Genomic DNA, 55,122 nt, shown 5'->3' with positions numbered 1-55,122 from the left:
CGTCCTTCATGCGGCCGAGGCGCAGCACGCCTTGCAGCCCGAGCGTGATCTCGGTTTGCATGTCGGCGAGTTTCTTTTGAATCAGCTGATTGGCGGCAAGCGGTCGACCGAATTGCTTGCGATCGAGCGTGTATTGCCGCGCCGTATGCCAGCACGCTTCGGCCGCGCCGAGCGCGCCCCACGAGATGCCGTAGCGCGCCGAATTGAGGCACGTGAACGGCCCTTTGAGCCCGCGCACGTTCGGCAGCAGGTTGTCCTCCGGCACGAACACGTCGTCCATCACGATTTCGCCGGTAATCGACGCGCGTAGTCCGACCTTGCCGTGAATCGCGGGCGCCGAAAGCCCCTTCCAGCCTTTTTCGAGGATGAAGCCGCGAATCTCGTCGCGCCCGTCTTCTTCGAGCTTCGCCCAGACGACGAACACGTCCGCGATCGGCGAGTTGGAGATCCACATCTTCGCGCCCGACAGCGAATAGCCGTCCTGCACTTTCCTCGCGCGCGTCGTCATGCTGGCCGGGTCCGATCCCGCGTTCGGCTCCGTCAGTCCGAAGCAGCCGATCCACTCGCCGCGCGCGAGCTTCGGCAGATACTTTTGCTTTTGCGCCTCGCTGCCGAAAGCGTGAATCGGCACCATGACGAGCGACGATTGCACCGACATCATCGACCGGTAGCCGGAGTCCACGCGCTCGACTTCCCGCGCGATCAAACCGTAGCTCACGTAGTTGAGTCCCGGTCCGCCGTACTGCTCCGGAATCGTCGGGCCGAGCAGGCCGAGTTCACCCATTTCGCGAAAGATGGCCGGATCGGTCTTTTCCTCGCGAAACGCCTGCATCACGCGCGGTTGCAGCTTGTCCTGCGCGTAGGCGCGCGCCGCGTCGCGCACCATGCGTTCTTCTTCGGTCAATTGCTGATCCAGAAGCAGCGGATCTTCCCAGTTGAAGCGGGCGGCGTCGGCCATCGCGTTCTCCTCAAGTCGTGAAAAGCGCCATCGCGCGGCGCTTGACGTTGGTTCCGCGGTGCGAAACAATGTTCTGAAAACGAACCCCAGTTTAGCATTCGATGCAAGCCGATTCCAACTCGTACTCCACCGCGAAGACGCCGCCCGAAGGCATCGACGAGCGGCGGTTCGTCGTCGCGCTTGCACGCGGTCTCGATATGTTGCGCGCGTTTCGCCCGGGCGACACGCTGCTCGCCAACCGCGATTTCGTCGAGCGGACCGGCTTGCCGAAGGCGACCGTCAATCGCCTGGCGTACACGCTCGCGACGCTCGGCTATCTGCGTTTCGACGAAGCCGCCGGCAAGTACGCGCTCGACACCGGCGTGCTGTCGCTGGGCTTCGCGCTGCTCGCGGGCGCGGACACGCTCGAACTCGCGCGGCCGCACATGCGCGCGCTCGCGCGAGAGATCGGCGCGGCGGTGTCGCTCGGCTGCCGCGACGGGCTTGACATGATTTATCTCGAAACGATCCGCAGCGAGACCGCGCTGACGCTCGGCCTTGCGCCGGGCTCGCGCCTTTCGATGCTCACGAGTTCCATGGGCCGCGCGTACCTCGCGGTGCAGGAGCCGGCCGCGCGGGCGGCGCTATTGGAAGAGTTGGGAAAAGCGGAGGGCGCGGCGCGCGTCGCGGCCGCCGAGCGCGCGATCGAAGACTACGCCCGCGACGGCTGTTGCTACTCGTTTCGCGAATGGCACGACGACGTCAACGCGATCGCCGCGCCGTTTCGCGACGAGCGCAATGGCCGCTGGCTCGTGTTGAGCAGCAGCGGCCCGGCTTCGTCGATGGACGAAGCGTATTTCCGCGAAACCATCGGCCCGAAACTGCGGGCGCTGGCCGCGCGGCTCGCTTGAACGGTGAACGGTGAACGCCTAGAGCAGCGTGCGCACGTGCCAAAGCTCCGGAAAGAGCACGACGTCGAGCATCTTGCGCAGATACGACGCGCCCGCCGTGCCGCCCGTGCCTTGCTTGAAGCCGATGATCCGCTCGACCGTGGTCACATGACGGAAGCGCCACTGGCGGAACGCGTCTTCGAGATCGACGAGTTCTTCCGCCATTTCATACAGTTCCCAATGCTTCGAAGGCTCGCGATACACCGCGAGCCACGCGGCTTCGACTGACGCGTCGTGCGTGGTCGGCTGCGTCCAGTCGCGTTCGAGGCGCGCGGGATCGATCTCGAAGCCGCGTCGCGCGAGCAGACGAATCACTTCGTCGTAGAAAGAGGGCGCTTCGAGCGTCGCGCGCACCTCGCCGAGTATCTCCGGCCGATGCGCGTGGGGCTTGAGCAGCTGCGCGTTCTTGTTGCCGAGCATGAACTCGATCTGCCGATACTGATGCGACTGAAACCCCGACGACGCGCCCAGATACGGCCGCATCGCGGTGTACTCGGAAGGCGTCATCGTCGCGAGCACGTTCCACGCTTGCACGAGTTGCTCGAAGATGCGCGACACGCGCGCGAGCATCTTGAACGCGGGCGGCAATTCGTCACGATGCACCGCGCCGAGCGCCGCGCGCAATTCGTAGAGCGCGAGCTTCATCCATAGCTCGCTCGTCTGATGCTGCACGATGAACAGCATCTCGTTGTGATCCGGCGAGAGCGGACGCTGCGCGGTCAGAATCGAATCGAGGCCGAGATAATCGCCATAGCTCATCGAATTCGAGAAATCGAGCTGCGCGTCGTGCCAACCTTCATTCTCTTGCGCTGCCGCCTTGCCGTGGCCGAACGGACAACCTTGGGTTTCGCTCATCATCTCAGTCCTCAGGTCACCGACGCGCGTTCGGCGAACTCCGGCGCGCGCCAGCTTTCGGTCGCGAGCACGTCGCGCAGCACCTCGACCGCATCCCACACATCGACGAAACGCGTGTAGAGCGGCGTGAAGCCGAAGCGCAGAATGCCCGGCTCGCGATAGTCGCCGATCACGCCGCGCGCAATCAGCGCCTGCATCACTTCGTAGCCGTGCGGATGCTCGAAGCTCACCTGCGAGCCGCGCCGTGCGTGGTCGCGCGGCGTCGCGAGCGTGAGCGGAAAGTCGCCGCACCGCGCCTCTACCAGCGCGATGAACGCATCGCCGAGCGCCAGCGACTTGCGCCGCAGCGCCTGCATGTCGGTTTGCAGGAACACGTCGAGTCCGCATTCGACGAGCGCCATCGAAACGATCGGCTGCGTGCCGCAGAGAAAGCGGCCGATGCCGTCGTCCGGGCGATACACCGGGTCCATCTTGAACGGTTTCTTGTGGCCCCACCAGCCGGAAAGCGGCTGCGAAAACGCGTTCTGGTGACGCTTCGGCACCCAGACGAAGCCGGGCGATCCCGGGCCGCCGTTCAGATACTTGTACGTGCAGCCGACCGCGTAGTCCGCGCCGACGCCGTTGAGATCGACCGGCACCGCGCCCGCCGAATGCGCGAGATCCCAGACCGCGAGCGCGCCCGCGCGATGAATCGTCTCGGTCAGCGCGGCCATGTCGTGCATGGCGCCGGTGCGGTAATTGACGTGCGTGATCATCGCGACGGCGGTGTTTTCGTCGATCGCGGCGGGCAGGTCGGCGGCATCGTCGACGAGACGCAGTTCGTATCCGCGATCCAGCTGCTCGATCAAACCCTGCGCGATGTACAGATCGCTCGGAAAGTTCGAGCGTTCGGAGACGATCACGCGGCGCTTCGGGTCGCGCTCGTTCGCGAGCTTCAGCGCGGCGGAGAGCACCTTGAACAGATTCGCGGAAATGGTGTCCGTCACGACGACTTCATCTTCTTCTGCGCCGATCAGCGAACTCAGCTTGTTGCCGAGGCGCTTCGGCAGCGCGAACCAGCCCGCCGTGTTCCAGCTTCGAATCAGCCCTTCGCCCCATTCGCTGCCGATCACGCTCGCGGCGCGCGCGGCGGCGGCTTTGGGCGGCACGCCGAGCGAATTGCCGTCGAGATAAATAACACCGTCGGCAAGCGCGAACTGGTCGCGCAGGCGGGCGAGCGGGTCGTCGCGGTCGAGGGCGGCGGCGTCGTCACGAGATTTCATCGAAAAGTCCATGTGTTCGGGGAAGATTCAGGGAAGCGGGCGCAGAACGGCGCGCACCGGGCTTGCGTCGAGCGTCGAGAACTTGAGCGGCAGCGCGATCAGTTCGTAATCGCCGGGCGCGACGGCATCGAGCACGAGTCCTTCGAGAATCGCCATGCCGTGTGCGCGAATGCGGCGGTGCGCGTCCATCGTCTTCGATTCCTGCGGATCGAGCGAAGGCGTGTCGATGCCGACGAGCTTCACGCCCTTTGCCGCGAGCAGGTCGATGGTTTGCGGCGCGACCGCGCAGAACGCGCTGTCCCATGCGTCGAGCGGCGCGCGGTCATAGGTGCGGATGAGGACGCGCGGCGGTGCGTCGTCAAGATGCGGCGAGAGCATCTCGGGCGTGACGACAGGCGCAGCGCCGATGCAATGCACGACGCGGCACGCGCCGATGTACGTCTCCAGCGCGACCTCGCCAATTGCCGCGCCATGTTCGTCGTAATGCAGCGGCGCGTCGGCATGCGCGCCGGTGTGCGGCGAAAGCGTGAGACGCGCGACGTTCACCGGGGAGCCGGCTTCCATCCGCCAGACGCGCTCGATGCCGACAGGCGTGTCGCCCGGCCAGACCGGCGTGGCGGCGGCGATGGGCGGCGAGATGTCGATGAGCGTCATGGCGGCCTAGCAGAGAGCGTGGAGATGCGTCAAATCATAGCCGCGTTATCTTGGAAAGTGATTGCAAAATAACCACCCAAAAGGTTTGTGGCTAGAACATAATTCGAGGAAACGGGCTAGGAGACTCAAAAGTGACCGGATTCACGCTCGATGCAACGGATTGCCGAATTCTGGCGGTGCTGCAGGAAGATGGACGGATCAGCAACCTGGACCTCGCGGAGCGCATTTCGCTGTCGCCTTCCGCATGCCTGCGGCGCATGCGCCTGCTCGAAGAGGAGGGCGTGATCGCGAGTTATCGCGCGTGTCTGGACCGCGAGCGGCTGGGGATCGAACTGGAGGCGTTCGTGCACGTCTCCATGCGCAACGATCAGGAAAACTGGCACGAGAAGTTCGCGGCGGCGGTGCGCGAGTGGCCGGAAGTGGTCGGCGCGTTCGTCGTGACCGGCGACACGCATTACGTGCTGCGCGTGCTGGCGCACAATCTCAAGCACTACTCCGATTTCATTTTGACGAAGCTGTACAAGGCGCCGGGCGTGATCGACATCCGCTCGAACATCGTGCTGCAGACCATGAAGGACGACGCGGGCGTGCCGGTCGCGCTCATCGAGCAGCCGGCGCGCGGCGCCTGACCCGGCGTTATTCCAGCGGCCCGAGAGAGTGGAAGCCGCCCGCCTGAAAGACGAGCGGCGCCACTTCCGAGGCGTCTTCGCGCACACCGCAGCGTTCCACTTCGCCGACGAAGATCACGTGATCGCCTTCGTCGTAGCGGCTGCGGTTATGGCATTCGAACCAGGCGAGCGCGCCGTCCAGCACCGGCATGCCGCTGTCGCCCGCCGCGTGCGAGACGCCCGCGAAGCGGTCTCCCTTGACGGTGGCGAAGCGCCGGCACAGGTCCAGTTGCGAAGCGGCCAGCACGTTGATGACGTAGTGACTGTTCGCGCGAAACACGGGCATCGACGCCGAGCGCGTCGCGAGACTCCACAGCACGAGCGGCGGATCGAGCGAAACGGAATTGAACGAACTCGCGGTGATGCCGATCAACTGACCGGAATCCGTGCGCGTGGTGATGACAGTGACGCCGGTCGCAAACTGGCCGAGCGCGGCGCGGAACGCGGTGGGATCGAAGTTCGGAGTTCTGGCGCGTTTCATCGGGCAAGTGGGCGATCGAATAGGTCTTGTGGCACCGAACAGGCCGAGTGTCGTGCTGAATGTCGCGCTCGAGTCGGACGAACCTTTTTGAAGCCGTGTAAAAGCTGGAGATTGACTCGATTCTAGCGGAATCGGCTGCTTCGAGCCGCCATAAGCCAGTACCGGCAACGTGGGCAACGCCGCTTTGTAAAAGCCGGTAAGCTCGGCGGCATTGAATAAGCGGCTTCGCGCATCAATATGGATGGTCCGCGGCGTGGCCGCTGCACTTGAGAGGAGCAGGCATGAACCAGCAAGCGAGACTCGAAACCGCGACGCTCGGCGGCGGTTGTTTCTGGTGCACGGAAGCCGTGTTTCTGGCGGTGGAGGGCGTGCAGTCCGTCGAATCCGGCTACGCGGGCGGCCAGGTGGCGAATCCGTCGTACGAGCAAGTGTGCGACGGCGATACCGGGCACGCGGAAGTCGTGAAGGTCGTGTTCGATCCCGAGGTCATCGGCTATCGCGAGATTCTCGAAATCTTCTTCGCGACGCATGATCCGACGCAGCTCAACCGTCAGGGCAACGATGTCGGCACGCAGTATCGCTCGGCCGTGTTCACGCATTCGGACGAGCAGCGCAGGGTCGCGCAGGAAGTCATCGACGAACTGCAGCGCGAAGACGTCTACGGCGGCAAGATCGTGACCGAAGTGACGCCGCTACGCGACGACTACTATCCGGCCGAGGCGTATCACCAGAACTTCTTCGCGCAGCATCCGAATCAAGGTTATTGCGCGGCGGTCGTCGGGCCGAAGGTCGCGAAGTTTCGCAAGAAGTTCGCGCATCGCCTCAAGGCGTGACGGCGCGCGAGCCGGACTGTGCGCGCTCGCAGTGTTCCGCGATGCCGCGCGCCAGTTCGAAGCACGTCAACGGGGCGGAGCCTTCCGCCTTGTTGTTCACCGCGATGACCACCGGCTGGCCCGCGAAGGCGTAACGCGCGGCCAGTTCCGCGAGCGCCTCGCGCGTCTCGCGGTCTTCATCGACGATTCTGTCGAACGGCTCGTACTTGGCCTTCGCCTGTTCATAGCGGAAGCCGCTGTGCAGACTCCAGCGCACGACGAGCGGTCCCAGCTCTTTCTCATCCAGCAGCGCCAGCGCCTTTGCCTGACGGCGCACGTCCGGAATGCGCGCATGCACGCCGATGCAGTAGCGCACGTTCGCGTCGCGCAACGCGCGGATGAAGCGCGGCGTCAGCATGACGGCGTCGCGCAACTCGACCGCATAACACGCTTCGCCTTCGAGCGGCGGCAACGCGGCGAGGAACGACGCGAGCCGCTCGACGAAGCGCGACGGCTCCACGATCATCGCGTCCGGCAGCGGCGGGAACTGGAAGACGAGCGCGCCGGTCTTCGCCCCGAGACCGGCCAGGCACGGCCCGACGAACTCGTCGATGGCAATCTGCGCGTTCAGAAAAGCGGGATTGTCGGCGCCGGGCAATCCGCGCTCGCCGCGAATGAAGGCATCGGTGACTGACGCGGGCGCCTTCACGATGAAGCGGAAATGCCCCGGCACCTGCGACGCATACCGCGCGTATTGCGCGACCGATACCGGCCCGTAAAACGACCGGTCGATGGACACTCCACGCAACAGCGGATGCGCGGCGTAGGCGGCGAGGCCGTCGCGCGAAAGGGTGGCGTTCGCGTACGCGTCGCCGTACACGATGCCTTGCCAGCCCGGAAACGACCACGTCGACGTGCCGAGATGCACGCTCGCCGGCAGATGTTTCGCGATGTCTTCGTGCTCGCGATTCAACGGCGCGGGCATTACGCCGCGCGTCTTCGAAACGGCCGCAGGCTCAGGCGCGCCGAACAGATCGCACTGCTCGTCGTCGCCCGCGCCCGCTTCGATGGCGGACGGTTCCTTACTCAGAGCGGCTTCTCGTAGATATAGCGCCGCGACCACGGCAGGGTCTTCGCGCTTCGGCCCGCCTTGCGGCAAACCACCTGATAGATCGACACGTCGTCGTTCTCGAACGCGTACGCGCAGCCGGCGAGATACACGCGCCAGATGCGGAACTTCTCGTCATCGACGAGCTTGCGCGCTTCGTCCGCGTTCGCCTCGAACCGCTCGGCCCAGATATCGAGCGTGCGCGCGTAATGGCGGCGCAGGCTTTCGACATCGACCGCTTCGAGCCCGCCGCGCTGCATGCTCTCCAGCGCGAGGCTGATATGCGGCAGCTCGCCGTCCGGAAACACGTATTTGTCGATGAACTCGCCGCCGCCGAGCGACGTCTCGCCGCTATCCGCATCCGACGACGTGATGCCGTGGTTCATCGCGATGCCGTCATCGACGAGCAACTCACGCATCTTCGCGAAGTAGCCCGGCAGATTCTTGCGCCCGACGTGCTCGAACATGCCGACGCTCGTGATGCGGTCGAACTGGCCTTCCACGTCGCGATAGTCTTGCAGGCGGATTTCGATCTGGCCTTCGAGGCCGGCATCCTTCACGCGCTGCGTCGCCAGCTTGAACTGGTTCTCGGAGAGCGTGACGCCCACGCACTTCGCGCCGAATTTCTGCGCGGCGCGAATGACGAGCGCGCCCCAGCCGCAGCCGATGTCCAGGAGCCGCTGCCCCGGCTGCACCTGAATCTTCGTGAGAATGTGGTCGATTTTTTTGATCTGCGCGGTGTCGAGGTCTTCGTCGCCGTTCTCGAAGTACGCGCACGAATACACCATGTTCTTGTCGAGCCAAAGCTGGTAGAACTCGTTCGACACGTCGTAGTGATACTGAATGGCCTTCTTGTCCGACGCCTTCGAGTGATTGAAGTAGCGTCGCACGCGGGCGAGCTTGCTCGCATTCGTCACCGTGCTTTTCGCGAGCGAATAGCCGATGTTGATGATGTCCGAGAGCTTGCCCTCGATATCGATCTTGCCTTTGACGTACGCCTCGCCCAGATTGTCGAGGCTCGGTTCCAGCAGATACGGCAGCGCGGTCGCGCTTTTCACGTGCAGCGTCACGGCAGGCGCGGCAAAGCGGCCGAAGTCGTGTTGCTGTCCGTCCCACAGCACGAGGCGCGCGGGCAAGTTGGCTTGCTCGCGGACTTCCTCGACCCACTGCGTCAGCTTCTTCTCCCAGAACATGCTTGTTTCTCCGCGCTAAGAAAATCAAGGTGGAAGGCGTGAAGCCTTCATGTTCGTCTGCCGTGTTGCTGCGTCGGCTGATTGTCTGCGCGCCGCGTGAGCGCGGCGCGCTTTACGTTGTGCTTACAATTCGTCCCGAACGGTGCGCCGGGTCGTGCATGCCGCGATGCTTTACGGCGCCAGGCGCGTGATACGCCACGGCGCGTCGACGCCTTCGCGCGTATAAACCATGCGGTCATGCAGCCGCGACGGCCGCCCTTGCCAGAACTCGATGGTGTCCGGCACGAGCCGGTAGCCGCCCCAGTGCGGCGGGCGCGGCGGCGCGTCGCCGAATTTCGTCATCATTTCGCGCTCGCGCGCTTCGAGTGCCTCGCGGCTTGCAAGCGGCTGACTCTGATCCGACGCCCACGCGCCGATGCGCGAGCCGAGCGGCCGCGAGGCGTAGTACGCGTCGCTTTCTTCGGCGCTCGTCTTGACGACCGTGCCCTCGATGCGCACCTGCCGCTCGAGCTCGATCCAGTGGAAGAGCAGGCTCGCGGCCGGGTTCGCGGCCAACTCGCGGCCCTTGCGGCTATCGTAATTGGTGAAAAACACGAAACCGCGTTCGTCGACACCCTTGATGAGCACGATACGCGCTGACGGACGGCCCTCTGCGTTCACGGTGGCGAGCGTCATTGCGTTGGGTTCGGGCAGCTTCGCGTCGAGCGCCTGGGCGAACCATGCTTCGAACTGACGCACGGGGTTCGGGTCGATGTCGGCGGCGTCGAGCGCGCCGCGCGAATAGTTTTTACGAAGGTCTGCGAGGGTCGTCATGTTATGCGAACGCTACAGTCGCGTCAGTATAGCCAAGGTAAAACGTTCTTGCCCTGATTAAGAAATTCGTGCAATGACGCGTGTCAAAGCCGGCGCTTTTGCCGTCACGCCATGGTGCGGAGATTCGGCGCGCCTATCACGTCTTGCGTTTCGATAAGGCAGAATACGCAATCCAGCCGGATTTTGCATGAACGGACTGCCATCTTTTGTGCAATCGACAGCCGCGCGTAAGCCTTGTCGCGCGGTGCTCCCCGGCAAGCCGCTTTGTTTTCATCTGCCCCAGCGCCATGACCCCATCCGATGCCTCCGCCACGCTTCCCGTTGAAGACACCGTCGATCGCGAACGGCGCTTCGGCGGCATCGCGCGTCTCTACGGCCCGAGCGCGCTCGCGGCGTTCCAGCGCGCGCATGTCGCGGTGATCGGCATCGGCGGCGTCGGCTCGTGGGTCGCGGAAGCGCTGGCGCGCAGCGCGGTCGGCACGCTGACGCTGATCGATCTCGACAACGTCGCGGAGAGCAACACCAACCGCCAGATTCACGCGCTCGACGGCAACTACGGCAAGGCGAAAGTCACCGCGATGGCCGAGCGCATCAAGCTCATCGATCCGGCGTGCGACGTCCGGCAGATCGAAGACTTCGTGGAGCCGGGCAATTTCGACGCGACGCTCGGCGGCGGCTTCGACTTCGTGGTGGATGCGATCGACAGCGTGCGCACCAAGACCGCGCTGATCGCGTGGTGCGTCGCGCGCAAGCAGCCGCTCATCACGGTGGGCGGCGCGGGCGGGCAGCTCGATCCGACGCGCATCCGCATCGACGATCTCGCGCTCACCATTCAGGACCCGCTGCTTTCCAAAGTGCGCGGCCAGTTGCGCAAGCAGCACGGCTTTGCCCGCGGACCGAAGGCGCGTTTCAAGGTGAGCGCGGTGTATTCGGACGAGCCGCTCATTTACCCGGATTCGCCGGCGTGCGACATCAGCGAGGGCGCGGAGCATCTCGAAACCGCTTCGGGCTACGCGGGTCCGGTCGGTCTCAATTGCGCGGGCTTCGGATCGAGCGTGTGCGTGACCGCGAGCTTCGGCTTTGCGGCGGCGGCGTTCGTGCTGCGCGAACTGGCGAAAGTGTCCTGATCGAAGAAACGACAACGGCCAGCCTTTTGGGGCTGGCCGTTGCGTCTTGCTGCTCGCTATTTTCAGTTGATCGCCGCGCTCAGCCTGCGTCGCCAGAACGACACGAGATCCGGCTGATTCGACGCGAGCTCGAACACTGAAAGCATCGTCTTGCGGCCGACGTCGTCCATGAAGCTGCGGTCGCGCTCGACGATCGCGAGCAAGTGCTCCAGCGCGCCGCCATAGTCGCGGCCGGCGATCAGGCGGTTCGCGAGCGCAAAACGCGCTTCCAGATCGTCGGGGTTCGCGTTCACCGCGTCGATCAGCGCGTCGGCGGGCGGCAGCGCGGCGGCGGCTTCGGCGGCGTCGATCTCCGTCTTCAGCGCGTTGTAGCGCGCGTCGATGCCTTGCGTCGTCTTCGGCGAAAGCAGCTTGTCCTCGGCCTTCGCGTCCTCGATGCGCCGTTCCGCGAGCAGCCATTCGATCAGGTCGAGCCGTGCCTCGTCGTAGCCGGGATCGAGCGCGAGCGCGGCCTTGATGCGGTCGATCGCTTCCTTGCGATTGCCGAGCGCCCACGCGTTATGCGCGGCGCGGCGTTCGGTGTCGGCGCCGCCCGGCACGAGCTTGTCGAGAAAAGCGCGCAACTGGCCTTCCGGCAGCACGCCGATGAACTGGTCGATCGGCCGGCCTTCTGCGAACGCGATCACATGCGGAATGCTGCGCACCTGAAAGTGCTGCGCGAGTTCCTGATTCTCGTCGACGTTCACCTTGACGAGCTTCCACGCGCCGCCGGCTTCCGCTTCGAGCCGCTCTAGCATCGGGCCTAGCGTCTTGCAGGGGCCGCACCACGGCGCCCAGAAGTCGACGAGCACGGGGGCGAGCATCGACGCGTTGATGACGTCGTTCTCGAATGTGGCAAGGGTCGTATCCATGCGTTTCTCCTCAAACTTGCGAGCTATCCTGAAATGTCAGATGGGGACGATCCGCGTGTGTCTCAATGCTTTTCGCAGTTGGGCGCCGCAGGTCTCATGCCTCCGGCGCGCGCTCTTCGCGGCGCGGCGGCGGCAGCGGGATGAATTCGGTTTCGCCGGGAACGTGGCCCATGCGCTGCTCGCTCCACGCGAGTTTCGCCGCTTCTATCTTGTCCCGCGAACTGGACACGAAGTTCCATTCGATGAAGCGCGCGCCGTCGAGCGGTGCGCCGCCGAGCAGCATCACGACCGCGCCGTTCGCGCTCGCGAGCTTGGCCGGCACGCCGGCCGCGAGCACCGCCATCTGCTGCGCGGGCAGGCTTTCGCCGTCGATCGTGAGGTCGCCATCGACGAGATACACGCCGCGTTCCTCGTGTTCGGTATCGAGCGTCAGTTCGCTGCCGGCCGCGAAGTGCCCCGCGACGTAGAGCGTCGGCGAGAACGTGCGGGTCGGGGCCGTGGCGCCGAACGCCGTGCCCGCGATCACGCGCAGCGTGACGCCCGCGCGCTCGATCTGCGGCAGCGTCGCCGCCGGGTGATGCTCGAACGACGGCTCGACTTCCTCGCTCGCCACCGGCAGCGCCACCCACGTCTGGATGCCGTGCATCGTCTGGCCGGCGGCGCGCTCTTCGTCGGGAGTGCGTTCCGAATGCACGATGCCGCGCCCGGCGGTCATCCAGTTCACGTCGCCGGGAACGATCTTCTGCACCGAACCGACGCTGTCGCGGTGCATGATCGCGCCGTCGAACAGATACGTAACTGTCGCGAGCCCGATATGCGGATGCGGACGCACGTCGAGGCCCTTGCCGGGCACGAGGGTTGCGGGTCCGATATGGTCGAAAAAAATGAAGGGTCCGACGGTGCGCGCGGCGAGCGCGGGAAGGACGCGCCTCACCATGAGGCCGCCGACGTCGTGTTGATGAGGTTTCAACTGCGCGCGGATCGTCGAGGACATGGCAGGTCACCGGAAGGTAGCGGCGGGCGCCGGAATGGCGCACCAGACCGCCGATTCTACCGGCGGCCGCAGACAGGCGCTCGTCGGCGGTTCGGGCGCGCGCTCAACCCTTCACCGTTCCGTGCGGTCGCGACCGGCCGCGCATTTTGAAGCATGCGTGCAGCTTTGCGCACTCTTGATAGGAGAGAGAAACAATGAGCAAGAACAAGCTGTTGATCGCCATCGCCGCGGGCCTTTTTAGCGCCACTGCCGCCACCGGCGCGTTGGCACAGACTTCGTCGGGCAACTCGTCGGCCGCGATGGGCGGCAATTCGGGCACGGCCGCGCAGGGCGATGCATCGACCGGCGCCGGCGCCGGTTCCGACATGGGCACGACCACGACCAAGAAGCACAAGTCGCACCGGCATACGGGGCATGCGTCGGGTGGCACCAAGAAGACGCCTGCAGTCGAAACGGGCAACAACGCGGCTACGGAGTCCGGCCAGAGCAAGTAAGCGCCCGGCGGCTTTCGTCAGGCGCCCAGCGCCCAGCGCCCACGCCCTCGAAGCGGGCGCGGGCGCTTTTTCGTTGTGCGTTCCCTAAAACCACGTTGAGCGCAGTTTTTCACAATCCTTCGCAGGTTCGCTTCGCTACACTCGTCCGATCGCTCGCATAGCGCGCACGAAAGAGGGGAGCGGCGATGTCGCCAAAGGATTTGCTGATAGCAACGGTGGTTATTTTTGCGTGGGGCGTGAACTTCGTCGTCATCAAGCTCGGGCTGCATGGCGTCCCACCGATGCTGCTCGGCGCGCTGCGCTTCGCGCTCGCCGCGACGCCCGTGTTCTTCGTCAAGCGCCCGCAGATTCCGCTGCGCTGGCTCTTCGCGTACGGCCTCACCATTTCGCTCGGGCAGTTCGCGCTGCTCTTCTACGGCATGTATGTCGGGATGCCGGCGGGGCTCGCGTCGCTGGTGCTTCAGGCGCAGGCGTTCTTCACGCTGATCTTCGCCGCCATGTTCCTCGGCGAGCGCATTCGCGCGGCGAACGTGATGGGCTTGCTGATCGCGGCGGCCGGTCTCGCGCTGATCGGCATGCGCGGCGGCCACGCGATGACGCTCACCGGCTTTCTCTTCACGCTCGGCGCGTCCGCCATGTGGGCGCTCGGCAACGTCGCGACCAAGCGCATGGGCAAGGTCGATCTGCTGTCGCTCGTCGTGTGGGCGAGCCTCATTCCGCCGATTCCGTTTCTCGTGCTGTCGCTGATCTTCGAGGGACCGGCGCGTATCGAATCGAGCCTCGCGGCCATTCCGATGGTGTCGGTGCTCGCGGTCTGCTATCTGTCGTTCATCGCGACCATCGTCGGCTATAGCCTGTGGGGCAAGCTGCTGGCGCGGTATCCGGCGGCGCAGGTCGCGCCGTTTTCGCTGCTGGTGCCGGTGATCGGACTGGCGTCGGCGGCGGTGTTTCTCGGCGAGGCGTTGAACGGCACGCAACTGGCGGGCGCGGCGCTCGTCATGGCGGGGCTGGCGGTGAACGTCTTCGGCGGACGGCTCGTGCAGCGGTTTCTGCCCGCGGCGCGCTGAACGAAGCCGCGCGCGCCGTCTCGCCGAACGCTAAAGCTCTGCGCGCGCCTCTTACGTCATGCGGCTCTTCGCGAGCGGCGGGTTCGCCGCGAAGTACCGCTTGATTCCTTTCAGGATCGCGTTGGCCATTTTGTCGCGATACGCGTCGTCGTTCAGGCGCGCTTCTTCGTCCGGATTGCTGATGAACGCGGTTTCCACGAGGATCGACGGAATATCCGGCGCCTTCAGCACGGCGAAGCCCGCCTGCTCGACCGATCCCTTATGCAGCTTGTTGATGCCGCCGATCTCGTTCAGCACGAAGCTGCCGTAGCGCATCGAATCGCGAATCTGCGCGGTGGTCGACATGTCGAAGAGCGCGCGGTTCACGCTCGCGTCCTGCGTCTTCACGTTGATGCCGCCGACCTGATCCGACGAGTTCTCCTTGTTCGCCATCCAGCGCGCCGCCGCGCTCGACGCGCCGTGCTCCGACAGCGCGAACACGGACGAGCCGCGCGCATCCGGCGTCGTGAACGCGTCCGCGTGAATCGACACGAAGAGGTCAGCGCCGACGCGCTGCGCCTTCTGCACGCGCACGTTTAGCGGCACGAAGAAGTCGGCGTCGCGCGTCATCATCGCTCGCATGTTCGGCTGGGCGTCGATCCTCGCGCGCAGCTTCTTCGCGATGTCGAGCGCGATGTGCTTCTCGTACGTGCCTGCGCCGCCGATCGCGCCGGGGTCTTCGCCGCCGTGACCGGGATCGATCGCCACGGTCAGGAGGCGCGTCGTGGCCGCGCGGTCTTGCTTGGGCGCGGAGAACGCGTAGCGGCCGTCGTCATCGTCGTCGCTCTTCTTGGCGATGACGGGCGGCACGGCGGCGGGCGGCACGCGCGGTTTGACCGTGGGCGGTGCTTTCGCCGTGTCTTCCGGAAGGTCGTTGCCCGCATACTTCTGGAAGAACTCGTCCGTGGAATCGTGCGCGAGCGGCTTTTGCGCCGTGGCCGGACCCGAGAGCGTGGCGGGCGGCGGCGCGGACGGATTCGGATTCGCGCGATCGAACGCTTCCTGCTTGTGCTCGGTCTGCGCGAGCAGTTCCATCAGCGGATCGGGCGCGACGGCCGGATACAGATCGAACACGAGCCGATACTTGTAGCTGCCGATCGGCCCGAGCGTGAACACCTGCGGCTTCACCGAGCCCTTGAGGTCGAACACCATGCGCACGACATGCGGCTGATACTGCCCGACGCGCACCGCCTGAATCTGCGGGTCGTTCGGCGTGATCTTGGAGACGAGGTCTCGCAGCGCCTGATCCAGATCGATGCCGTTCAGATCGACGACGAGCCGGTCCGGTCCCTGAAGCAGTTGATTGCTGTTCGTGAGCGGCTGGTCGGATTCGATCGTCACGCGCGTGTAGTCGCGCGCCGGCCACACGCGCACGCCGAGCACGGAACTCGCGTGCGCGAGCTTCGGGCCGACGAGCGCGAGCACCAGCGTCGACGCGCCCGCGCGCAGCACCTGACGCCTGCGCCAGTTGTGCGGCGCGCTCGCGCTCGATTCGATCGAGTGGAACGGCTTGATCAGCATCTTTCGAGACATGTCTTTCCTGTTTCGCTAAACGCCCGCGCGGTCAGCACGCGGCCTTCTTCTTCGTTCGTCTGCGTCGTTAGTGCGCTGGCGTGAGAAAGCGTCAGCGCGAACACGAGGTCCGGCACGCCGAGCAAGCCGCCCGCTTGCTGCGGCCATTCGACGAGACACACCGCGCCCCGGTCGAAATACTCGCGAAAGCCGGCATCGGCCCATTCGGCCGGATCGGCGAAGCGGTACAGATCGAAGTGATAGACGTCGAGCGGGCCGCCGGGTGCATCGAGCGAATAGGGCTCGACGAGCGTGTAAGTCGGGCTCTTCACGCGGCCCGCATGACCGAGCGCGCGCAGCGTCGCGCGCACGAGCGTCGTTTTGCCCGCGCCGAGATCACCGATCAACTGGACCTGCAAGCCGTGGAATGGTTCGGACGCGGTCTGAGCGCGCGTGTATCCGATGGCCTGCGCGAACCGTTCGCCGAATGCGAGCGTCGCGGCTTCGTCGCGCAACTCGAAGCGGCGTTCGATGAGCGCGGCGGGCAGATCGGGCGTCGATGGTGCGGGGTTCTCGGGCATTGCTCGTAAAATAGAGTGATGAACCGTTTGCCGGACCACTCCACTGAAGTCACTGAAATCACGACAGCGACGAGCGCCGCCGCCGTCGGGTCGCGCGCCTTGCATCCGTTAGAGAACGACGAGGCCGCGCTGGCGGAGCTCGCGCAGCGCATCAGGGCGTGGGGGCGCGAGTTGGGATTCGGTGCGGTCGGTATCAGCGATATCGACCTGACGGATGCCGAGGAAGGCCTCGCCAATTGGCTCGAAGCAGGCTATCACGGCGAAATGGATTATATGGCCAAACATGGGATGAAACGCGCAAGGCCGGCCGAGCTTGTGGCCGGCACGCGACGGGTCATCACTGCGCGCATGGCCTACCTTCCCGCTGCGACGCTCGCGCAAACGGGCGATGAAAGTGTCGCGACAGCCGATGGTCAGAAGAACGACTGGCGCGCGGTCGAATGGAAGCGGCTCGCCGATCCCTCGCAGGCCGTGGTGTCCATCTACGCGCGGGGCCGCGACTATCACAAGGTCATGCGCAACCGCTTGCAGCAACTCGCCGAGCGCATAGAGAGCGAGATCGGGCAGTTCGGGCATCGCGCGTTCACGGACTCCGCGCCGGTGCTCGAAGTGGCGCTCGCCCAGAAGGCGGGCAACGGCTGGCGCGGCAAGCACACGCTGCTGCTCGACCGCGATGCCGGATCGCTCTTCTTTCTCGGCGAGATTTACGTCGATCTGCCGTTGCCTGTCGACCCCGAACCCGAGCACGACGGCGCGCATTGCGGCCAGTGCACGCGCTGCGTCGGCGCTTGTCCGACGGGCGCGATCGTCGCGCCGTATCGCGTGGATGCGCGGCGCTGCATCTCGTATCTGACCATCGAATTACATGGCAGCATTCCCGAGGACATGCGCCCGCTGATCGGCAATCGCGTCTACGGTTGCGACGACTGCCAGCTTGCGTGTCCGTGGAACAAGTTCGCGCAGGCCGCGCCGGTCGCCGATTTCGACGTGCGTCATGGGCTGGATCGCGCGACGCTCGTTGAATTGTTCTCGTGGACCGCCGACGAGTTCGACACGCGCATGCAGGGCAGCGCGATTCGCCGCATCGGCTACGAGCGGTGGCTGCGCAATATCGCCGTCGGCATGGGCAACGCGTTGCGCTCGCCGTTGCAGGGCGAGGAACGCGCGGCGATCATCGAAGCATTGCGAGGGCGCGCGGACGATCCGTCCGAGATCGTGCGCGAGCATGTCGGCTGGGCGCTGAAGCAAGGAGAGACGCATGAAGAGCATGCTGTCTGAAGGCGGCTTTATCACGGTGGACTCGACGGCACCGCCGATGCGCCGGTTCGATGCCGTCATCGACGCGCCGTTCGGCAAAGTCGGCATACGCGCCGACGATCACGCCGTGCGCGAGATCGTCTATCTGCCGGCGCATGTCGAGAGCATCGAGGCGCATGCGCCGCTCGTGCAGGAAGCCGCCTATCAGATTCGCCGCTACTTCGAGACGCCGTCGATGCGCTTCGATCTGCCGCTCGCTCTCGGCGGCACCGCGTTTCAACAGCGTGTATGGCGCGGCATCAGCGGGATCGGGGCGGGGCAAGTGTGGACTTACGGACAACTCGCGCGTGAAATCGGCAGCGTGCCGCGCGCGGTCGGGCAGGCGTGCGGCTCCAATCCGCTGCCGATCGTGATACCGTGCCACCGAATCGTCGCGGCGGGCGGAATCGGCGGATTCGCGCATCATCCGGGCGATGGCTTTTTCCGTGACGTGAAGCGCTGGCTGCTGGCGCATGAAGGTGTATCCATCGGATGACGAGCGCAATCATTGAAGAACCGCAAACGCCCGAACTGACCGCGAGCAGCGACGCCATGGACCTGTTCTGCGATGCGTTGTGGCTCGAACACGGGCTCGCCAAGAATTCGCTCGACGCCTACCGGCGCGACTTGCGGCTCTTCGCCGAATGGCTCGCGAAGACGCGCGGCGCGTCCATCGACGCGGCCACCGAAGCCGACATGAACGGCTACATGGCCGCGCGCCGCGGCGACAAGGCGACTTCCGCGAACCGGCGTCTGTCGGTCTTTCGCCGCTATTACGCGTGGGCGATGCGTGAACATCGCGCGAGTGCCGATCCGACGCTCAAGCTGCGTTCCGCGAAGCAGCCGCCGCGTTTTCCTTCGACGCTCAACGAATCGCAAGTCGAAGCCCTGCTGCACGCGCCCGATATCGAGACGCCGCTCGGCCTGCGCGACCGCACCATGCTCGAACTGATGTACGCGAGCGGCCTGCGCGTGACCGAACTCGTCACGCTGAAGACGGTGGAAGTCGGCCTGAACGAAGGCGTGGTGCGCGTGATGGGCAAGGGCTCGAAAGAGCGCCTCGTGCCGTTCGGCGAAGCGGCGCATGACTGGCTGATGCGCTATCTGCGCGACTCGCGCCCGGCGCTGCTCGGCCCGCGCGCCGCCGATGCGCTCTTCGTCACGGCGCGCGGCGAGGGCATGACGCGCCAGCAGTTCTGGAACATCATCAAGCGCCATGCGCTGAACGGCGGCGTGCACGCGCCGCTCTCGCCGCACACGCTGCGTCACGCGTTCGCCACGCACTTGCTCAATCACGGCGCGGACCTGCGCGTGGTGCAACTGCTGCTCGGCCACTCCGATATTTCGACGACGCAAATCTATACGCACGTCGCGCGTGAACGCCTGCAGAAGCTGCACCGCGAGCATCATCCGCGCGGCTAGATCTCGGCGCCGCGCATGAGCCCGCGCGCGATGATGACCTGCTGTATCTGCGACGTGCCTTCGTAGAGCCGGAAAAGCCGCACATCGCGATAGAACCGCTCGACGCCGTACTCCGCGATATAGCCCGCGCCGCCATGCACTTGCACGGCGCGGTCCGCGACGCGCCCGCACATTTCAGTGGCGAAGTACTTCGCGCACGACGCTTCGATCGACACGTCGCGGCCCTCGTCGCGCCGGCGCGCGGCGTCGAGCACCATGCATTCGGCGGCGTACAACTCGGCCTTGCTGTCGGCGAGCATGCCCTGCACGAGCTGGAATTCCGCGATCGGCTGCCCGAACTGACGACGTTCCATCGCGTAGGCGAGGGCATCGCGCAACATGCGCTTCGCCGCGCCGACCGCGACCGCCGCAATGTGAATGCGGCCCTTGTCGAGCGTTTTCATGGCCGTCTTGAAGCCGACGCCTTCCACGCCGCCGATCAGTTGACTCGCGCTCACGCGGCAGTTGTCGAAGATCACGTCGCTGGTATGCGCGCCGCGCTGGCCCATCTTGCGGTCCGGCTTGCCGAGCGACAAACCCGGCGTATCGCGCTCGACGATGAACGCCGAAATGCCGCTCGCGCCCTTCGCGTCGCTAGTGCGGGCCATGACGGTGTAGATGCCCGCTTCCGGCGCGTTCGTGATGTAGCGCTTGGTGCCGTTGAGCACGTACGCGTCGCCATCGCGCCGGGCCGTGGTTTTGAGCGACGCGGCGTCCGAGCCCGAATCCGGCTCCGTCAGGCAGAACGAGCCGATCAGTTCGCCCGCCGCGAGCTTCGGCAGATAGTGCGCTTTCTGTTCTTCGGTGCCGTCGAGCAAAATGCCGATCGACCCGATGCCGTTGTTCGTGCCGATGACCGAGCGGAACGCGGGCGACGTCTGCCCGAGCTCGAACGCAATGCGCACTTCCTCTTCCATCGTGAGGCCGAGGCCGCCGTACGCTTGCGGGATGGTGAGGCCGAACATGCCGATCTCGCGCATGGCAGCGATCAGGTCGGCGGGAATGGCGTCGGTTTCGTCGACTTCGGCTTCGCGCGGCACGAGCTTCTCGCGCACGAAGCGGCGAATCGTGTCTTCCAGCAGCGTTTGAGTTTCGGCGTCGCGGATCATGGCAAGGTCCTGTCGTGAGTCGAACGATCGTACGACATCGGGAGGCGCTGCACCACTAGGCCGAACGGCCGATGGTGAGCGGCATCCCGCGCCGCTACAATGCGTCCATGTCGAAAATCAAACACGTCTCCGAAACGCCTGCGACGCAATTCCTGCGCCGTCACAAGGTGGCGTTCGGCGAGCATCCGTACGATTACGTCGAGCATGGCGGCACCGAGGAATCGGCGCGGCAGCTCGGCGTGGACGAACATTCCGTGGTCAAGACGCTCGTGATGGAAGACGAGCACGCGAAGCCGCTCATCGTGCTGATGCACGGCGACCGCACCGTGTCCACGAAGAATCTCGCGCGGCAGACGGGCGCGAAACGCATCGAGCCGTGCAAGCCGGAGGTGGCGAACCGGCACTCCGGCTATCTCGTCGGCGGCACGTCGCCGTTCGGTACGAAGAAGGCGATGCCGGTGTACGTCGAATCGAGCATCCTGGATCTGGACACTATCTATCTGAACGGCGGCCGGCGCGGCTATCTCGTGAGCCTGAATCCTGCCGTGCTGACCGAACTGCTCGGTGCCAAGCCCGTGCAGTGCGCAAGCGTCGATTAGAATGCTGACCGCGCTTTCGCCCAGACTCGCCACGCTAGAAGAGAACATATGATTGATCTGATCGTCGCCGTCGTGTCCTATCTGATCGGCTCGATTTCGTTCGCCGTCGTCGTCAGCGCGGCGATGGGACTCGACGACCCGCGCTCCTACGGCTCGGGCAATCCCGGCGCGACCAACGTGCTGCGCACCGGCAACAAGCGCGCGGCCATCCTCACGCTGATCGGCGATGCCTTCAAGGGCTGGCTTCCGGTATGGCTCGTCGCGCACTTCGGCGCGCGCTTCGGGCTCGATGCAACTGGGCTCGCAACGTGCATCGCGCTGTCGGCCATCGCCGTATTCCTCGGCCATCTGTATCCGATCTTCTTCAAGTTTCAGGGCGGCAAGGGCGTGGCGACGGCTGCGGGCGTATTGCTCGCCATTCATCCGGTGCTCGGGCTCGCGACGCTTCTGACTTGGCTCATCATCGCGTTCTTCTTCCGGTACTCGTCGCTCGCGGCGCTCGTCGCTGCCGTGTTCGCGCCGTTGTTTCAGGTGTTTCTGTTCGGGCCGAGCCGCATCTCGCTTGCCGTGCTCGCCATGAGCGCGCTCTTGATCTGGCGGCATCGCGCGAATATTTCCAAGCTGCTGGCGGGCAAGGAAAGCCGCATCGGGGACAAGAAGAAGGCGGTGCAGTAAGAAACAAAAAAGCCGTTCCGGCATTGCGCGGAACGGCTTTTTGCATGGGACTCGCGAGATTCAGTCGCGGAAGTTGTTGAAGTCGAGCGGCGTATCCGTCACTTCTTTCTTTAGCAGCGCGATGGTGCTCTGCAAATCGTCGCGCTTCGCGCCTTGCACGCGCACCGCGTCGCCCTGAATGCTCGCCTGCACCTTGATTTTGCTGTCCTTCACGATCTTCACGACCTTCTTCGCCAGATCGCCCGACACGCCTTTCTTGATGGTGACGACCTGCTTCAGCTTGTCGCCGCCGATCTTTTCCTGCTTGCCGTAGTCCAGAAAGCGCACGTCGACGCCGCGCTTCGCGAGCTTCGACAGCAGCACGTCCTTCACCTGGCCGAGCTTGAAGTCGTCGTCGGCGTAGAGCGTGAGTTCCCGCTCCTTCTGCTCGACGCGTGAATCCGAACCCTTGAAGTCGAAGCGCGTCGAGATCTCCTTGTTGGACTGCTCGATCGCGTTCTTCACTTCGATCATGTTTGCTTCGCTGACGACGTCAAACGATGGCATCTGTCTTCCCCTTCTTCGTTGGGCGAGGGCGGGCGCGGCGCGCGCACTCGCTATAATCACGGACCTGACGTCATTCTACCGACGCGCTTTGGTTTTCCCCAAGGCCGCTTCCAATCCAGCATTCGCCACGCGGTTCCCCATGTCCGACGCCTTCTTTCCCGCGCCCGCGCTTCTCGCGGATTACTCGCTGCGTCCGCACAACACGTTCGGCTTCGATGTTCGCGCGCGTCACGCGATGCAGATCGATAGCGTCGAAGCCGCCGCTGCGCTCGCCGCCGACGCGCGGATCGCCAACATGCCGCGCCTGGTGCTCGGCGGCGGCAGCAACGTCGTGTTGACGCGCGATTTCGAGGGCGTCGCGCTCGTCGTCGGCATCATGGGCAAGCGCGTGATCGGCGAGGACGACGACGCATATCTGATCGAAGCCGGCGCGGGCGAGAACTGGCACGCGTTCGTTGCATGGACGCTTGCACAGGGCATGCCGGGCCTCGAAAACCTCGCGCTGATTCCCGGCACCGTGGGCGCCGCGCCGATTCAAAACATTGGCGCATACGGCCTCGAAATGGGCGAGCGCTTCGACCGGCTTCATGCGGTCGAGCTGGCAACGGGCGCGCGAGCAGAATTCGATCGCGACGCGTGCGCCTTCGGCTATCGCGACAGCTTCTTTAAACGCGCGGGGCGCGGGCGGTTCCTGATCACGTCAGTGGTTTTCCGTCTGCCGAAAGCGTGGACGCCGCGCGCCGATTACGCGGACGTCGCGCGCGCGCTGGAAGGCGCGTCGTCCTGTGACGCGCAGGCCATCTTCGACGCCGTGGTTGCCGTGCGTCGCGCGAAGCTGCCGGACTGGACCGTGCTCGGCAACGCGGGCAGTTTCTTCAAGAATCCGGTTGTCAGCGCCGAAGCGTTCGACGCGTTGCGGGCGCGCGAACCGGGCGTCGTTTCGTACGCGCAGCCGGACGGCAGCGTGAAGCTCGCGGCGGGCTGGCTGATCGACCAGTGCGGGTGGAAGGGGCGCGGCATCGGCGGGGCGGCGGTGCACGAGCGGCAAGCGCTGGTGCTCGTGAATCGCGGCGGCGCGACCGGCGCGCAAGTGCTCCAACTCGCGGAAGCGATCAGAAGCGATGTGCTCGCGCGCTTCGGCGTCGAACTGGAGATGGAGCCGGTCGTCGTCTGAAAAAACGAACGCCGCCGGACGCGAAGATCCGGCGGCGTTTTTCTGTGCGTCGAGCTCGTCAGTGATTCAACTTGCCCAGCAGCAGATATTCCATCAGCGCCTTCTGAACGTGCAGGCGGTTTTCCGCCTCGTCCCACACGACGCTCTGCGGCCCGTCGATCACTTCCGCGCTCACTTCCTCGCCGCGATGCGCCGGCAGGCAATGCATGAAAAGGGCATCGGCGTTGGCGCGCGCCATCATGTCGGCATCGACGCAATAGTCCGCGAACGCCTTCTTGCGCGCCTCGTTCTCTGCTTCGAAACCCATGCTCGTCCACACGTCCGTGGTGACGAGATCCGCGCCCGCGCAGGCTTCGTTCGGATCGGCGAATTCTTCGTAGAACGGCGCGCTTTCAGCCGCCACGAGCGCGCGGTCCAGCTTGTAACCTTCCGGCGTCGACAGACGCAGCTTGAACCCGAGAATCTGCGCGGCTTCGATCCACGTGTACAGCATGTTGTTGGCGTCGCCGACCCACGCGACGGTCTTGCCGTGAATCGGCCCGCGATGCTCGTAATACGTGAAGATGTCCGCCAAGACCTGGCACGGATGGTATTCGTTGGTCAGCCCGTTGATGACCGGCACGCGCGAGTTCTCCGCGAACCGCTGGATGATGTCCTGCCCGAACGTGCGGATCATGATGATGTCCACCATGCGCGAAATGACCTGCGCCGCATCCTCGATCGGCTCGCCGCGCCCGAGTTGCGTGTCGCGCGTGCTCATGAACACCGCGTGGCCGCCCAACTGGAAGATGCCCGCTTCAAACGAAAGGCGCGTGCGCGTCGAATTCTTCTCGAAGATCATCGCGAGCGTGCGGTCGTGCAGCGGGTGGTACGTCTCGTAGTTCTTGAACTTGCGCTTCAGAATGCGGGCGCGTTCCAGCACGTACTCGTAATCGTCGAGCGAAAAATCCTTGAACTGAAGATAGTGGCGAATTTTCTTGGCGGTCATGAAACGCAAGCAGCGGCTTCGAACCGGGTGCGCGACTGCCGGAAGACGTCGCTCGACCGGACGGCGCCGCCATCGGGAGTGGGTTGGCGTTCGAGCATAAAGGATTTTGCGAGGTTTGACGAGGCGGCGCAAAGGCCGATAGACAGGCGCGCGAGCCTGTGTGCGCTGCGGAAACAGGGCCGCTGCGGTATAATTGCCGGCGCTTGTTTCAACAACTCTGCAACACTCAGTAACGCTCAGCACCGTTTCACGCGCATGGTCGGCGTTGGCTCGCAAGAGTCCGCTTGGCGTTCTTTTGCGCTTGCGATTTCTTCGTGCTGCCGAGTCCGCCATTCAGTCGCGGGCGCGGGCGGTCCTCTTCGGGCCGTTGGCCAAGCGCCGCCCGGCGCTCTTGCCGGCAGGCCGGCGCGGTCGCCGCGTCAAGCGTGTGCATTCGCCGGTGCCGCCACCGGCCGACAAAAGGTATTGCTACATGGCTGAATCATCCCCTACCGAGTACTTCATACAAGGCATCACCAAGAGCGGGAGGAAGTTTCGGCCGAGCGACTGGTCGGAGCGCCTGTGCGGTGTCATGTCGGGCTTCGGGCCGAAGGCGAAAGGGCCGAACGCGCGCCTGCAATATTCCATCTACGTGCGCCCGACCATGATCGGCGACATCAAGGTCGTGATCGTCGATTCGCGCCTGCGCGACATCGAGCCGATGGCCTTCGACTTCGTGCTGAACTTCGCGAAGGACAACGACCTCGTGGTGACCGAGGCGTGCGAACTGCCGCCGCATCACGGCACGCAGACGCAGCAGCGTCGCTAGGCTGAAAAGCCGCACGGTCGGCAGCAGCACGCAAAAAAGCCCGCGCAAGCGGGCTTTTTCGTTACAGCGCAGCGGAAACAGGAAGCCGTTCCGGCGAGCGCGCGATTCTGAAAACCGCGAGCACCCGCCGAAAACGAGCCGGAATTACTGGGCTGCGGGAGCCTGCAGACCCTTGATGGCTGCAGCCAGGCGGCTCTTGTGACGAGCGGCCTTGTTCTTGTGGATGATCTTCTTGTCCGCGATGATGTCCATCGTCTTGACCGACGACTTGAACACTTCGGCGGCCTTGGCCTGATCGCCGGCTTCGATAGCCTTGCGAACTGCCTTGATGGCCGTGCGGAACTTCGAGCGCAGCGCCGAGTTGTGCGAGTTGGCCTTGGCGGCCTGACGGGCGCGCTTGCGAGCTTGTGCGGTATTTGCCATGACGGTTCCTTATCCTGTTTCTGCTGTTACTTGTCGGAGCGGGCTTCACCTTCTGGCCCGGCGGGCCGGAAGCGGTGAACGATGCGCGCTGCCTTTGATCTGAAATCCCGGGAAGCGACTGAGCAGTTAAGCCATTCGCCCGGAAACCTGAGACGCCCAAGCTGGACGCCTTTGGAACACTGCCGACAGAGCCGGAAGTCGCGAAAAGCACGCCGGCGCTTCAAGTCAGACTTCCGCCGGATTCCCGTTTCGGGCGCAATTTCGCCAGAACCGGCCGTCGAAACCCGCGATTATAGCAAGCGAAGACGAGATATGACAAGCGCGACGGTGCCGGCGGGAGGCCGTGCCCGCGCCGCCACGAATTTGGTGCAATCCGTCAATCTCGCGGCGTTGCGCGCCAGCGTTACCGGAGCGCGTCACCCTCGGCCCGTATAATAAGCGCCCCATGAATCTATTCCGAGCCCTCCTGACGGTCAGCGGCTTCACGCTGCTGTCGCGCGTGACCGGCCTGATCCGCGAAACGCTGATCGCCCGAGCCTTCGGCGCCAGTCTCTACACCGACGCGTTTTACGTCGCGTTCCGCATTCCGAACCTGCTGCGGCGCCTGTCCGCGGAAGGCGCGTTCGCGCAGGCGTTCGTGCCCATCCTCGCCGAGTTCAAGAACAGCAAGGGGCATGATCCGACCAAGGCGCTCGTCGATGCCATGTCGACCGTGCTGACCTGGGGCCTCGTCGTGTTGTCGCTCGCCGGCATGGCGGGCGCGAGCTGGGTCGTGTTCGCGGTCGCGTCGGGACTGAAGCACGACGGCGCGGCGTACGGCCTCGCCGTGGAGATGACGCGGATCATGTTCCCGTACATCATCTTCATTTCGATGACGACGCTCGCCTCGGGCGTCCTCAACACGTACAAGCAGTTCTCGCTGCCCGCGTTCGCGCCGGTGCTGCTGAACGTGGCGTTCATCTTCGCGGCCGTGTTCGTCGCGCCGCACATGAAAGTGCCGGTGTACGCGCTCGCCTACGCGGTGATCGCGGGCGGCCTGCTGCAATTCCTCGTGCAACTGCCCGGCTTGAAGAAGATCGACATGATGCCGGCCGTCGGCCTGAACTTCCGGCGCGCGCTCGCGCATCCGGGCGTCAAGCGCGTGCTTGCGAAGATGGTGCCCGCGACCTTCGCGGTGTCGGTCGGGCAACTGAGCCTCATCATCAACACGAATATCGCGTCGAATATCGGGCAGGGCGCGGTGTCGTGGATCAACTACGCCGACCGGCTGATGGAATTCCCGACCGCGCTGCTCGGCGCGGCGCTCGGCACCATTCTCCTGCCGAGTCTGTCGAAAGCGCACGTCGACGCCAACGCCGACGAATACTCGGCGCTGCTCGACTGGGGCTTGCGCATCACCTTCCTGCTGGCCGCGCCGAGCGCGGTCGCGCTTTTCTTCTTCGCCGAGCCGCTCACCGCGACGCTCTTTCACTACGGCAAGTTCGACGGTCATTCGGTCGTGATGGTCGGCCGCGCATTGTCGGCGTACGGCATCGGCCTTATCGGGCTGATCCTCATCAAGATTCTCGCGCCCGGTTTCTACGCGAAGCAGGACATCAAGACGCCGGTGAAGATCGCCGTCGGCGTGCTCATCATGACGCAGGTGAGCAATTACATCTTCGTGCCGATTTTCTCGCACGCGGGGTTGACGCTGTCCATCGGCCTCGGCGCGCTCGCCAACGCGCTGCTGCTTTTCATCGGCTTGCGCCGCCGCGGGATTTATCAGCCGTCGCCGGGCTGGACGCGCTTTTTCGTGCAGCTGGTCGGCGCGTGTCTCGTGCTCGCCGGCGTGATGCACTGGGTGTCGGCCAATTTCGACTGGATTGCCATGCGCGCGACACCCTTCGCACGAATCATGCTGCTCGGAGCTAGCCTGGTTGTGTTCGCGGGACTGTATTTCGGTATGCTTTCCGCAATGGGCTTCAAATACGCTTACTTCAAGAGACGAGCGCATTGATGACGACGACGCGTATCCTCGACTACTTCTCGGCCCTGATGGCCGACGACGAGAGCCTGCCGCTCACGGAGGCCGCGCTGTCGCTCGCGCAGGACGCCTATCCGGACGTCGACATGCAGGCGGTGCTCGCGGAACTGGACGAACTGGTCGTGCGCGCGCGCCGCCGCATGCCCGAGGACGCGGATGTCAAACAGCGCGTCGAGGCGCTCAATCGCTATTTCTTCCGCGAGCTGGGTTTCTCCAGCAACCTGAACGACTACTACGACCCCGACAACAGCTATCTGAACGCGGTGCTGCGGCGTCGGCGCGGCATCCCGATTTCGCTTGCCGTCATCTATCTGGAAATGGCCGAGCAGCTTGGCTTGCCGGTGCAGGGCGTGTCGTTTCCGGGGCATTTCCTGTTGCGCGTCGCGACGCCGGGCAGCGATCTCATGCTGGATCCGACCACCGGCCAGTCGCTCTCCGAAGCGCAGATGGTGGAAATGCTGGAGCCGTATGTGCAGCGCGTCGGCGAATCGATCGGCAGCGCGTTGCGCGTGCTGTTGCAGCCCGCGACGCGCCGTGAAATCGTCGCGCGAATGCTGCGCAACCTCAAGAGCATCTATCTTCAGACGGAGCGTTGGCAGCGTCTGCTTGCCGTGCAGCAGCGGCTGGTGATCGCGCTGCCGGACAGCATCGAGGAAGTGCGCGACCGCGGCTTCGCGTACGCGCGTCTCGACTATTTGCGCCCGGCGCTCGAAGACCTTGAGCGCTATCTGGAAGACCGCCCCGACGCGGTGGATGCCACCGTCGTCGAGTCGGAGCTGCACGATCTGCGACTGCGCACGCAGGAAAACGGCGACTGAGCCGAGATTCGAGCGGCGCCTTTATTTCGGCTGCATGCGGATCGCGCCGTCGAGGCGGATCACTTCGCCGTTGAGCATCGGGTTGTCGAAGATCTGCTTGACCAGCATCGCGAATTCGTCCGGCTTGCCGAAGCGCGAAGGGAACGGCACCATCGCGCCGAGCGCCGTCTGCACGTCGGGCGGCATGCCGAGCAGCATCGGCGTTTCGAAGATGCCCGGCGCAATCGTCATCACGCGGATGCCGCTGCGCGCGAGATCGCGGGCGATCGGCAGCGTCATGCCCACGACGCCGCTTTTGGACGCCGCATACGCCGCCTGCCCGATTTGCCCGTCGAACGCCGCGACCGACGCCGTATTCACGATCACGCCGCGCTCGCCCGCGCTGTTCGGCTCGTTCTGCGACATCGCGTTGGCCGCGAGCCGGATCATGTTGAACGTGCCGATCAGATTGACCGCGACCACCTTGCTGAACAGATCGAGCGGGTGAGGGCCGTCGCGCCCGACCGTCTTCGATGCGGGCGCGATGCCCGCGCAGTTCACGAGGCCGCGCAGGTTGCCGAGCTTCGTCGCGGCATCGACGGCGCGTTGTCCGTCGTCTTCGCGGCTCACGTCGCACTTCACGAACACGCCGGACAATTCACGCGCAAGCGCTTCGCCCGCGGCTTCGTTCATGTCGGCGATCACGGGCTTGCCGCCATTGGCCGCGACGACGCGCGCGGTCGCCGCGCCCAGACCCGACGCGCCGCCCGTGATCAACACGACGTTGTCTTTCATCTCCATGTGTTTTCTCCTTGTAGTATGGCCCTCGCGGGCGACGCGTCGATTGTAGCCAACGCGTTGCCGCGAGCGCGCATAAAAAAACCCGCTCGTTCGGAGCGGGTTTCTTGGCAGTTCGGCTGCTTACTTGAGCGCAGCGAACACGCGATCGCGGATTTCATCGACACTGCCGGAACCCGAAATGCGCCGGTATTGCGGCGCCTTAAGGCCGTCTTCGGTCGCGCCCGACTTCGCCCAGTCGTTGTAATACGCGATGAGCGGCTTCGTCTGCGCGTCGTACACGTCGAGACGCTTGCGCACGGTCTCTTCCTTGTCGTCCTCGCGCTGGATCAGCGGCTCGCCGGTCACGTCGTCCACCATGTCGTTCTTCGGCGGATTGAACGTGACGTGATACGTGCGCCCCGACGGCGCATGCACGCGACGCCCGCTCATGCGGGTGATGATCTCGTTGAAGGGCACGTCGATTTCGAGCACGTAGTCGATCACGACGCCCGCGCTCTTCATGGCTTCCGCCTGCGGAATGGTGCGCGGGAAGCCGTCGAACAGATAACCGTTGGCGCAGTCGCTTTCCCGCAGCCGCTCCTTCACCAGATTGATGATGAGCAGGTCCGGCACGAGTTCGCCCGCGTCCATGTAGCGCTTCGCCTCGACGCCGAGCGGCGAGCCCGCTTTCACGGCGGCGCGCAGCATGTCGCCGGTGGAGATCTGCGGAATGCCGAATTTCTCCTTGATGAAGTTTGCCTGGGTGCCCTTGCCCGCGCCGGGTGCGCCCAACAGGATCAAACGCATGGTGATATCTCCGAATCGTCTAGAAACCGCTGGCGCGAGGTTCGTGACATCCGGCGGCGACGCTCGGGCGGCGTCGACGACAGGCGGCGCGGCCGATTCGACAGGCAGCGCGGCACCCGCGGACAGCGGCGCAACGTTGAGCGTGGCGCTGACCGGAAGGCTCGCGCAATCGCTTGATTATGCCACGCCTCATTACGATCGCGGCCGTGATAGCGATTATGGAAACCGCTAAGACGCCCGCCGTGCGGGCGTTTGGCGGGGTATACACCGGTTGCGCGATGCGTTCAGTTCGCGCGCGCGAAAAAGGCCTGCACGCGCGCGAGATCCGCGGGCGTATCGACGCCGGGCGGCGGCGCGTCTTGCGTGACAAGCACCGCGATGCGCTCGCCGTGCCACAGCGCGCGCAGTTGTTCGAGGGCTTCGGCCGCTTCGATGGGCGCTTGAGCGAGCTTCGGGAAGTCGCGCAGAAACTTCGCGCGATAGGCGTAGAGGCCGATATGCCGCAGCACGTTGTCCGGCACGGCGGGCAGCGCGGACAGCGCGGCGATGTCGGGCCAGTGCGGCTGCCATGCATCGCGCGACCACGGAATCGGCGCGCGGGAGAAGTAGAGCGCGACGCTTTTCGCATCCAGCGCGACCTTCACCACGTTCGGATTGAAGACGTCGGCGGGATCGTGAATGGGATGCGCGGCTGTCGCGATCGCGCATTCGCCGTGCGCCGCGAGATGCGTGACGACATTGCGCACGAGTTGCGGGTCGATCAGCGGTTCGTCGCCCTGCACGTTCACGACGATGGTCTCGTCGCTCCAGTTCAGGCGCGTGGCGACTTCGGCGAGGCGGTCGGTGCCGGTCGGATGATCGGCGCGCGTGAGCATCACTTCGATGCCGTGATCGCGCGCCGCTTCGACGACGAGATGCGAGTCCGTCGCGACGAGCACGTGACTCGCGCCCGACTCGCGCGCCCGCTCGGCGACGCGCACGACCATCGGTTTGCCGCCGAGATCGGCGAGCGGCTTGTTCGGCAGCCGCGTGGACGCGAGACGCGCGGGAATGACGGCGATGAACGGCACGGACATGACGATGACTTCAGAGGTCGCCGACCGGCTTCAGCGGCGTGACGGGCGTGCCTTCGACCGTCTGGCGCGCTTCGTCCACGAGCATCACCGGAATGCCGTCGCGAATCGGGTACGCGAGTTTGTCCGCGTTGCAGACGAGTTCCTGTGCCGCGCGGTCGTAGTTGAGCGGGCCCTTGCAGATCGGGCAGACGAGGATTTCAAGCAGACGTGCGTCCACGGAGTTTCTCCACAACGAGAGCGATGAGGCGAGAGCTGAGCACGGCTTGCACGGGAACGACCCAGATGCGCGCGTCGCGCCAGGCCCCGAATTTTACTGCATCCTTTTCCGTGATCAGGATCGCGTCCGCTTCGACCGAGGCGAACGGATTCTCGCGGTACGCGTAGTGATCGGGGAAGGCGCGCGTCGTCGGCGCGATGCCCGCGGCGCGCAGCGTCGCAAAGAAACGCTCGGGCGAGCCGATGCCGGCCGCCGCGACCACTTTCTCGCCGGCGAACTGCGCGAGCGGACGGCGCACGGAGGGATCGTCGAGCAGCCACGCGTCGCCGGGTTCGAGGTCGAGCGCGAACGTGTTCGGCCACGGCGGCAGCGTGCGGTCGTAGGGACTGTTGATGAGCGTGGCATCGCGATGGCGCGACATCGGCTCCCGCAAGGGACCCGCGGGCAGCAGGAAGCCGTTGCCGCCCAGCCGGTCGTCGAACACGACGAGCTCGAACACGCGCGCGAGGCGATAGTGCTGCAGGCCGTCGTCGCTCACGATCACGTCCACATTCGGATGCGCGTTCAGCAAGGCGCGCGCGGCGGCGACGCGGTCCGGGCAGACGAACACCGGCGCGTGCGTGCGGCGCGCGATCAGAAGCGGCTCGTCGCCGACCTGTGCGGCAATGCTCGCGGGCGTGACGCTCGTCGGCTCGGCGACCTTCGCGCCGTATCCACGGGAGACGACGCCCGGCTGGAAGCCCGCCGCTCGCAGCGCCTCGACGAGCGCGATGACGGTCGGCGTCTTGCCCGTGCCGCCGACGGTCACGTTGCCGACGACGACCACCGGCACGCCGACATCGACGCGCTTCATCCAGCCCAGGTCGAAGAGCGCGCGGCGCGTCGCGGCGATCGCGCCGAATACGCACGCAAAGGGCGTCAGCGCCCACGCGACGCCGCCGCGCCGGCGCCATTCGCGGGCGAAGAAGTTTTCGATCGGCGGCTTGAAATCAGACATGGACCGCCTTCGCGCGGACGGCATGCAATGCGCAAAAACGCGGGAACGATGTCGGGTACGGCAGGGCGCGCAACGGCAACTCCTTCGATTTAGGTATGCGTTGAACGGTTCGACCGGCGGTGCGCGTTCAAAGGTCCTGAACGACCTCGGAACCTTGCGAGCCGGTGCACGACCCGGCACTCTAGCGCGCGAACGCGCTCTTCGCCAGTCGGTGCGGCTGTTCGCGGCGCGGATCAAACTGTGGATAACTCTGTGAAGAACTTGCCGTCCAAAAAGGCGAAATCCGCTTCAGGAAAGAGTTGCTTCGGGAATTTGCCTGACTTGCTTTGAGAAACCGTGTGGAATCAGTGACTTGCCACGTACTCATGGGCGTCCGGCGGGCGCCTTGATACGGCGTCGGTAAGTTCTTCTGTGTGGACACTTGCTACACTGGCGGGGCCTTGCCAGGCGGACCGCGCCGGGCGACGCACTTATCATCGATCCGAACCATGACTCCCGATTCCTTGCCGACGCCAGGCGGCGACGCCGTTATCCCCGTTTCCGTGCTCAACCGTGCGATCGGCACGATGCTGGAGCGGTCGTTTCCGCTCGTCTGGGTATCGGGCGAAGTGTCGAACTTCACGCGCGCCGCGAGCGGCCACTGGTACTTTTCGATCAAGGACGCCAACGCGCAGATGCGCTGCGTGATGTTCCGAAGCCGCGCGCAGTACGCCGAGTTGGTGCCGCGCGAAGGCGACAAGATCGAAGTGCGCGCGCTCGTCACCATGTACGAGCCGCGCGGCGAATTGCAACTGAGCGTCGAAGCGGTGCGGCGCACGGGGCAGGGGCGCCTGTACGAAGCCTTTCTGCGCCTCAAGGCGCAACTGGAGAGCGAAGGTCTCTTCGCCGCCGAGCGCAAGCGCGCGCTGCCGACGCATCCGCGCGGCATCGGCATCGTCACGTCCTTGCAGGCCGCCGCATTGCGCGACGTGCTGACGACGCTCGCGCGCCGCGCGCCGCATGTGCCGGTGATCGTGTATCCGGGGCCGGTGCAGGGGACCGGCGCGGGCGCGAAACTCGCGGCGATGGTCGAAGCGGCCAACGCACGGCGCGAAGTCGATGTGCTGATCGTGTGCCGCGGCGGCGGGTCCATCGAAGATCTGTGGGCGTTCAACGAGGAAGTGCTCGCGCGAGCGATCGCGGCAAGCGACCTGCCCGTGGTGAGCGGCGTCGGTCACGAGACGGATTTCACGATCGCCGATTTCGCCGCCGATGTCCGCGCGCCCACGCCGACCGGCGCGGCCGAACTCGTGAGTCCGCAGCGCGTGCTGTTGCTGCGCGAGCTTGATCATCGCCACGCGGCGCTCGCGCGCGCCTTCGGCCGCACGATGGAGCGTCGCGCGCAGCAACTCGACTGGCTCGCGCGCAGGCTCGTGAGTCCCGCCGAGCGGCTCGCGCGGCAGCGCGTGCATCTGCGGCAACTCGCGAGCCGTCTCACAAGTGCCGGCGCGCGGCCCGTGCGCGATGCCCGCGCGCACTTCGCGCTCATGCGGTATCGCTTCGAGCGCAGGCGGCCGGACGTCGCCGCGCAGACCGAGCACGTGCTGCGGCTCGCGCAGCGCATGGAAAGCGCGAACGAGCGTCGTCGCGAGCGCGAGAAGGCGTGCGTGTCGGAGCTGGCGGCGCGCTTGCAGGTGCTGAGTCCGCAGCGCACGCTGGAACGCGGTTATGCCGCGCTCATCGACACGCAGACGGGCCGCGCGCTGCGTGCGCCGAACGCGCTGAAGCCCAAACGCGCGCTCACGGTTCACCTCGCGCAAGGCTCGGCGGATGTCGTTCTCGCCGACGTCCAGCCGCGCCTGTCCGACGAATTCTGACGCGTTTCGCGCTCGCGCCACGGCGTAATTTCGACGTGGCGCGAGGCGCGGCCGCGAGCACTTTTTACGCCGCTTCTGGCGGTATGAATGCGATCTTCCTCATAAAGGCGGGCGGTTTGCGGGGTTATCCCAACTCGCCTACAATCCATTGCTCCACTGCTTCACTCCTCAAAGTCCCACAATCCACATAGAAAGGAAGCTCGCAATCATGGAACATACGCTCCCGCCGCTGCCGTTCGACAAGAACGCGCTTGCTCCGCACATGTCGGAAGAAACGCTCGAGTTTCACTATGGCAAGCACCACCAGACCTATGTGACCAAGCTCAACGAGCTGATCAAGGGCACTGAATTCGAGAACATGCAGCTCGAAGAGATCGTGAAGAAGTCGTCGGGCGGCGTGTTCAACAACGCAGCTCAGACGTGGAATCACACGTTTTTCTGGAACAGCCTGTCGCCGAACGGCGGCGGCGCTCCGACCGGCGCGCTGGCCGACGCGATCAACGCGAAATACGGCTCGTTCGACAAGTTCAAGGAAGAGTTCGCGAAGGTCGCCGTGGGCACGTTCGGCTCGGGCTGGACGTGGCTCGTGAAGAAGACGGACGGCTCGCTCGATATCGTCTCGACGAGCAACGCCGCGACGCCGCTGACCACCGACAGCAAGCCGCTCGTCACGCTGGACGTGTGGGAGCACGCGTACTACATCGACTACCGCAATGCGCGTCCGAAGTTTATCGAGGCGTTCTGGAACATCGTGAACTGGGACTTCGCTTCGAAGAATTTCGGCGCGTAAGTTCGTGGCGCTGACCAGATAGCGCTGGTGAGTGCCGCGAAGTTCGTTGGATGTTAAGAATTTGAAAGCCCTCCGTGCGAGGGCTTTCTTGTTTTTCAGAGTCGGCGGAGGACAAGGCGCGCACGATTTCATTCGCTGTGCTGAATTCTGCGACGGCGCCACGATAGGTCCCCTAATCCAACTGGCTTCGCCGCCGGATTGCGTCTATAACGACAAATTGCAGTGACGACATGCCGGCCGACGCGAATCGATTGCGACGAGAGCCGGTCATGACAATGCCGCAAAATCGCGCGGCGCGCTCGCTCCCCGATGGTTGTATGAGTAATCGCCGGCCGATACCGTGGCAGATGAGTGAGTCAGTGTGTCCGATTGCGTCGCCTCGCTTCCTCTATACAGTGAAGTTGCAGAAGTTGTTCGATACGACTTTCGTGGTTTCCTGTTGCCCCAGGCGATAGCTTCCGTCACCAGAAGTTCAACCTCGCGCAAGCCATGACGATTCCATTCGACAGTCAGGAAACGGTTCTGAACTCCCGTTCGACGAGGAAGAACGATGTCGACAAGCTGTCGCAATCGGGCGACGTCCGTAAGGACGGCCGTTTCCTGCAATGAGCAAAACGGTGCCGGTCGAATCCGTCGAGACAGCTCAGGAGTTCGGCAGTACTGAGCCTCGAACCACGGAACAAGGGCTCGGTTGGCGCGGCTGGGCGGCCTTGGTGACCGGCGTTAGTCTGCTGTCCATAGCGATTACCGGCTTTACGATCGACAATAACAATATCTTCCACTTGCCGATTCTGGAGGGATTGTGGCGCGAACCGCAGTTCGCACACGATGCCTTCATTCAGTCTCTACGCTATTTCGCTTCCGTATTCTGGCTCCTGCACGCGGGCATCGCCGACGACAGCAATGTGCTGAAGTTTTTCCTGCCGTGGCTGTTCGTTTCCCGACTGCTTTTCTTCGCAGGCATCGGCTCATGGATCGATGTTCTGGGTCTCAAAGGGCGAACTCAGACGCTGATTTTCATGCTGCTGAGCGCGGTCATCGGCTTGCTGCGCGGGGTATCTTTCGCCGGAGAGGGCGGAATCGTCATTAGTTCTTTCACCCACTCCGAACTCGGCAATGGCTTGAGCCTGATCGCGCTGTCGCTCGTGTGGCGCCAACGTTATGGCTGGGCGCTGGCGTTTGCGGGGCTCGTATTCGCGCTCAACATCTTCATGGCCGTCTGGCTTGCGCCGCTCATCGCGACGATGGTCTGGCTGCAATGGCGCGAAGAAGGACTCTCCATCGGCCGTCTCGCGCGCAGCAGTTGGCCCGGCTTGCTAGCGTGTGTCGTGCTGGCCCTCCCGGTGTTGGCCAACCTCGCGCACAATCCGGAATTGGGAAGACGACCCGATTACGATTTCCGAGTCTTTCTGCTCGAGCATTGGCCCGATCATTTTCTGGCGATGCACTTGGCAGTCAGGGAGTACGTAGGCTTTGCGGTCGTTATCGCGACCGCCTTGGTGTCGGCATCGCAGTTGCCGCGAGATCAGGCGCGGCTCATCTACGCGCTGACGGGTGTATTGCTGGCGATCTGGGCGGTGGGCGCGGCGCTGCCGCTGATCACTAGCTCGCCCACGCTGTTCAACCTTCACCTGCTGCGCTCGACGACGTACCTGCAGATACTGGCCGGACTCGCGCTCGCAGCCCTCATCACGCGATGGATGACGTCAGCGAGGCAGGCGGATCGCTTTTTATGGGCGCCTGTTCTGACGTGTTCGGCGGTTGCCAGCCCCTTCGGCGCCGTGATGCTGTTTCCGGTGCTCGTGGGGCGCAAGTTCTGGAACCCCGGTGCGCGTCTCGCGAGCCCGATCGTGGCGGCTTTGCTGTTGACCGTGACTGCCGCGGGAACCGTCGCCATCATCGTCAAGCAATATCGCCGCGTTTCATACGCCGCCGCAGAACGCGCACACTGGCTCGCCGTCGCTGGCTGGGCGAAAGCCCATACACCGCCCGATACGGTTTTCCTCTTGCCGGTGATGCGGCTCCACGAACGCAGCCCTCTGCCGGCGGCGCCATCGCGCATGACGGATCTGCTGGTCGGCAGCGAGGTTTTCCCCACGATGTCGCATCGCCAGGTATGGATCATGGGCAAATATGGCGCTGCGGCGCTATGGCAGCCGAGCTATTACCCTATCTGGCACGAGCGGATGTTGGGGAGTATCCGTGCCGCAAGCCTTGCCGAACGCATGGCCTATGCACGAAGTCACGCCATCGGGATGGTGGTGGATGATTGCGGCGTCGCCGGCAGTCATGTTCCGGTCTACCGGTCGGGCAAGCTCTGCGTCTTTTCATCGAACGAAGTCGGGAATAGTCAGTGACCGACGGCAGGCGGTCGCAGGAGATGAAGGCGGCAGTGGCCTCCGCTGTACCGGGCGTTTCCCAGGCCCGCCAGCGGCGGCACGGCCAACGGCACGCAGAGCGCCTGCACGTTCACGGGCAGCTTCAAGCCACGCGCAACCGGCAAGCATCTGCTCGACGGCACGCTGAATTCAGCGGCGCGTTGTGCGGTCTCAACAACGTGTCGATGCCCCTCGAAGCGACGGTCGTGAATGGCTTGCTGACCGTGGTCGGCGTGACGCCGCAGCGGGACCAGGCGTTTTATCTGGCGGCGCAGTAGGGGTGGTGTCGTTGCGGGCCGAGGGGCGGTGCACGCTAAACCAAAGCCCCGGCTGACGCAATCGAGCTGATGCCATCAGCAACGCCGCAGGCGGCCATTCATGCGTTCATCCACGCCCGCCCGATAGAATAGCGGTCTTTCCTGCACCACCGCTTCCTCATGAAACGCTTCGCTGCCCTCTGCCTCGCGGCGTGGACTTCCGCCGCGCTGCTTTACTTCGGACGACACTCCGCCGCGCTCATCGTGCTGTCGGGTGTGCTCGCGCTGGCGGCGTTCGATCTTCTGCGCCCGGAATCGAACGAAAGCGCGTGACGCCGCCGGTCGCGAAGTATCGCGCGACGAGCAGCGCGTACAGCAGCCAGACCGCGACCGTGTAGCTCGCGCCGCGCGACGCGAACGCCATCACCGCAATCGCGAAGCTCGCGAGCATCAGTTCGACGCGCGGCGCGACGAGCGATAGCCGCGCGCCGGGCAGCTCGAACGCCGTGCCGAACAGAATGCACACCGGGATCAGCGCAACGACCAGATGCACCGGTTCGAGCATCGGGGATGCGACGAGCATCGTCATCGTGGCGAGCGCGAAGTCGATGCGGCGGTCCGCGTGTCGCCGTGCCACCAGCACCACGGCCAGCGTGCAGACAACCGAGGCGGTGGCGATCCATACCGCGCCGAGCAGCGGCTGAGACGCGCTGAGGCCGGCGCTTTCCATCACCGTTTGCAGGCCGCCGCGCAGCGCAACGTTGATCGGCGCGCCGCCGAGCATCAGGTTCTGCGCATTGAGGCGCGGCATGTCGGACACCATGTAATGCCAGATCGCATGAAAGCCGAGCGTCCACGCCGTGACCGCCGTCAGCACGACGGACGTGACGAACGTTAAGAAGGCAGTGCGCCATTCGCGTCGCAAGAGCAGAAGACCCGCAATGGCGATGGGCGTCACCTTCAGCGCGATGGCCGCGCCGAGGAACACGCCCGCGACTCCGCGATTACCGCGATCGAGGAAGAAGAACGTCGCCGCGAGCAGGAAGAACAGCAACTCATTGGACTGGCCCCAGTAGACATCGTCGAAGAACGGGCGGCTCAACAGCGCGAGGGCGACGATCAGCAGCACGACGCCGCGATCCGCGCCCCGATACGCGAGCTTCGCGACCATCGCCACGCCCAGCGCGAATAGCACCAGCGATCCGCCGACCCACACGGCCTTCGCCGCGAGCGGCGAGAGCGCGCCGAGCGGCGAGAACAGCCACGCGAATTGCGGCGGATACGCATAGAACACGTCCATGCCCGTATCGCGCGCGCCGATCGAGCGCATGAATGCGACGAGGCCCGCGTGATCGTAGAGCACCGTCGCATCGGCAGGATGGCGCAGCACGGTGGTGAACGCGTATAGGTAGTAGTTGAAGTCGCTGAACGCATTCGCGGGATCGGCGCGGAACTGCGCGTAGACGTGCGGCACGCGCGCCGCGATCATCGCCAGTGCAACGACGATCAGCGCCGTCGAAATCGCGCCGAGACTCGGCGCGGACTTGCCCGTGGCAGCCCGTGAAATCAGCATGACAGTATCCCCGATACGACTTCTTCTATTTGATATTCGCGCAGCTCAGGCCGTGGCCGGAGCGGGCGCGTAAAGCAGCAGAACGCTTGCGATCAACAGTGCGGCGCCGGCAAGCGTGCGCAGCGACATCGCTTCGCCGAGCACTACGCCGAAGAGCATGATTTCGAGTATCGTCACCGCGACCATCAGCGGATAGGCCACGCTCAGTTCCACGCGACGCAGCGCGAGCGCGTACAACACGAAGCCCGCGCCATAGGCGCCGATCGCCCCGAGCCGGTAGACGAGCGCGCGCGGCTCCATGCCGAACACAAGCGCGTGGCCGCTCGCCGGCAGCGTGCCCGCGAGACGCAGCAAGATACTCGCGAGCGCGCTGCACGTGCCGCTCAGAAGAAGCGTGATGTATTGCATGAAGCGCAGTTAGGTTGGGAGCTAAATCGCCGCAACGATCGTGGCGATGCATAGACAGATGACGAGAAGGCTCAGGCGGTTCTTGATCGCGTAGACGATCGGGTCGTCGTGCATCTCGCCGCGAAACGCGAGCATCCACACGCGACTCACCCAGTACAGCAGAAGCCCGAAGAGCACCCATAGCGCGTGCGGATGCCGATACAAGAGCCGCACGTCCGACGAGTTCAGATACAGCGCCAGAACCAGCACGGCGACATAGCCCGACGCGGTGCCGAACGAGCGCAGAATGCCCAGATCCTGCGTGACGTAGCCGCGCCCGGCCGCCGACACCTTGCCGTCGCGCAAGAGGGCGTCGAGTTCGGTGTAACGCTTGACCATCGCGAGGCTCAGGAAGATGAGCACCGAGAACATGATGAGCCAGTCCGACAGCAGGATATCGGCCGCCGCGCCGCCCGCGATCACGCGCGACGTGTAAAGCGCGGCGAGCGTGAACACATCCACCAGCATCAGGCGCTTGAGCTTGAATGAATACGCGAGCGTCACGATGAAGTAGCCGCCGAGCACCAGCTGGAAGTTGGGCGGGAGTTGCCCGGCAAGCGCGGCGGACGCGACGAGCAGCGTCACCGTGAGCGCCATGCCGTACGTCAGCGGCAACTGGCCGGACGCGAACGGCCGGTTGCGCTTCTTCGCGTGGCGACGGTCCGAGTCGAGATCGAGCATGTCGTTCAGCAGATACACCGCAGAGGCGCAGAAGCTGAACGAGAAGAACGCGAGCGTTTCGTCGAGCAGCATCGCCGGATCGGTGAAGCGGTGCGACGCGAGAAGCGGCACGAAAATCAGCAGGTTCTTCACCCACTGGTACACGCGCATTTCCTTGAGCGTCAGGCGAACGAGCGAGCGCTTTTCTTCGAAGAAGACGATCGTCTTGTTCACCTTCTCCGCTGCCGCCGCGATGTGCCGATTGCCGACGACGATCGCCTGCCGAGACGCCTTCCAGACCGGCACGTCGGCGAGCGCGTTGCCGCAGTAATCGAAACCGTGCGCGCCAAATTCCTCGGTGAGCGCGCCGGCCTTGTTGCTGCCTTTGAGGTTGTGCGCGTGATCGCTCGCGAGCACGCCCGTGAAGATGCCGAAGTGCTTGGCGATCTGTTCTGCGAACTGTCTGTTCGACGCGGTGCAGAGATAAAGGTCGCGTCCCGATTGACGCTGCTCCCGCAGATATTCGACGAAACGCGCGTTATACGGCAGCACGGACACGTCGATGGCCACGCGCTCTGCAATCTGCGCCTTCAGATACGCCTTGCCGCGCAGGAGCCAGACGAAGCAGTGGAAAATGTAGACCGGATTTTTCTTGACGAGCACGAGGAACGATTCGACCAGCAGATCGGTGGCGGTCAGCGTGCCGTCCAGATCGACGCACAGGGGAACGCTAGCTTCGGCCATGATTTCCTCGTTGCGATCATTCGTCGTGAGATTCGGGCGAGCGCCGCCGAACCGTTTGCGTACAGAATAACGAGGGCTCTTTTTCCAGCTCTGTGCGTTAGGGCACTCGTGTCGCGCGCCCGAGACAGTACGGTATGTGTTTCCCCTAGGTATTGTGGATTATTTGGGACCACTTGCTTTCGGGGACGGATGCGGCGCTGTTAAGTAAGCGCCGCATCGAAAGAAAGGCTTCTCAGCGGCGCTTCGGCACGCCTTCCCAGTTGATGTCGACGCACAGGACCTGAAGCCCGTAAGGCGTTTGCGCCGCGATGGACGCCGTCACGCACAGATGGGCCTCGTTGATCGACAAATAGGGCGCCGTCAGATGCACGCGCCCCGGCGCGCGCAGCGCTTCGATGAAATAGGGGCGGCGTTCCCAGCTCGCGCCTTCCGAATGCAGCAGCGGGCTGAAGCGTTTCGCGCGCTGCGACGTGCGCACCACGGGCACGACGTTGTCGCCGATCTGCCGGCCCGCGTGGTCGAGCAGGAAACAGCGCGCGGTGTCGGCGAGTTGCAGCAATTCGCTCGTGGCGGCGGCGAGAGCCTCGCCTTCCATCAGCTTGACGGCGGCGCGTTCCAGTCCGCTCACGTACGGTTCGAGCCGCGCGGCCTGCGCGCGCTCGCGTGCCGCGACCCGTTCGCGCGATGCCGCCGTGAGCGCGTCGATGGTTCTCGCCGCGACTTCGCTGTGCACGGCTTCGACGCTCGGCTGCGCGAAATACGCGCCCTGCACGAAATCGACGTTGCATTCGAGCGCGATCAGCGCGTCGCGTTCGGTGGCGAGGCCGCCCATCAGCACGAGCTGGCCGGATTCGTGCAGTAGCGACACGAGCCGCGGCAACACCCGTTCGATATGCGAATGCTCGGTCGCCTGCTGGAGAATGCAGCGGTCGAGCGAGACGATATCCGGCCGCAACTGCCACACGCGGTCGATATTCGAATGCTTCACGCCGAAGCCGTCGAGCGCAATCAGAAAGCCGGATTTGCGCAGCGAATCGACGATTTCGGAAAAGCGCGTCGTCTCGCCGCCCGCCTGTTCGGGCACTTCGAGCACCACGCGCTGCGGCGGCAGGCCGATGTCCTTCAGCGCGGCGAGCAGCGCGTCGCCGTAGCTCGTGTCCATCAGCGCAGCCGGGTGCAGGCTCAGGAAAAGCCATTCGTCGTGGCTGTCGAACGCGTTGAAGTTGCCCAGATGCAGCGATTCGGCGAGCCGGCCGAGTTCCAGCAAATCGCCGCGCCGGGCCGCCTGCGTGAAGACTTCGTGCGACGGCACATGACGATGCGTCTCGTCGCGCGCGCGCAGCGACGCGTGATAGCCGATCGCCCGCCGGTGCGACACCGAAAACACCGGCTGAAACACGCTGAAGACGGTGTATTCGCCATACAGCACGGTGCGACGCGAGCCGTCGTCGCCAGCAACGGGGCGCGGCGGCTGGAAGCGGGGAGGGTCGAGATCAACCATGCTCATGGTCTAACGGGCGTCGATCGGCTTTATGAGATAGCGGCAGTTTACAAGATCGCATCCGATCGTTCGAGCAAGAAGCATGCGAATCGAGCATCGGCGCGGTTTTGCGCAGTGGGGCGCGTGCATTCGTCCGCTTATTGCCGGGAGAGGGACGTCGGGCGTCGCGTCGCGGTGCCGCGCGCACCGCCCCGGTGCGGCGCACGTCCGGATGGTGAATGCCGCTCAGTTCGCTTCCGACGGATCCGGCTTCTTGCGCGCACCGCGCACTTCCGGCGCGAGTTGTCCGAAGATCCACGCGGTCGCCGCCGTAATGACGCCCACGCACAGGAACGTCGCGTGAAACGCCGGCAGCGTATTCGTTTCGGTGACGCGCGGCAGCAGGCCGGTGAACGTCGAGAGAATCGCGCCCGCGACGGTCACGCCGAGACTCATCGACAGCATCTGCACGAGCGAAAACAAGCTGTTGCCGCTGCTCGCGCCGCCGGTGCCGAGGTCCTTCAGCGTGAGCGTGTTCATCGCGGTGAACTGCATCGAGTTGACGGCGCCGAACGCGGCCAGCTGCACGAGCCGCAGCCACAGCGGCTGATGCGCGGTCGTCAGCGCGAAGCTCGCCATCATCAGGCCGACGAGCACGGTGTTCGTCACCAGCACACGCCGATAACCGACGCGCTCGATCAGCCGCGTGACGAGCCGCTTGCTCGCCATGCCGGCGGCGGCGACGGGCAGCATCATCATGCCGGCCTGAAACGCCGTGTAGCCGAGGCTCACTTGCAGCAAGAGCGGAATGAGATACGGCATCGCGCCACTGCCGATTCGCGCGAACAGATTGCCGAGCAAGCCGACGCTGAACGTGTGAATCTTGAAGAGATCGAGCGAGAAGATGGGCTGCGCGGCGCGCGTGGCGTGCAGCCCGTAAGCGACGAAGCAGCCGACGCTCAGAATCAGCAACACGAGCACGATGGCGTGCTGAAGGCCGAGATCGGCGAGCCCGTCGAGCGAAATCGTCAGCGCCACCATGCCGACCGCCAGCAGCAGATAGCCCGCTAGATCGAAGCGCGCGGTCGCGGGATTGCGGCTGTCGGGCATGTACAGATTCGTCGCGATGCAGCCGATCACGCCGACCGGCACGTTGATCAGAAAGATCCAGTGCCACGACGCGATCTGCACGAGCCAGCCGCCGAGCGTCGGACCGATGAGCGGTCCGATCAGCCCCGGAATCGCGACGAACGCGAGCGCCGAGAGATAGCGTTCCGCCGGGAACACGCGCAGCACGGCGAGCCGGCCGACCGGAAGCAGCATCGCGCCGCCCACGCCCTGCACCACGCGAAACGCGACGAGTCCAGTGAGCGACTGCGCGTTCGCGCACAACAGCGAGCCGATGGTGAAGATCAGGATCGCGCTGAAAAACACGCGCCGCGTGCCGAGCTTGTCCGCGAGCCAGCCGGAGACGGGAATCATCATCGCCATGGTCAGCGAGTAGGCGATGACGACGCCCTGCATGCGCAGCGGCGCTTCGCCGAGGCTGCGCGCCATCGCGGGCAGCGCCGTGTTGACGATGGTCGAGTCGAGCGTCTGCATGAAGAAGCCCGTCGCGACGAGCCACAGCATGATGGTGAGCGATCGGTCGGACGGCTGGACTGTGGCGGTGTCGGTCATGGCGGGCGACCTCGTTATTTGCGAAGCTCGGCAACGAAGTCGTAGTAGTCGTTGCGGCAGTAGGTATCGGTCAATTCGATCGCGCGCTGATCCGCGGTGTAGCCCACGCGCGTGATGAGCAAGAGCGCGTCGTGCGGCGCAATGCCCATCTGTTCGGCGATCTCCGGGGTCGCGTTCACGGCGCGAAAGTGCTGCAACGCGCGCACGATCGAGAGGCCGCGCGTGTCGAGATAGCTGTACAGCGAATCGCCGATGGCGAGCGGATCGGGAATCAGCGCGGCGGGGAAGGTGGAGTTCTCGACGGCCATCACGGTGTCGTCGGCAAGACGCAGGCGCTTGAGCCGCGCGACAGTGGCCGCGGGCGAGAGGCCGAGCTGAATCACTTCTTCCCGATTGGCCGGCTCGATGGTGCGCGAAAGCCACTTCGAACTCGGCTGGAAACCGCGCCGGCGCAGCATCTCCGAGAAGCTCGACAGACGCGAGAGCGGGTCTTCATAGCGCGGCCGGATAAAGCTGCCCGCGCCCTGTTCGCGTCGAATGAGCCCTTGTTCGACCAGCAGCGCGATGGCCTTTCTCGAGGTGATCCGCGAAACTCCCAGCGCTTCCGAAAGCACGCGCTCCGACGGGAGCGCTTCGCCCGCGTTCCAGCGATTGTCGTGAATGGCGTTGGCGAGCTTGCGGGCGAGCTGAAGATAGAGCGGAGTGTCGCTGTCCGGGTCCGGGCGCAAGTCGCGCCAGCGGTCTTCCGTGGTCGAGTTCATAAATCGGACGCTGTGGGGCCAAGCGGCGATTTTAAGACAAAGAGCGGGCAAAATTTCCGGCGTTTGCCTGCTGTTTCGGGGAAGAGCATCGAGCGATCCGCGAAACGTCCGTTCACGCGGTCGCCGGGCCGCCCACGCCGCGCCCGGCGCGCATGTAGAGCGCCACCGACAACGCGACCGCCGCTGCCGCCGCCAGCGCCGCGAACAGAAACACCGAGCCGTAGCCGAACTCGCCCGCGACATAGCCGGCGAGCGGCCCGGTCAGGCCGAGCGACAAGTCGAGGAACACCGAGTACGCGGAGAGCGCCGCGCCACGGCTCGCGGGCGGCACGAGGCCGACCGCTTCCACGCCGAGCGCCGGAAATACGAGCGCGAAGCCGCATCCGGTCAGGGCCGCGCCCGCCAGCGCAAAAGTGGGTTCGGCGGAGAGCCACAGCATCAGCAGGCCCGCGCATTCCAGCGCGAACGAAACGATGGCGACGCGAAAGCCGCCGTAGACCTTGATCGTGTTGGCGAACAGGAGGCGCGCGCCGACGAACGTCGTGCCGAAGACCGTCAGCGAAAGCGCCGCGTTCGGCCAGTGGTGCGCGGCATAGAAAAGCGTGATGAACGTCGCGATCGACCCGAAGCCCGCGGAACCGAGCGCGAGTCCGAGCCCATGCGGCAACACGCGGAAGAACACGCTGCGATACGACATGCGCTCGCCGTGCACCACGGGCACGCTCGCCATGCGCGTCGCGAGCCAGTAGCCGATGCCGCCGAGCGCGATCACGATGAAGCCGAGCGACGCGAAGCCGAGCGAATGGTCGATGGCGACGCCGAGCGGCGCGCCGATGGCAAGCGCGCCGTACGTCGCGATGCCGTTCCACGAGATCACCTTCGCGTTGTGCGCCACGCCCACGCGCCCGATGCCCCATGTGATCGAGCCGGTGCCGACCCAGCTTTCGCCGAAGCCGAGCACGAGCCGCGCGATCACCAGCAGCACGAGACTCACCGCGTGCCATTGCGCGGCGAGCGCCGAGCACAGCAGCAGCACGCCGCTCGCCGCGCAGGCGGCCAGCCCGTAGAGCACGGTTTTTTTCGGCCCGAGCGTGTCGGCGGTGCGGCCCGCGAGCGGCCGCGACAGCAGCGTGGCGAAGTACTGGACGCTGATCGCCGCGCCCGCCATCACCGAGCCGTAGCCCAGGTCCGTATGCACGAAGCCCGGCAGCACCGCGAGCGGAATGCCGATCGTCAGATAGCAGAGGAACGTGTACAGCACGACCGACACGATCCGGAGAGTGACGGCGAAATCGCCTTGCGGCGCGGCGGCGGTGCGGGGCTGGGTGGACATAGGGAAAGTGCGGACTTGAATTCGGCGCGAAGGCGTGATTGTCCCATATGTTGCGGCGCAGCGTCGCAGCCGTTTTGTAACTAGATGGACCAAATTCGCCCGGAGCACGGTCGGGCCGCATCGCCGTAAGCCTTGTCGGGCAAGGCGCTGGCGACTTATCGCGGGGCGAATATGTCGCTCATGCAATGTCCGCTATGGGTTCTGCATTTTGGCGGTGATAGCTTTCGAACCATCGAGGCGGTCGGACTATTCCGAAAAAATGTCCGGCCCGAACCTCTCCGCCACCGGCTGCGCACCCCGCGCAACCAGCAAGAAGCCATGAAGCCCCGCGAGACATTCGTCATGACCCAGCCGATCCGCTTTTATCACCGCAACGCGATCCGCGAAGTGAGCGGCGCGTCGCCCACGCGCACCGTCCTTCAATATCTGCGTGAAGACGCGCGCTGCACCGGCACGAAGGAAGGCTGCGCGGAAGGCGACTGCGGCGCGTGCACGGTCGTCGTCGGCGAGCCGGACGGCGCGGGCGGCGTCGCGTTCAAGGCGGTCAACGCGTGCGTGCAGTTCCTGCCGACGCTCGACGGCCGCGCGCTCTTCACCGTCGAAGACCTGCGCCAGCCCGACGGCACGCTGCATCCGGTGCAGCAGGCGCTCGTCGATTGCCACGGGTCGCAGTGCGGCTTCTGCACGCCGGGCTTCGCCATGTCGATGTTCGCGCTCTACGAGAAGCACGGCCACGCGACCACCGGCTGCGCGCACCGCACGACGCCTTCGCGCGAGGAGATCAGCAACGCGCTGACCGGCAACCTGTGCCGCTGCACGGGCTACCGGCCGATCATCGACGCGGCCGAGCGCATGTTCGATCACGCGCCGCTCGCGCCCGTCGACGTGCAGTCGCTCGCCCGCACGCTCGACACCATCGCCCGCGACGACACCTTCCACTACGAGCACGCCGGCCGCCAATTCGACGCGCCGCGCACGGTCGAAGCGCTTGCGAAGATCAAGGCCGAGAAGCCGGAAGCGCGCATTCTCGCGGGCAGCACGGACGTCGGCCTGTGGGTGACGAAGCAGTTGCGCGATATCGGCGACATCGTCTATGTCGGACAGATCGATGCGTTCAGGCGCGTGGAGACGACCAACGAGTGGATCGAGATCGGCGCGGGCGTGAGCGTCGAGCGCGCGTATGCGGAACTCGCGAAGACCTATCCGGAGCTGGAAGAAATGTGGCAGCGGTTCGCGTCGCTGCCGATCCGCAACGCGGGCACGCTCGGCGGCAACGTGGCGAACGGCTCGCCCATCGGCGATTCGATGCCCGGGCTCATCGCGCTGAACGCGCGTGTCGTGCTGGCGAGCATCGACGGCACGCGCGAGATGCCGCTCGAAGACCTGTACCTCGCGTATCAGAAGAAGGACATGGCCGAGCATGAATTCGTCGCGGCGGTGCGCGTGCCGACGCGCACGGGAAAACGCGCGAATCTGCGCTTCCGGACCTACAAGCTCTCAAAACGCTTCGACTCCGACATCTCCGCCGTGTGCGCCGCGTTCGCGTATATCGCGGATGGCGACGTGATCCGCGAGCCGCGCATCGCGTTCGGCGGCATGGCCGCGACGCCCAAGCGCGCCGCGCGCGCCGAAGCCGCGCTCGCCGATGCCCAGTGGCACGAAGCCACGGCGCAGGCCGCGATGCGCGCGCTCGGCGAGGACTACGCGCCGCTCACCGACATGCGCGCGAGCAGCAGCTATCGGCTGGAGACGGCGAAGAGCCTGCTGTACCGCTTCTGGCTGGAGACGCGCCCGCACGATCCGGTGCCGAAATCGAGGCTGGATGTGCGCGCGATCGAACTCGTCGAAGCGAAATAAGGACACACGAACATGAATCAGCAAGCCGAAGCCTTTCTCGCCGACGCGCAGTCCCTCGTCAACGACGCCGACGCGTTCAAGCAGGTCCACGTCTCGCGGCCGCATGAATCCGCGCATCTGCACGTGAGCGGCCGCGCGAGCTATACCGACGACATTCCGCCCATCGCGGGCACGCTGCACGCCGCGCTCGGGCTGAGCCCGAAGGCGCACGCGAAGATCGTATCGATGAACTTCGACGCCGTGCGCGCGACGCCGGGCGTGGTCGCCGTCTTCACCGCCGACGACATTCCCGGCGTGAACGACTGCGGCCCGATCATCCACGACGATCCGATTCTCGCGCCGGCTGTGGTGCAGTACGTCGGCCAGCCGATGTTCATCGTGGTCGCGACGTCGCACGACACGGCGCGGCTCGCGGCGCGCCGCGCGTCGATCGAATTCGAAGACTTGCCGGCCGTGCTCACGGCAGAGGACGCGCGACGCGCCGAATCCTATGTGCTCAATCCGCTGAAGCTCGCTCGCGGCGATGCAGACAGCGCGATGTCGAAGGCCGCGCATCACGAACGCGGCGCGATGAAGCTCGGCGGCCAGGAGCAGTTCTATCTCGAAGGCCAGATTGCGTATGCGGTGCCGAAGGACGACGACGGCATGCACGTCTACTGCTCGACGCAGCATCCGACGGAGATGCAGCATCTCGTCGCGCATGTGCTCGGCGTGCATTCGCATAACGTGCTCGTCGAATGCCGGCGCATGGGCGGCGGATTCGGCGGCAAGGAATCGCAGTCGGGCATCTTCGCGTGCTGCGCGTCGCTCGCGGCGTGGAAGCTCTTGTGTCCGGTGAAGCTGCGCCCCGACCGCGACGACGACATGATGATCACCGGCAAGCGCCACGACTTCGTGTACGACTTCGAAGTGGGCTATGACAACGAAGGCGTGATCGAGGGCGTCGCCGTCGACATGACCTCGCGCTGCGGCTTTTCCGCCGATCTTTCGGGACCGGTGATGACGCGCGCCGTCTGCCACTTCGACAACGCGTACTGGCTGCCGAACGTCGCGATCGAAGGCCATTGCGGCAAGACCAACACGCAGTCGAACACCGCGTTTCGCGGCTTCGGCGGACCGCAGGGCGCGTTCGCGATCGAGTACATCATGGACAACATCGCGCGTTCGGTGGGCCGCGATCCGCTCGATGTCCGCATCGCGAATCTGTACGGCAAGACGGAGAACAACCGCACGCCGTATGGCCAGACGGTCGAGGACAACGTGCTGCACGAACTCATCGGCGAACTGGCCGCGACCAGCGACTATCGCCGCCGCCGGGAAGCCGTGCGCGAGTTCAACGCGAACAACGAGATTCTGAAGAAGGGGCTGGCGCTCACGCCCGTGAAGTTCGGCATCGCGTTCAATGTCACGCACTTCAATCAGGCGGGCGCGCTCGTCCACATCTATACCGACGGCTCGATTCTCGTGAACCACGGCGGCACCGAAATGGGCCAGGGCCTCAACACGAAGGTGGCGCAGGTCGTCGCGCACGAGTTGGGCATCGACTTCGGCCGCGTGCGCGTGACGGCGACGGACACGAGCAAGGTGGCGAATACGTCGGCGACGGCGGCATCGACCGGAACGGATCTGAACGGCAAGGCCGCGCAGGACGCCGCGCGTCAACTGCGCGAGCGGCTCGCGACATTCGCGGCGGAAAAGTTTGGCGCGGGCACGGTGCCGGCGGCGAGCGTGCGCTTTGCCAACGACTGCGTGATCGTCGGCGAGGATGCGATTCCGTTCGGCGAAGTGGTCGCGAAGGCGTATCTCGCGCGCGTGCAACTGTGGTCCGACGGCTTCTATGCGACGCCCAAGCTCTACTGGGATCAGGCGACGATGCAGGGCCGCCCGTTCTTCTACTACTCCTACGGCGCGGCGGTGTCGGAAGTGGTGATCGACACGCTCACCGGCGAAATGCGCGTGCTGCGCGCGGATGCGCTGCATGACGTGGGCGCGTCGCTGAATCCGGCGCTCGACATCGGGCAGGTGGAAGGCGCGTTCGTGCAGGGCATGGGCTGGCTCACGACGGAAGAACTCTGGTGGAACAAGGACGGCAAGCTGATGACGCACGCGCCGTCCACCTACAAGATTCCGACGGTCAACGACATGCCCGCCGATTTCCGCGTGTCGCTCTTCAAGAATCGCAACGCGGAGGACAGCATTCATCGCTCGAAGGCGGTGGGCGAGCCGCCGCTGCTGCTGCCGTTTTCGGTCTTCTTCGCGATCCGCGATGCGGTCTCGGCAGTCGACGACCACAAGGTGAATCCGCCGCTGAATGCGCCCGCGACGTCCGAAGAGATTCTGCGCGCGGTCAACGCGGTGAGGAGCGCGCGGTCATGATGCACGTCGTCGTGTTCGGCGCGGGCCACGTCGGCCATGCGCTCGTGAAGGTGCTGGGCACGCTGCCGTGCGTCGTCCAATGGGTCGATGCGCGCGACGAGCTTTTCCCCGACGAAGTGCCCGCCAACGTGCAGATCGAAGCGACGGATGTGCCGGACGCGATCGTCGATGAAGCGCCTGCCGGGGCGTATTTCGTCGTGATGACGCACGATCATTCGCTCGACTTCGCGCTCACGCAGCGCATCATGCGGCGCGACGACTTCGCGTATTTCGGGCTGATCGGCTCGAAGACGAAGCGCGTCAAGTTCGAGCGGCGATTGATGGAGCGCGGGTTGGCCGCAGAACGGCTCGTCGAGATGACGTGCCCGATCGGCGTTGAAGGAATCGTGGATAAAGCGCCGGCGTCGATTGCGCTGGCAGTCGCGGCGCAGGTGTTGCGGGTGCGGGAAGCGCGGGCGCGGGCGCGGGCGAATGCTTCGGTGCCGGGCGCGAAACGCGCAATGGCCTAAGCGCGCCTCACGCCCCGAACCCCCGCTCCGCCCGAAACTTCCCCGGCGCGACGCCATATACTTCCTTGAACCGCTTGCTGAACGCGGCTTCCGATTGATAGCCGACATTCGCCGCGACATCCGCGATGCTCTTCTTGGTGTGCGTGAGCATGGTGCTCGCGAGTTGCATGCGCACATGGCCCAATAGCGCCAGCGGCGAGCTTTCCGAATGCGCGGAGAACGCGCGCATGAACGTGGCGCGCGACATCGCCGCTTCCTTCGCGAGCATTTCGAGCGTCCACGGATCGGCGGGGCGTTCGAGCATCGCGATCATGGACGCGCCCAGCCGCCGGTGCGCCAACAGCGCGAGCACGCCGGAAAGCGACGGCTGCTCGGCGAGCCACGCGCGCAAGACCATCGCGAAGAGGGCGGTGGAAAGCGCCGCGACAATCGACGGCGCGCCGAGCTGCGCTTCCTCCGCTTCGCGACGCATCGCCGCGACGAGCGGGCCAAGATACGGCGCGGACGCGCGCGTGAACGACACGTGCACCGCGTCGGGCAACACGTCGATCAGCAGCGCGCGCGGCGCATACGTGAAGCGTCCGCACAGCAAATCCACCGCCGGCTGCGCTTCGCCGCAATTGCTGCGCACCGTGACCGCGCCGTTGTCGCGTGCCTGCATTTCGCCGCCGCGTGCGTCGCCATCCGCGACGTGAAGCACGTGCGCGTCGCCGCGCGGCAGAAAGAGAATATCGCCCGCTTTCAGGCCGATCGGCGCATGGCCCTTGCGCGACACGGTGCACGCGCCGTCCAATACGACGTGATACGCCGCCTCGCCGGCCGGCGCGGGCGCGTGATCCACTTCCAGCGGACCGCGCAGAAGACAACGCAAATCGAGCGCGCCGGAAAGCTGCGCGAGTTGAATCAAGCGGTCGAGAGCGTCCATGTCGTGAGCACGTTATTTGGCGACGGCCGAAGCGAAGTCATGCACCGGCGCGGTCTTTCTGCCGATGAGCGAGTCCGATACGCGCGACATCAGCGCGCAGAGCCACGCCACATCGGTCGATTGATCCGACTGCGGCTGCGACAGCCGATAGCACTTGATGCGTGGAAACGGCACCGGCGAATCCAGCACCGCGAGCGGCAGCATCGCGGCATAGTGTTGCGCGAAACGGCGCGGCGCGGTGAAGATCAGGTCCGATTGCAGCAGCACCTGCGGCACGAGACCAAAATACGGAATCGTCGTGACGATTCTCCGGCGGATGCCCGCCCGCGCGAGCCCGATATCGATCGGATGACGCTTCGCGCCGCTGTACGGCGTCGGCGCGAGGTGCGCGGCGAGCGCATAGCGTTCCACCGTCAGCGGCTCGCGCGCGAGCGGATGGTTCGCGCGCATCAGGCAGACGAATACGTCGGAGAAGAGGTCCTGTCGCTCGAAGCGCGGCTCGGGCTTCGTCCAGTTGGCGACCATCAGATCGATCTCGCCTTCGTCGAGCGCGCGCTCGTGATCGCGCATCGGGTTCAGCGATTCGATTTCGAGGCGCGCATGGGGCGCGGCGTCGCGGAATGCGGCCACGAGCGTCGGCATGAAGAAATCGTTCAGATAGTCCGGCGCGGCGAGCCGGAAGGTGCGGCGCGAATGCGCGGGATCGAAATCGCCGTGCGGCGTCGCGACGAACTCCACCTCGCGCAACGCGCGCTGCGCGGGCGCGAGCAGCGTCTCGCCGTATTCGGTCGGCACCATGCCCTGCTTGCCGCGCACGAGAATCGGATCGTTCAGGATTTCGCGCAGGCGGCGCAGCGCCGTGCTGATGGCCGGCTGCGTCTGGTTCAGGCGCTGCGCGGTCTGCGTGACGCTGCGTTCCAGAAGCAGCGTGCGCAGCACGCGGATCAGCCAGATGTCGAGGGAATCGGCGGGTTCGTTCATGGGCTTTGCGTAAGACCGGAGGCCGAAGCGCCGTGTCGGGTGCGGCAACGGTTAGAAACGGACGGCGCGGCGCACGGCCGCAACCGAAGTTAACCCTGTTCCGATTTTTGACGCCATAGCGCATGCCCTATGCGCGGCATAGGCGAAGATCGCCAACGCGTTCGCCGTCAGAATCAGCCGCCGACTTCCGCCGTGTCGCCGGGATCGGCTTCCGGGCGGGCCATCGGCAACGTGCTGATGCGCTTGACCTCGGCCGCGTCCAGCCAGTTCGGCGAACGGGCGACGTAGAGCACCATCGGCAGCGTGTCCTCGCCCCAGAAGATCTGATCGTTCACGACGAAAGTCGGCACGCCGAACACGCCCATCTCGACGGCGCGGTCATTGTTGTCGCGCAGCTTCGCCTTCACGTCCTCGTCGTCGATGCGCGATTCCGCCTCCGGCATGCCCACGTATTCGCACAGCGCGCGAAAGCCGTCCGGCGAAGAAGGATCGCGCCCCTCGCGCCAGATGAAGCGAAAAATGTCGCGCACGCGCGTCATGTCGCCGTTTGCGATCACGGCGAGCCGCAGCGCCTTCACCGGGTCGAACGGATGCGCGGGCGGCATGCGAAACGGAATGCCGAGTTGTTCGGCCCGAAAGAGCGCGTGGCGGTACGTGAACACGCGCTTGGACGGAATGGTGGCCGCGTGCGGCTGCTTCCAGCGGTCGAGCAGCTTGAGCAGCTGCACGGGCACGAATTCGAACGGCATGTCGGGCCATTTGTCGTGCTGCTCGAGAAGCAGATACGAGAACGGCGAGATGAAGTCGAAAAAAAAGTACGGGCGACCGTCGGCGGTCGAATGCGGGGCACTCATGTCGTTTCTCCTTGCTTTTGTCGCGCTCGCGCTGGCCTCGTCGTTCGCTCAGTTCGTGTTCGGTTGCTGCGGCGCTCGCGCATCGGCATTCGTCGGCTCGCGCCGTGTCCTGCATCCGGTGCGGCGAACGCGCGCCGCGTTTCTTGCGACCGCTTATCCCGACCGCTTATCGCGATCGAATCATTCGATATTACGTGCTGCGCTGCTCCGTGTCTTCACGCGACGCGACCTGCCGGCGCGACGGCGCCTGCGCGTTCGCGCCGGCCTCGGCGGCGAGCCGCTCGCGCACGAAGCCGATGTGCTCGCGCAACACGTAGAACTGGTCCGCGAACGCGAGCGGCATCTTCATCCGGTTGACCGCCGATTCGATCGCGTCGATGCGGTCGAGGAGGGCGTCGCGCTGCGCGGTGTCGGGGCCGCTGATCGCTTCCCGTTCGATTGCAATCAACGCGCCATACCAGCGATAGATGCGCGACTTCACGCGCCAGCGATACAGCCCCGGCACGAGCCGCAGCGCCGGAATCAGCACGACGACGAGCGGCACGAGCACGACGAGCACGCGATCGGCGAGACTTGCGATCCAGAACGGCAGCACGCGGTACAGAAAACTCTTGCCCGACTTGTAATAACGCTCGGCGTCGTCGCTGATGCGGAATTCGTGAGCGAGCGGCGCGGGGAATTCGTTCGCGCGCTGCATCAAATTGGCGCGGCTGTGGACTTCGCGCGCCGCCTCGATGAGCAGGTCCGAGAGCGCGGGATGCAGGCTGTCGCGGGCGACGAGCTCGGCGGTCGGCGCGATCATGTGGACCGGGCGCGGCGGCAGATTGTTGGCGAAATCGAACGCGCCCATCGGCAATTCGATCTCGGTGAGGTAAGGAAAGCGGCGCGCGTAGGCGTCGGCCTGCGCGAAGTCCATGAAGCGCACGCCCGGCGTGCGCAACAGCTTCGCCATGGTCGGCGGCTGCGCGGAATCGCCCGTCAACAGGGCGGCGTCGATCTGGCCGCTTTCGAGCGCCTTGGCTGCGGCGTCGCCGGACAGCGGCAGCAACTGCGTGTCCCCGCCGGGCTCGATGCCGTTCGCCTTCAGGAGCGTCAGCGCAAGCGCGCGCGTGCCGCTGCCCTCCGCGCCGATGCCGAGCCGCTTGCCCCTGAACTCCGACAGCCGCGACACCACCGGCCCGCGATAGAACACGGCGAGCGGCACATACGCGACGCTGCCGAGCGATTCGAGGTCGTCGTGTACCGCGCCCGGCGGCATCATGCCGCCCTGCACGAAACCGACATCGACGCCGGAATCCGGCTTTTCCAGCCGCGTGAGATTATCGAGCGAGCCTTGCGTCTCCAGCACGTTGAGCGTCACACGGTTGCGCGCGAGGATCGCCTTGTACTTTTGCGCGCTGTTCCAGAACGAACTGCCCTTCGGCCCG

54 protein-coding genes (2 of these 54 cut by a window edge) are annotated in these 55,122 nt (G+C 65.1%); 22 read left to right on the top strand and 32 right to left on the bottom strand.

Annotated elements, in window-relative coordinates; translation table 11 throughout:
• A protein-coding gene (locus tag NCR35_RS12555) for an acyl-CoA dehydrogenase (protein ID WP_250534587.1) crosses the window boundary here: on the bottom strand, window positions 1-958 show its 5' portion. It extends 233 nt beyond the left edge of the window; the window shows 958 of its 1,191 coding nt (coding positions 1-958); it begins with the start codon at window positions 956-958; its stop codon lies off the left edge, out of view.
• Window positions 959-1,059: 101 nt separating this feature from the next.
• Here NCR35_RS12555 and NCR35_RS12550 point away from each other — a divergent pair, with 101 nt between their 5' ends.
• Entirely contained in the window at window positions 1,060-1,848 is a 789-nt protein-coding gene (locus tag NCR35_RS12550) for an IclR family transcriptional regulator (protein WP_250534586.1), read from the top strand.
• Window positions 1,849-1,866: 18 nt separating this feature from the next.
• On the opposite strand, the gene kynA is transcribed toward NCR35_RS12550, so the two are convergent.
• Genes kynA through kynB form a run of 3 tightly spaced genes read right to left on the bottom strand, consistent with a single transcriptional unit; the run spans window position 1,867 to window position 4,658 of the window.
• Complete coding sequence (kynA, locus tag NCR35_RS12545) at window positions 1,867-2,742, bottom strand: tryptophan 2,3-dioxygenase (RefSeq protein ID WP_250534585.1); 876 nt, start codon at window positions 2,740-2,742, stop codon at window positions 1,867-1,869.
• Window positions 2,743-2,753: 11 nt separating this feature from the next.
• A complete protein-coding gene (gene kynU / locus NCR35_RS12540; protein ID WP_250534584.1) occupies window positions 2,754-4,004 on the bottom strand; it encodes a kynureninase in 1,251 nt (416 codons plus the stop codon).
• Window positions 4,005-4,031: 27 nt separating this feature from the next.
• On the bottom strand, window positions 4,032-4,658 hold the full coding sequence (kynB, locus tag NCR35_RS12535; RefSeq protein WP_250534583.1) for an arylformamidase: 627 nt from the start codon (window positions 4,656-4,658) through the stop codon (window positions 4,032-4,034).
• 131 nt (window positions 4,659-4,789) lie between these two features.
• On the opposite strand from kynB, the gene NCR35_RS12530 reads away from it, so the two are divergent.
• Window positions 4,790-5,287 carry an Lrp/AsnC family transcriptional regulator gene (locus NCR35_RS12530; protein ID WP_175944902.1) on the top strand — a complete coding sequence of 166 codons (498 nt, stop codon included), beginning with the start codon at window positions 4,790-4,792 and terminating at the stop codon, window positions 5,285-5,287.
• Window positions 5,288-5,294: 7 nt separating this feature from the next.
• On the opposite strand, the gene NCR35_RS12525 is transcribed toward NCR35_RS12530, so the two are convergent.
• A complete protein-coding gene (locus NCR35_RS12525) occupies window positions 5,295-5,807 on the bottom strand; it encodes a flavin reductase family protein (RefSeq protein WP_244847176.1) in 513 nt (170 codons plus the stop codon).
• Window positions 5,808-6,088: 281 nt separating this feature from the next.
• Between NCR35_RS12525 and msrA the strand changes: the two genes are divergently transcribed.
• On the top strand, window positions 6,089-6,640 hold the full coding sequence (msrA, locus tag NCR35_RS12520; protein ID WP_250534582.1) for a peptide-methionine (S)-S-oxide reductase MsrA: 552 nt from the start codon (window positions 6,089-6,091) through the stop codon (window positions 6,638-6,640).
• On the opposite strand, the gene NCR35_RS12515 is transcribed toward msrA, so the two are convergent.
• From NCR35_RS12515 to pdxH, 3 genes are all read right to left on the bottom strand, one after another.
• Entirely contained in the window at window positions 6,630-7,742 is a 1,113-nt protein-coding gene (locus NCR35_RS12515; protein ID WP_502801670.1) for a DUF72 domain-containing protein, read from the bottom strand. The genes msrA and NCR35_RS12515 overlap by 11 nt on opposite strands.
• Complete coding sequence (locus NCR35_RS12510) at window positions 7,706-8,920, bottom strand: class I SAM-dependent methyltransferase (RefSeq protein ID WP_250534581.1); 1,215 nt, start codon at window positions 8,918-8,920, stop codon at window positions 7,706-7,708. The genes NCR35_RS12515 and NCR35_RS12510 overlap by 37 nt, the downstream gene beginning before the upstream one ends.
• 171 nt (window positions 8,921-9,091) lie before the next feature.
• Window positions 9,092-9,733, bottom strand: a complete 642-nt coding sequence (gene pdxH / locus NCR35_RS12505; RefSeq protein ID WP_250534580.1) for a pyridoxamine 5'-phosphate oxidase — start codon at window positions 9,731-9,733, stop codon at window positions 9,092-9,094.
• A 287-nt stretch (window positions 9,734-10,020) separates the two neighbouring features.
• Here pdxH and NCR35_RS12500 point away from each other — a divergent pair, with 287 nt between their 5' ends.
• Window positions 10,021-10,860, top strand: a complete 840-nt coding sequence (locus NCR35_RS12500) for a tRNA threonylcarbamoyladenosine dehydratase (protein ID WP_250534579.1) — start codon at window positions 10,021-10,023, stop codon at window positions 10,858-10,860.
• Window positions 10,861-10,922: 62 nt separating this feature from the next.
• On the opposite strand, the gene trxA is transcribed toward NCR35_RS12500, so the two are convergent.
• Together trxA and NCR35_RS12490 are read right to left on the bottom strand one after the other, a co-directional pair.
• Complete coding sequence (trxA, locus tag NCR35_RS12495) at window positions 10,923-11,771, bottom strand: thioredoxin (protein WP_244847171.1); 849 nt, start codon at window positions 11,769-11,771, stop codon at window positions 10,923-10,925.
• A gap of 94 nt (window positions 11,772-11,865) precedes the next feature.
• Entirely contained in the window at window positions 11,866-12,765 is a 900-nt protein-coding gene (locus NCR35_RS12490; RefSeq protein ID WP_250534578.1) for a pirin family protein, read from the bottom strand.
• A 194-nt stretch (window positions 12,766-12,959) separates the two neighbouring features.
• Here NCR35_RS12490 and NCR35_RS12485 point away from each other — a divergent pair, with 194 nt between their 5' ends.
• The gene (locus tag NCR35_RS12485) at window positions 12,960-13,259 is read left to right on the top strand and encodes a hypothetical protein (protein WP_250534577.1); all 300 of its coding nucleotides are present in this window, start codon (window positions 12,960-12,962) and stop codon (window positions 13,257-13,259) included.
• Between the two features lie 185 nt (window positions 13,260-13,444).
• Window positions 13,445-14,326, top strand: a complete 882-nt coding sequence (locus tag NCR35_RS12480) for an EamA family transporter (protein WP_248320450.1) — start codon at window positions 13,445-13,447, stop codon at window positions 14,324-14,326.
• Between the two features lie 51 nt (window positions 14,327-14,377).
• Here the strand turns inward: NCR35_RS12480 and NCR35_RS12475 are convergent, their stop codons facing one another.
• Window positions 14,378-15,898, bottom strand: a complete 1,521-nt coding sequence (locus tag NCR35_RS12475; RefSeq protein ID WP_250534576.1) for an N-acetylmuramoyl-L-alanine amidase — start codon at window positions 15,896-15,898, stop codon at window positions 14,378-14,380.
• The gene (gene tsaE, locus NCR35_RS12470; RefSeq protein ID WP_250534575.1) at window positions 15,880-16,458 is read right to left on the bottom strand and encodes a tRNA (adenosine(37)-N6)-threonylcarbamoyltransferase complex ATPase subunit type 1 TsaE; all 579 of its coding nucleotides are present in this window, start codon (window positions 16,456-16,458) and stop codon (window positions 15,880-15,882) included. The genes NCR35_RS12475 and tsaE overlap by 19 nt, the downstream gene beginning before the upstream one ends.
• A gap of 18 nt (window positions 16,459-16,476) precedes the next feature.
• Here tsaE and queG point away from each other — a divergent pair, with 18 nt between their 5' ends.
• Genes queG through xerD form a run of 3 tightly spaced genes read left to right on the top strand, consistent with a single transcriptional unit; the run spans window position 16,477 to window position 19,176 of the window.
• Window positions 16,477-17,736, top strand: coding sequence for a tRNA epoxyqueuosine(34) reductase QueG (gene queG / locus NCR35_RS12465; RefSeq protein WP_250534574.1), 1,260 nt, complete (start codon window positions 16,477-16,479; stop codon window positions 17,734-17,736).
• 37 nt (window positions 17,737-17,773) lie between these two features.
• A complete protein-coding gene (locus NCR35_RS12460; RefSeq protein ID WP_250534726.1) occupies window positions 17,774-18,250 on the top strand; it encodes a methylated-DNA--[protein]-cysteine S-methyltransferase in 477 nt (158 codons plus the stop codon).
• The gene (xerD, locus tag NCR35_RS12455) at window positions 18,247-19,176 is read left to right on the top strand and encodes a site-specific tyrosine recombinase XerD (protein WP_250534573.1); all 930 of its coding nucleotides are present in this window, start codon (window positions 18,247-18,249) and stop codon (window positions 19,174-19,176) included. The genes NCR35_RS12460 and xerD overlap by 4 nt, the downstream gene beginning before the upstream one ends.
• Here xerD and NCR35_RS12450 read toward each other — a convergent pair.
• Window positions 19,173-20,324, bottom strand: coding sequence for an acyl-CoA dehydrogenase family protein (locus NCR35_RS12450; RefSeq protein ID WP_250534572.1), 1,152 nt, complete (start codon window positions 20,322-20,324; stop codon window positions 19,173-19,175). The two genes, xerD and NCR35_RS12450, sit on opposite strands and share 4 nt — an antisense overlap.
• A 107-nt stretch (window positions 20,325-20,431) precedes the next feature.
• Between NCR35_RS12450 and ybaK the strand changes: the two genes are divergently transcribed.
• Together ybaK and plsY are read left to right on the top strand one after the other, a co-directional pair.
• On the top strand, window positions 20,432-20,923 hold the full coding sequence (gene ybaK / locus NCR35_RS12445) for a Cys-tRNA(Pro) deacylase (RefSeq protein ID WP_244847162.1): 492 nt from the start codon (window positions 20,432-20,434) through the stop codon (window positions 20,921-20,923).
• Between the two features lie 48 nt (window positions 20,924-20,971).
• On the top strand, window positions 20,972-21,598 hold the full coding sequence (gene plsY, locus NCR35_RS12440) for a glycerol-3-phosphate 1-O-acyltransferase PlsY (RefSeq protein WP_250534571.1): 627 nt from the start codon (window positions 20,972-20,974) through the stop codon (window positions 21,596-21,598).
• A gap of 60 nt (window positions 21,599-21,658) precedes the next feature.
• Here the strand turns inward: plsY and NCR35_RS12435 are convergent, their stop codons facing one another.
• Complete coding sequence (locus NCR35_RS12435) at window positions 21,659-22,144, bottom strand: YajQ family cyclic di-GMP-binding protein (protein ID WP_175944867.1); 486 nt, start codon at window positions 22,142-22,144, stop codon at window positions 21,659-21,661.
• 139 nt (window positions 22,145-22,283) lie between these two features.
• Between NCR35_RS12435 and murB the strand changes: the two genes are divergently transcribed.
• The gene (murB, locus tag NCR35_RS12430) at window positions 22,284-23,318 is read left to right on the top strand and encodes a UDP-N-acetylmuramate dehydrogenase (protein ID WP_250534570.1); all 1,035 of its coding nucleotides are present in this window, start codon (window positions 22,284-22,286) and stop codon (window positions 23,316-23,318) included.
• Window positions 23,319-23,376: 58 nt separating this feature from the next.
• Here murB and argF read toward each other — a convergent pair whose 3' ends face one another.
• Window positions 23,377-24,306 carry an ornithine carbamoyltransferase gene (gene argF / locus NCR35_RS12425; protein ID WP_159836878.1) on the bottom strand — a complete coding sequence of 310 codons (930 nt, stop codon included), beginning with the start codon at window positions 24,304-24,306 and terminating at the stop codon, window positions 23,377-23,379.
• 472 nt (window positions 24,307-24,778) lie between these two features.
• Between argF and NCR35_RS12420 the strand changes: the two genes are divergently transcribed.
• Window positions 24,779-25,114 carry a DUF3579 domain-containing protein gene (locus NCR35_RS12420; RefSeq protein ID WP_175944861.1) on the top strand — a complete coding sequence of 112 codons (336 nt, stop codon included), beginning with the start codon at window positions 24,779-24,781 and terminating at the stop codon, window positions 25,112-25,114.
• 144 nt (window positions 25,115-25,258) lie between these two features.
• Here the strand turns inward: NCR35_RS12420 and rpsT are convergent, their stop codons facing one another.
• Window positions 25,259-25,537 carry a 30S ribosomal protein S20 gene (rpsT, locus tag NCR35_RS12415; protein ID WP_159836876.1) on the bottom strand — a complete coding sequence of 93 codons (279 nt, stop codon included), beginning with the start codon at window positions 25,535-25,537 and terminating at the stop codon, window positions 25,259-25,261.
• A gap of 445 nt (window positions 25,538-25,982) precedes the next feature.
• Between rpsT and murJ the strand changes: the two genes are divergently transcribed.
• Both murJ and NCR35_RS12405 read left to right on the top strand, forming a co-directional pair.
• Entirely contained in the window at window positions 25,983-27,533 is a 1,551-nt protein-coding gene (gene murJ, locus NCR35_RS12410; protein WP_284502971.1) for a murein biosynthesis integral membrane protein MurJ, read from the top strand.
• The gene (locus NCR35_RS12405) at window positions 27,533-28,378 is read left to right on the top strand and encodes a SirB1 family protein (RefSeq protein ID WP_244847157.1); all 846 of its coding nucleotides are present in this window, start codon (window positions 27,533-27,535) and stop codon (window positions 28,376-28,378) included. The genes murJ and NCR35_RS12405 overlap by 1 nt, the downstream gene beginning before the upstream one ends.
• 21 nt (window positions 28,379-28,399) lie before the next feature.
• Here the strand turns inward: NCR35_RS12405 and NCR35_RS12400 are convergent, their stop codons facing one another.
• From NCR35_RS12400 to lpxK, 5 genes are all read right to left on the bottom strand, one after another.
• Window positions 28,400-29,158: a 3-hydroxyacyl-CoA dehydrogenase gene (locus NCR35_RS12400; RefSeq protein ID WP_250534569.1), complete on the bottom strand. Its 759-nt coding sequence runs from the start codon at window positions 29,156-29,158 to the stop codon at window positions 28,400-28,402.
• Window positions 29,159-29,278: 120 nt separating this feature from the next.
• Window positions 29,279-29,944: an adenylate kinase gene (adk, locus tag NCR35_RS12395; protein WP_250534568.1), complete on the bottom strand. Its 666-nt coding sequence runs from the start codon at window positions 29,942-29,944 to the stop codon at window positions 29,279-29,281.
• 284 nt (window positions 29,945-30,228) lie between these two features.
• Window positions 30,229-31,020: a 3-deoxy-manno-octulosonate cytidylyltransferase gene (kdsB, locus tag NCR35_RS12390; protein WP_250534567.1), complete on the bottom strand. Its 792-nt coding sequence runs from the start codon at window positions 31,018-31,020 to the stop codon at window positions 30,229-30,231.
• Between the two features lie 10 nt (window positions 31,021-31,030).
• On the bottom strand, window positions 31,031-31,237 hold the full coding sequence (locus NCR35_RS12385; RefSeq protein ID WP_206466865.1) for a Trm112 family protein: 207 nt from the start codon (window positions 31,235-31,237) through the stop codon (window positions 31,031-31,033).
• The gene (gene lpxK, locus NCR35_RS12380) at window positions 31,218-32,234 is read right to left on the bottom strand and encodes a tetraacyldisaccharide 4'-kinase (RefSeq protein WP_250534566.1); all 1,017 of its coding nucleotides are present in this window, start codon (window positions 32,232-32,234) and stop codon (window positions 31,218-31,220) included. The genes NCR35_RS12385 and lpxK overlap by 20 nt, the downstream gene beginning before the upstream one ends.
• 488 nt (window positions 32,235-32,722) lie before the next feature.
• Between lpxK and xseA the strand changes: the two genes are divergently transcribed.
• From xseA to NCR35_RS12360, 4 genes are all read left to right on the top strand, one after another.
• Window positions 32,723-34,090 (top strand): exodeoxyribonuclease VII large subunit, encoded by a 1,368-nt coding sequence (xseA, locus tag NCR35_RS12375; protein ID WP_250534565.1) that lies wholly within the window; start codon window positions 32,723-32,725, stop codon window positions 34,088-34,090.
• 208 nt (window positions 34,091-34,298) lie between these two features.
• The gene (locus NCR35_RS12370; protein WP_175944843.1) at window positions 34,299-34,880 is read left to right on the top strand and encodes a superoxide dismutase; all 582 of its coding nucleotides are present in this window, start codon (window positions 34,299-34,301) and stop codon (window positions 34,878-34,880) included.
• Window positions 34,881-35,485: 605 nt separating this feature from the next.
• Window positions 35,486-37,237, top strand: coding sequence for a hypothetical protein (locus NCR35_RS12365; RefSeq protein WP_250534564.1), 1,752 nt, complete (start codon window positions 35,486-35,488; stop codon window positions 37,235-37,237).
• On the top strand, window positions 37,234-37,536 hold the full coding sequence (locus NCR35_RS12360) for a hypothetical protein (RefSeq protein ID WP_250534563.1): 303 nt from the start codon (window positions 37,234-37,236) through the stop codon (window positions 37,534-37,536). The genes NCR35_RS12365 and NCR35_RS12360 overlap by 4 nt, the downstream gene beginning before the upstream one ends.
• Before the next feature lie 238 nt (window positions 37,537-37,774).
• On the opposite strand, the gene NCR35_RS12355 is transcribed toward NCR35_RS12360, so the two are convergent.
• The 7 genes from NCR35_RS12355 to NCR35_RS12325 all read right to left on the bottom strand — a co-directional run bounded on the left by NCR35_RS12355 (window position 37,775) and on the right by NCR35_RS12325 (window position 46,193).
• Window positions 37,775-39,088, bottom strand: coding sequence for a glycosyltransferase family 87 protein (locus NCR35_RS12355; RefSeq protein ID WP_250534562.1), 1,314 nt, complete (start codon window positions 39,086-39,088; stop codon window positions 37,775-37,777).
• A gap of 45 nt (window positions 39,089-39,133) precedes the next feature.
• Entirely contained in the window at window positions 39,134-39,496 is a 363-nt protein-coding gene (locus NCR35_RS12350) for a DMT family transporter (RefSeq protein WP_250534561.1), read from the bottom strand.
• A gap of 21 nt (window positions 39,497-39,517) precedes the next feature.
• Window positions 39,518-40,939 (bottom strand): UbiA family prenyltransferase, encoded by a 1,422-nt coding sequence (locus tag NCR35_RS12345; RefSeq protein WP_250534560.1) that lies wholly within the window; start codon window positions 40,937-40,939, stop codon window positions 39,518-39,520.
• A gap of 232 nt (window positions 40,940-41,171) precedes the next feature.
• Window positions 41,172-42,446, bottom strand: coding sequence for an EAL domain-containing protein (locus NCR35_RS12340; RefSeq protein WP_250534559.1), 1,275 nt, complete (start codon window positions 42,444-42,446; stop codon window positions 41,172-41,174).
• 219 nt (window positions 42,447-42,665) lie between these two features.
• The gene (gene mdtD / locus NCR35_RS12335; protein ID WP_250534558.1) at window positions 42,666-44,099 is read right to left on the bottom strand and encodes a multidrug transporter subunit MdtD; all 1,434 of its coding nucleotides are present in this window, start codon (window positions 44,097-44,099) and stop codon (window positions 42,666-42,668) included.
• 14 nt (window positions 44,100-44,113) lie between these two features.
• Window positions 44,114-44,860 (bottom strand): GntR family transcriptional regulator, encoded by a 747-nt coding sequence (locus NCR35_RS12330; RefSeq protein ID WP_250534557.1) that lies wholly within the window; start codon window positions 44,858-44,860, stop codon window positions 44,114-44,116.
• Between the two features lie 112 nt (window positions 44,861-44,972).
• A complete protein-coding gene (locus NCR35_RS12325) occupies window positions 44,973-46,193 on the bottom strand; it encodes an MFS transporter (RefSeq protein ID WP_250534556.1) in 1,221 nt (406 codons plus the stop codon).
• 342 nt (window positions 46,194-46,535) lie between these two features.
• Between NCR35_RS12325 and xdhA the strand changes: the two genes are divergently transcribed.
• Genes xdhA through xdhC form a run of 3 tightly spaced genes read left to right on the top strand, consistent with a single transcriptional unit; the run spans window position 46,536 to window position 50,935 of the window.
• Window positions 46,536-48,050: a xanthine dehydrogenase small subunit gene (gene xdhA / locus NCR35_RS12320; RefSeq protein ID WP_250534555.1), complete on the top strand. Its 1,515-nt coding sequence runs from the start codon at window positions 46,536-46,538 to the stop codon at window positions 48,048-48,050.
• Window positions 48,051-48,062: 12 nt separating this feature from the next.
• Window positions 48,063-50,426 (top strand): xanthine dehydrogenase molybdopterin binding subunit, encoded by a 2,364-nt coding sequence (xdhB, locus tag NCR35_RS12315; protein WP_250534554.1) that lies wholly within the window; start codon window positions 48,063-48,065, stop codon window positions 50,424-50,426.
• On the top strand, window positions 50,423-50,935 hold the full coding sequence (xdhC, locus tag NCR35_RS12310) for a xanthine dehydrogenase accessory protein XdhC (RefSeq protein WP_250534553.1): 513 nt from the start codon (window positions 50,423-50,425) through the stop codon (window positions 50,933-50,935). Before xdhB ends, xdhC begins: the two co-directional genes overlap by 4 nt.
• A gap of 7 nt (window positions 50,936-50,942) precedes the next feature.
• On the opposite strand, the gene NCR35_RS12305 is transcribed toward xdhC, so the two are convergent.
• From NCR35_RS12305 to NCR35_RS12290, 4 genes are all read right to left on the bottom strand, one after another.
• On the bottom strand, window positions 50,943-51,860 hold the full coding sequence (locus NCR35_RS12305; RefSeq protein ID WP_250534552.1) for an AraC family transcriptional regulator: 918 nt from the start codon (window positions 51,858-51,860) through the stop codon (window positions 50,943-50,945).
• A 12-nt stretch (window positions 51,861-51,872) separates the two neighbouring features.
• Entirely contained in the window at window positions 51,873-52,841 is a 969-nt protein-coding gene (locus NCR35_RS12300; protein WP_250534551.1) for a LysR family transcriptional regulator, read from the bottom strand.
• A gap of 173 nt (window positions 52,842-53,014) precedes the next feature.
• Window positions 53,015-53,695, bottom strand: coding sequence for a 2-hydroxychromene-2-carboxylate isomerase (locus NCR35_RS12295; protein ID WP_250534550.1), 681 nt, complete (start codon window positions 53,693-53,695; stop codon window positions 53,015-53,017).
• 190 nt (window positions 53,696-53,885) lie between these two features.
• Window positions 53,886-55,122, bottom strand: the 3' portion of a protein-coding gene (locus tag NCR35_RS12290) for a TAXI family TRAP transporter solute-binding subunit (protein WP_250534549.1). It continues 200 nt past the right edge of the window; the window shows 1,237 of its 1,437 coding nt (coding positions 201-1,437); its start codon lies off the right edge, out of view — the gene reads right to left on this strand; its stop codon occupies window positions 53,886-53,888.

The organism is Caballeronia sp. AZ10_KS36, from assembly GCF_023631105.1.
In the GTDB taxonomy this organism is placed as follows: domain Bacteria; phylum Pseudomonadota; class Gammaproteobacteria; order Burkholderiales; family Burkholderiaceae; genus Caballeronia.
This window is presented reverse-complemented; position numbering and strand designations above follow the sequence as displayed.

Bases quoted from the DNA above. Each gene is read 5' to 3' on its own strand.
- NCR35_RS12550 (WP_250534586.1), top strand. From the start codon at position 1,060: ATGCAAGCCGATTCCAACTCGTACTCCACCGCGAAGACGCCGCCCGAA.
- kynA (WP_250534585.1), bottom strand. From the start codon at position 2,742: ATGAGCGAAACCCAAGGTTGTCCGTTCGGCCACGGCAAGGCGGCAGCG.
- kynU (WP_250534584.1), bottom strand. From the start codon at position 4,004: ATGAAATCTCGTGACGACGCCGCCGCCCTCGACCGCGACGACCCGCTC.
- kynB (WP_250534583.1), bottom strand. From the start codon at position 4,658: ATGACGCTCATCGACATCTCGCCGCCCATCGCCGCCGCCACGCCGGTC.
- NCR35_RS12525 (WP_244847176.1), bottom strand. From the start codon at position 5,807: ATGAAACGCGCCAGAACTCCGAACTTCGATCCCACCGCGTTCCGCGCC.
- msrA (WP_250534582.1), top strand. From the start codon at position 6,089: ATGAACCAGCAAGCGAGACTCGAAACCGCGACGCTCGGCGGCGGTTGT.
- NCR35_RS12510 (WP_250534581.1), bottom strand. From the start codon at position 8,920: ATGTTCTGGGAGAAGAAGCTGACGCAGTGGGTCGAGGAAGTCCGCGAG.
- pdxH (WP_250534580.1), bottom strand. From the start codon at position 9,733: ATGACGACCCTCGCAGACCTTCGTAAAAACTATTCGCGCGGCGCGCTC.
- NCR35_RS12500 (WP_250534579.1), top strand. From the start codon at position 10,021: ATGACCCCATCCGATGCCTCCGCCACGCTTCCCGTTGAAGACACCGTC.
- trxA (WP_244847171.1), bottom strand. From the start codon at position 11,771: ATGGATACGACCCTTGCCACATTCGAGAACGACGTCATCAACGCGTCG.
- NCR35_RS12490 (WP_250534578.1), bottom strand. From the start codon at position 12,765: ATGTCCTCGACGATCCGCGCGCAGTTGAAACCTCATCAACACGACGTC.
- NCR35_RS12485 (WP_250534577.1), top strand. From the start codon at position 12,960: ATGAGCAAGAACAAGCTGTTGATCGCCATCGCCGCGGGCCTTTTTAGC.
- NCR35_RS12480 (WP_248320450.1), top strand. From the start codon at position 13,445: ATGTCGCCAAAGGATTTGCTGATAGCAACGGTGGTTATTTTTGCGTGG.
- NCR35_RS12475 (WP_250534576.1), bottom strand. From the start codon at position 15,898: ATGTCTCGAAAGATGCTGATCAAGCCGTTCCACTCGATCGAATCGAGC.
- tsaE (WP_250534575.1), bottom strand. From the start codon at position 16,458: ATGCCCGAGAACCCCGCACCATCGACGCCCGATCTGCCCGCCGCGCTC.
- queG (WP_250534574.1), top strand. From the start codon at position 16,477: ATGAACCGTTTGCCGGACCACTCCACTGAAGTCACTGAAATCACGACA.
- NCR35_RS12460 (WP_250534726.1), top strand. From the start codon at position 17,774: ATGCGCCGGTTCGATGCCGTCATCGACGCGCCGTTCGGCAAAGTCGGC.
- xerD (WP_250534573.1), top strand. From the start codon at position 18,247: ATGACGAGCGCAATCATTGAAGAACCGCAAACGCCCGAACTGACCGCG.
- NCR35_RS12450 (WP_250534572.1), bottom strand. From the start codon at position 20,324: ATGATCCGCGACGCCGAAACTCAAACGCTGCTGGAAGACACGATTCGC.
- ybaK (WP_244847162.1), top strand. From the start codon at position 20,432: ATGTCGAAAATCAAACACGTCTCCGAAACGCCTGCGACGCAATTCCTG.
- plsY (WP_250534571.1), top strand. From the start codon at position 20,972: ATGATTGATCTGATCGTCGCCGTCGTGTCCTATCTGATCGGCTCGATT.
- NCR35_RS12435 (WP_175944867.1), bottom strand. From the start codon at position 22,144: ATGCCATCGTTTGACGTCGTCAGCGAAGCAAACATGATCGAAGTGAAG.
- murB (WP_250534570.1), top strand. From the start codon at position 22,284: ATGTCCGACGCCTTCTTTCCCGCGCCCGCGCTTCTCGCGGATTACTCG.
- argF (WP_159836878.1), bottom strand. From the start codon at position 24,306: ATGACCGCCAAGAAAATTCGCCACTATCTTCAGTTCAAGGATTTTTCG.
- NCR35_RS12420 (WP_175944861.1), top strand. From the start codon at position 24,779: ATGGCTGAATCATCCCCTACCGAGTACTTCATACAAGGCATCACCAAG.
- rpsT (WP_159836876.1), bottom strand. From the start codon at position 25,537: ATGGCAAATACCGCACAAGCTCGCAAGCGCGCCCGTCAGGCCGCCAAG.
- murJ (WP_284502971.1), top strand. From the start codon at position 25,983: ATGAATCTATTCCGAGCCCTCCTGACGGTCAGCGGCTTCACGCTGCTG.
- NCR35_RS12405 (WP_244847157.1), top strand. From the start codon at position 27,533: ATGACGACGACGCGTATCCTCGACTACTTCTCGGCCCTGATGGCCGAC.
- NCR35_RS12400 (WP_250534569.1), bottom strand. From the start codon at position 29,158: ATGGAGATGAAAGACAACGTCGTGTTGATCACGGGCGGCGCGTCGGGT.
- adk (WP_250534568.1), bottom strand. From the start codon at position 29,944: ATGCGTTTGATCCTGTTGGGCGCACCCGGCGCGGGCAAGGGCACCCAG.
- kdsB (WP_250534567.1), bottom strand. From the start codon at position 31,020: ATGTCCGTGCCGTTCATCGCCGTCATTCCCGCGCGTCTCGCGTCCACG.
- lpxK (WP_250534566.1), bottom strand. From the start codon at position 32,234: ATGTCTGATTTCAAGCCGCCGATCGAAAACTTCTTCGCCCGCGAATGG.
- xseA (WP_250534565.1), top strand. From the start codon at position 32,723: ATGACTCCCGATTCCTTGCCGACGCCAGGCGGCGACGCCGTTATCCCC.
- NCR35_RS12370 (WP_175944843.1), top strand. From the start codon at position 34,299: ATGGAACATACGCTCCCGCCGCTGCCGTTCGACAAGAACGCGCTTGCT.
- NCR35_RS12365 (WP_250534564.1), top strand. From the start codon at position 35,486: ATGAGCAAAACGGTGCCGGTCGAATCCGTCGAGACAGCTCAGGAGTTC.
- NCR35_RS12355 (WP_250534562.1), bottom strand. From the start codon at position 39,088: ATGCTGATTTCACGGGCTGCCACGGGCAAGTCCGCGCCGAGTCTCGGC.
- NCR35_RS12350 (WP_250534561.1), bottom strand. From the start codon at position 39,496: ATGCAATACATCACGCTTCTTCTGAGCGGCACGTGCAGCGCGCTCGCG.
- NCR35_RS12345 (WP_250534560.1), bottom strand. From the start codon at position 40,939: ATGGCCGAAGCTAGCGTTCCCCTGTGCGTCGATCTGGACGGCACGCTG.
- NCR35_RS12340 (WP_250534559.1), bottom strand. From the start codon at position 42,446: ATGAGCATGGTTGATCTCGACCCTCCCCGCTTCCAGCCGCCGCGCCCC.
- mdtD (WP_250534558.1), bottom strand. From the start codon at position 44,099: ATGACCGACACCGCCACAGTCCAGCCGTCCGACCGATCGCTCACCATC.
- NCR35_RS12330 (WP_250534557.1), bottom strand. From the start codon at position 44,860: ATGAACTCGACCACGGAAGACCGCTGGCGCGACTTGCGCCCGGACCCG.
- NCR35_RS12325 (WP_250534556.1), bottom strand. From the start codon at position 46,193: ATGTCCACCCAGCCCCGCACCGCCGCCGCGCCGCAAGGCGATTTCGCC.
- xdhA (WP_250534555.1), top strand. From the start codon at position 46,536: ATGACCCAGCCGATCCGCTTTTATCACCGCAACGCGATCCGCGAAGTG.
- xdhB (WP_250534554.1), top strand. From the start codon at position 48,063: ATGAATCAGCAAGCCGAAGCCTTTCTCGCCGACGCGCAGTCCCTCGTC.
- xdhC (WP_250534553.1), top strand. From the start codon at position 50,423: ATGATGCACGTCGTCGTGTTCGGCGCGGGCCACGTCGGCCATGCGCTC.
- NCR35_RS12305 (WP_250534552.1), bottom strand. From the start codon at position 51,860: ATGGACGCTCTCGACCGCTTGATTCAACTCGCGCAGCTTTCCGGCGCG.
- NCR35_RS12300 (WP_250534551.1), bottom strand. From the start codon at position 52,841: ATGAACGAACCCGCCGATTCCCTCGACATCTGGCTGATCCGCGTGCTG.
- NCR35_RS12295 (WP_250534550.1), bottom strand. From the start codon at position 53,695: ATGAGTGCCCCGCATTCGACCGCCGACGGTCGCCCGTACTTTTTTTTC.